Annotated in this window: 42 protein-coding genes and 3 pseudogenes; 22 read left to right on the top strand and 23 right to left on the bottom strand. The window is 70.0% G+C overall.

Annotation, left to right across the window (positions count from 1 at the left end; translation table 11 throughout):
- From R6V09_RS02305 to R6V09_RS02290, 4 genes and pseudogenes are all read left to right on the top strand, one after another.
- A pseudogene (locus R6V09_RS02305) lies at window positions 1–128 on the top strand (precorrin-6A synthase (deacetylating)); the annotation flags it as partial.
- Window positions 129–255: 127 nt separating this feature from the next.
- Window positions 256–1029 carry a precorrin-6A synthase (deacetylating) gene (cobF, locus tag R6V09_RS02300; RefSeq protein WP_317879621.1) on the top strand — a complete coding sequence of 258 codons (774 nt, stop codon included), beginning with the start codon at window positions 256–258 and terminating at the stop codon, window positions 1027–1029.
- Between the two features lie 69 nt (window positions 1030–1098).
- Window positions 1099–3177: an MDR family MFS transporter gene (locus R6V09_RS02295; RefSeq protein ID WP_317879620.1), complete on the top strand. Its 2079-nt coding sequence runs from the start codon at window positions 1099–1101 to the stop codon at window positions 3175–3177.
- Window positions 3178–3220: 43 nt separating this feature from the next.
- Window positions 3221–3706, top strand: a complete 486-nt coding sequence (locus R6V09_RS02290; RefSeq protein ID WP_317879619.1) for a hypothetical protein — start codon at window positions 3221–3223, stop codon at window positions 3704–3706.
- Here the strand turns inward: R6V09_RS02290 and R6V09_RS02285 are convergent.
- Complete coding sequence (locus R6V09_RS02285) at window positions 3690–4451, bottom strand: cobalt-precorrin-6A reductase (protein WP_317879618.1); 762 nt, start codon at window positions 4449–4451, stop codon at window positions 3690–3692. The genes R6V09_RS02290 and R6V09_RS02285 overlap by 17 nt on opposite strands.
- A gap of 24 nt (window positions 4452–4475) precedes the next feature.
- On the bottom strand, window positions 4476–5249 hold the full coding sequence (locus R6V09_RS02280) for a sulfite exporter TauE/SafE family protein (protein WP_317879617.1): 774 nt from the start codon (window positions 5247–5249) through the stop codon (window positions 4476–4478).
- Between the two features lie 114 nt (window positions 5250–5363).
- On the opposite strand from R6V09_RS02280, the gene R6V09_RS02275 reads away from it, so the two are divergent.
- Window positions 5364–6188, top strand: coding sequence for an alpha/beta hydrolase (locus tag R6V09_RS02275; protein WP_317879616.1), 825 nt, complete (start codon window positions 5364–5366; stop codon window positions 6186–6188).
- A gap of 67 nt (window positions 6189–6255) precedes the next feature.
- Window positions 6256–7068, top strand: coding sequence for an SAM-dependent methyltransferase (locus R6V09_RS02270; protein ID WP_317879615.1), 813 nt, complete (start codon window positions 6256–6258; stop codon window positions 7066–7068).
- 42 nt (window positions 7069–7110) lie between these two features.
- Here the strand turns inward: R6V09_RS02270 and R6V09_RS02265 are convergent, their stop codons facing one another.
- Window positions 7111–7638, bottom strand: coding sequence for a MarR family winged helix-turn-helix transcriptional regulator (locus R6V09_RS02265; RefSeq protein ID WP_317879614.1), 528 nt, complete (start codon window positions 7636–7638; stop codon window positions 7111–7113).
- A gap of 252 nt (window positions 7639–7890) precedes the next feature.
- Between R6V09_RS02265 and R6V09_RS02260 the strand changes: the two genes are divergently transcribed.
- From R6V09_RS02260 to R6V09_RS02245, 4 genes are all read left to right on the top strand, one after another.
- Window positions 7891–8928 carry a zinc-dependent alcohol dehydrogenase gene (locus R6V09_RS02260; RefSeq protein ID WP_317879622.1) on the top strand — a complete coding sequence of 346 codons (1038 nt, stop codon included), beginning with the start codon at window positions 7891–7893 and terminating at the stop codon, window positions 8926–8928.
- A gap of 84 nt (window positions 8929–9012) precedes the next feature.
- Window positions 9013–10224, top strand: a complete 1212-nt coding sequence (locus R6V09_RS02255) for a sensor histidine kinase (RefSeq protein WP_317879613.1) — start codon at window positions 9013–9015, stop codon at window positions 10222–10224.
- Window positions 10225–10310: 86 nt separating this feature from the next.
- The gene (locus tag R6V09_RS02250; RefSeq protein ID WP_317879612.1) at window positions 10311–11792 is read left to right on the top strand and encodes an MFS transporter; all 1482 of its coding nucleotides are present in this window, start codon (window positions 10311–10313) and stop codon (window positions 11790–11792) included.
- Between the two features lie 117 nt (window positions 11793–11909).
- Window positions 11910–13463: a carboxylesterase/lipase family protein gene (locus R6V09_RS02245; protein WP_317879611.1), complete on the top strand. Its 1554-nt coding sequence runs from the start codon at window positions 11910–11912 to the stop codon at window positions 13461–13463.
- A 29-nt stretch (window positions 13464–13492) separates the two neighbouring features.
- Here the strand turns inward: R6V09_RS02245 and R6V09_RS02240 are convergent, their stop codons facing one another.
- Complete coding sequence (locus R6V09_RS02240; protein WP_317879610.1) at window positions 13493–13960, bottom strand: ion channel; 468 nt, start codon at window positions 13958–13960, stop codon at window positions 13493–13495.
- Window positions 13961–14141: 181 nt separating this feature from the next.
- Here R6V09_RS02240 and R6V09_RS02235 point away from each other — a divergent pair, with 181 nt between their 5' ends.
- The 6 genes from R6V09_RS02235 (at window position 14142) to R6V09_RS02210 (ending at window position 19491) form a co-directional block, all read left to right on the top strand.
- Window positions 14142–14489 (top strand): hypothetical protein, encoded by a 348-nt coding sequence (locus tag R6V09_RS02235; protein ID WP_317879609.1) that lies wholly within the window; start codon window positions 14142–14144, stop codon window positions 14487–14489.
- A 92-nt stretch (window positions 14490–14581) separates the two neighbouring features.
- Window positions 14582–15427: a hypothetical protein gene (locus R6V09_RS02230; RefSeq protein ID WP_317879608.1), complete on the top strand. Its 846-nt coding sequence runs from the start codon at window positions 14582–14584 to the stop codon at window positions 15425–15427.
- Window positions 15428–15540: 113 nt separating this feature from the next.
- Window positions 15541–16353, top strand: a complete 813-nt coding sequence (locus tag R6V09_RS02225; protein ID WP_317879607.1) for an SAM-dependent methyltransferase — start codon at window positions 15541–15543, stop codon at window positions 16351–16353.
- Window positions 16354–16393: 40 nt separating this feature from the next.
- Window positions 16394–17797 (top strand): glutamine synthetase family protein, encoded by a 1404-nt coding sequence (locus R6V09_RS02220; RefSeq protein WP_317879606.1) that lies wholly within the window; start codon window positions 16394–16396, stop codon window positions 17795–17797.
- A gap of 2 nt (window positions 17798–17799) precedes the next feature.
- Entirely contained in the window at window positions 17800–18939 is a 1140-nt protein-coding gene (locus R6V09_RS02215; RefSeq protein ID WP_317879605.1) for an amidohydrolase family protein, read from the top strand.
- Between the two features lie 24 nt (window positions 18940–18963).
- Window positions 18964–19491 (top strand): NUDIX hydrolase family protein, encoded by a 528-nt coding sequence (locus R6V09_RS02210; RefSeq protein WP_019070873.1) that lies wholly within the window; start codon window positions 18964–18966, stop codon window positions 19489–19491.
- A 10-nt stretch (window positions 19492–19501) separates the two neighbouring features.
- Here R6V09_RS02210 and R6V09_RS02205 read toward each other — a convergent pair whose 3' ends face one another.
- The 4 genes from R6V09_RS02205 to R6V09_RS02190 form a co-directional block, all read right to left on the bottom strand.
- Window positions 19502–20335: a carbohydrate ABC transporter permease gene (locus R6V09_RS02205; RefSeq protein WP_317879604.1), complete on the bottom strand. Its 834-nt coding sequence runs from the start codon at window positions 20333–20335 to the stop codon at window positions 19502–19504.
- Complete coding sequence (locus R6V09_RS02200) at window positions 20332–21288, bottom strand: carbohydrate ABC transporter permease (protein ID WP_317879603.1); 957 nt, start codon at window positions 21286–21288, stop codon at window positions 20332–20334. The genes R6V09_RS02205 and R6V09_RS02200 overlap by 4 nt, the downstream gene beginning before the upstream one ends.
- A gap of 21 nt (window positions 21289–21309) precedes the next feature.
- Entirely contained in the window at window positions 21310–22635 is a 1326-nt protein-coding gene (locus R6V09_RS02195) for an ABC transporter substrate-binding protein (protein ID WP_317879602.1), read from the bottom strand.
- Window positions 22636–22783: 148 nt separating this feature from the next.
- A complete protein-coding gene (locus R6V09_RS02190; RefSeq protein ID WP_317879601.1) occupies window positions 22784–23116 on the bottom strand; it encodes a DUF2218 domain-containing protein in 333 nt (110 codons plus the stop codon).
- Window positions 23117–23340: 224 nt separating this feature from the next.
- Here R6V09_RS02190 and R6V09_RS02185 point away from each other — a divergent pair, with 224 nt between their 5' ends.
- Genes R6V09_RS02185 through R6V09_RS02175 form a run of 3 tightly spaced genes read left to right on the top strand, consistent with a single transcriptional unit; the run spans window position 23341 to window position 26473 of the window.
- Window positions 23341–23922, top strand: coding sequence for a carboxymuconolactone decarboxylase family protein (locus R6V09_RS02185; RefSeq protein WP_317879600.1), 582 nt, complete (start codon window positions 23341–23343; stop codon window positions 23920–23922).
- Window positions 23919–25202 carry a neutral/alkaline non-lysosomal ceramidase N-terminal domain-containing protein gene (locus R6V09_RS02180; protein ID WP_317879599.1) on the top strand — a complete coding sequence of 428 codons (1284 nt, stop codon included), beginning with the start codon at window positions 23919–23921 and terminating at the stop codon, window positions 25200–25202. The genes R6V09_RS02185 and R6V09_RS02180 overlap by 4 nt, the downstream gene beginning before the upstream one ends.
- A gap of 5 nt (window positions 25203–25207) precedes the next feature.
- Window positions 25208–26473 carry a hypothetical protein gene (locus R6V09_RS02175; protein ID WP_317879598.1) on the top strand — a complete coding sequence of 422 codons (1266 nt, stop codon included), beginning with the start codon at window positions 25208–25210 and terminating at the stop codon, window positions 26471–26473.
- Window positions 26474–26478: 5 nt separating this feature from the next.
- Here R6V09_RS02175 and R6V09_RS02170 read toward each other — a convergent pair whose 3' ends face one another.
- The 12 genes from R6V09_RS02170 to R6V09_RS02115 all read right to left on the bottom strand — a co-directional run bounded on the left by R6V09_RS02170 (window position 26479) and on the right by R6V09_RS02115 (window position 45654).
- Window positions 26479–27765, bottom strand: a complete 1287-nt coding sequence (locus tag R6V09_RS02170; RefSeq protein ID WP_317879597.1) for an amidase — start codon at window positions 27763–27765, stop codon at window positions 26479–26481.
- Window positions 27766–27794: 29 nt separating this feature from the next.
- Window positions 27795–28721 (bottom strand): LacI family DNA-binding transcriptional regulator, encoded by a 927-nt coding sequence (locus R6V09_RS02165; RefSeq protein ID WP_317879596.1) that lies wholly within the window; start codon window positions 28719–28721, stop codon window positions 27795–27797.
- A 175-nt stretch (window positions 28722–28896) separates the two neighbouring features.
- Window positions 28897–30672 carry a tannase/feruloyl esterase family alpha/beta hydrolase gene (locus tag R6V09_RS02160; protein WP_317879595.1) on the bottom strand — a complete coding sequence of 592 codons (1776 nt, stop codon included), beginning with the start codon at window positions 30670–30672 and terminating at the stop codon, window positions 28897–28899.
- A 254-nt stretch (window positions 30673–30926) separates the two neighbouring features.
- On the bottom strand, window positions 30927–31538 hold the full coding sequence (locus R6V09_RS02155; RefSeq protein ID WP_317879594.1) for a sarcosine oxidase subunit gamma: 612 nt from the start codon (window positions 31536–31538) through the stop codon (window positions 30927–30929).
- The gene (locus R6V09_RS02150) at window positions 31531–34845 is read right to left on the bottom strand and encodes a sarcosine oxidase subunit delta family protein (RefSeq protein ID WP_317879593.1); all 3315 of its coding nucleotides are present in this window, start codon (window positions 34843–34845) and stop codon (window positions 31531–31533) included. The genes R6V09_RS02155 and R6V09_RS02150 overlap by 8 nt, the downstream gene beginning before the upstream one ends.
- Before the next feature lie 11 nt (window positions 34846–34856).
- Window positions 34857–36089, bottom strand: coding sequence for a sarcosine oxidase subunit beta family protein (locus R6V09_RS02145; RefSeq protein WP_317879592.1), 1233 nt, complete (start codon window positions 36087–36089; stop codon window positions 34857–34859).
- A complete protein-coding gene (glyA, locus tag R6V09_RS02140; protein ID WP_317879591.1) occupies window positions 36086–37408 on the bottom strand; it encodes a serine hydroxymethyltransferase in 1323 nt (440 codons plus the stop codon). The genes R6V09_RS02145 and glyA overlap by 4 nt, the downstream gene beginning before the upstream one ends.
- 21 nt (window positions 37409–37429) lie before the next feature.
- A complete protein-coding gene (locus R6V09_RS02135) occupies window positions 37430–39868 on the bottom strand; it encodes a GcvT family protein (protein ID WP_317879590.1) in 2439 nt (812 codons plus the stop codon).
- A 216-nt stretch (window positions 39869–40084) separates the two neighbouring features.
- Window positions 40085–41056: an ABC transporter substrate-binding protein gene (locus R6V09_RS02130; RefSeq protein ID WP_317879589.1), complete on the bottom strand. Its 972-nt coding sequence runs from the start codon at window positions 41054–41056 to the stop codon at window positions 40085–40087.
- Window positions 41057–41069: 13 nt separating this feature from the next.
- The gene (locus tag R6V09_RS02125; RefSeq protein WP_317879588.1) at window positions 41070–43076 is read right to left on the bottom strand and encodes an ABC transporter permease; all 2007 of its coding nucleotides are present in this window, start codon (window positions 43074–43076) and stop codon (window positions 41070–41072) included.
- Window positions 43076–44164, bottom strand: coding sequence for a quaternary amine ABC transporter ATP-binding protein (locus R6V09_RS02120; RefSeq protein WP_317879587.1), 1089 nt, complete (start codon window positions 44162–44164; stop codon window positions 43076–43078). The genes R6V09_RS02125 and R6V09_RS02120 overlap by 1 nt, the downstream gene beginning before the upstream one ends.
- 20 nt (window positions 44165–44184) lie before the next feature.
- Window positions 44185–45654: an aldehyde dehydrogenase family protein gene (locus tag R6V09_RS02115; RefSeq protein ID WP_317879586.1), complete on the bottom strand. Its 1470-nt coding sequence runs from the start codon at window positions 45652–45654 to the stop codon at window positions 44185–44187.
- Window positions 45655–45874: 220 nt separating this feature from the next.
- Between R6V09_RS02115 and purU the strand changes: the two genes are divergently transcribed.
- Complete coding sequence (gene purU / locus R6V09_RS02110) at window positions 45875–46747, top strand: formyltetrahydrofolate deformylase (RefSeq protein WP_317879585.1); 873 nt, start codon at window positions 45875–45877, stop codon at window positions 46745–46747.
- A gap of 541 nt (window positions 46748–47288) precedes the next feature.
- Here purU and R6V09_RS02105 read toward each other — a convergent pair.
- The 3 genes and pseudogenes from R6V09_RS02105 to R6V09_RS02095 form a co-directional block, all read right to left on the bottom strand.
- A pseudogene (locus R6V09_RS02105) lies at window positions 47289–47447 on the bottom strand (5,10-methylenetetrahydrofolate reductase); the annotation flags it as partial.
- On the bottom strand, window positions 47441–49108 hold the full coding sequence (betA, locus tag R6V09_RS02100; RefSeq protein ID WP_317879584.1) for a choline dehydrogenase: 1668 nt from the start codon (window positions 49106–49108) through the stop codon (window positions 47441–47443). The pseudogene R6V09_RS02105 and the gene betA, both read right to left, overlap by 7 nt.
- 230 nt (window positions 49109–49338) lie before the next feature.
- Entirely contained in the window at window positions 49339–49971 is a 633-nt protein-coding gene (locus R6V09_RS02095) for a TetR family transcriptional regulator (RefSeq protein ID WP_317879583.1), read from the bottom strand.
- Window positions 49972–50521: 550 nt separating this feature from the next.
- Between R6V09_RS02095 and R6V09_RS02090 the strand changes: the two genes are divergently transcribed.
- Together R6V09_RS02090 and R6V09_RS02085 are read left to right on the top strand one after the other, a co-directional pair.
- A complete protein-coding gene (locus R6V09_RS02090; RefSeq protein ID WP_317879582.1) occupies window positions 50522–51457 on the top strand; it encodes an aminoglycoside phosphotransferase family protein in 936 nt (311 codons plus the stop codon).
- Window positions 51454–51696: pseudogene (locus tag R6V09_RS02085) on the top strand (ABC transporter ATP-binding protein); the annotation flags it as partial. The gene R6V09_RS02090 and the pseudogene R6V09_RS02085, both read left to right, overlap by 4 nt.

Below are 51696 nucleotides of genomic sequence, written 5' to 3'. Positions count from 1 at the left end.
TCATTCTCGACAAGGGCGAGGTGAAGTCCGATCTCACCGGGCTCCGCCGGGACATGCTCGACGCGCACATACCGGAGGGGACGTACCGCCTGGTCGAGGCGCGCGACCCGGAGCGGGACCGGAAGGCACGGGCGCCCCGGCTGCGCGGGACGTCGTAGCCGCCCGGGGTTGGAATCATCCCGGTATGTAGCGATGCATGCCGGTGCATGCCGGTGCGGTGTACGGGCTGTCAGTGGCGTGGGGCAGACTCGGGGTGTGCGAAAGATTCATGTCATCGGTATCGGCGCGGGCGACCCCGAGCAGCTGACCCTGCAGGCGGTCAGGGTGCTGCGGAGCACCGACGTGTTCTTCATTCTCGACAAGGGCGAGGTGAAGTCCGATCTCACCGGGCTCCGCCGGGACATGCTCGACGCGCACATACCGGAGGGGACGTACCGCCTGGTCGAGGCGCGCGACCCGGAGCGGGACCGGAAGGCCGGGGGTGCCGCGTACTCCCCGGCGGTCGGGGACTGGCGCAGTGCCCGCGCGGACATCTACGAGCGGCTGATCACCGAGGAGTTGGGCGAGGACGAGAGCGGCGCGTTCCTGGTGTGGGGGGACCCTTCGCTGTACGACAGCACGCTCGGGATCCTGGAGGAGATCCTGGAGCGGGGCGCGGTGGCGTTCGAGTACGACGTCGTGCCCGGCATCAGCAGTGTCTCGGCGCTCGTCGCCCGGCACCGCACCGGGCTGAACCGGGTGGCCGGGCCGGTGCAGATCACCACGGGGCGGCGGCTGTCCGAGGGGTTCCCGGAGGGGGTGGACGACGTGGTCGTGATGCTCGACGCGCAGCAGACCTTCCGGCAGTACGCCGACCAGGACATCGACATCTACTGGGGCGCCTACATCGGCACCCCGGACGAGATCCTCGCCTCCGGACCGATAGCCGAGGCCGCCCCGCGCATCGAGCGGCTGCGCGCGGAGGCCCGTAAGCGGAAGGGCTGGATCATGGACACGTATCTGCTGCGCCGGCACCCGGCGGCGGAGTAGCTCGCAAAGAAGCACCCGAGCGGACCCGCCCACTGTGCACGGATGGTCCACCGGTGTGAAAGTGACCTCGTGACAGTCGCCGAGGAAACCTCGCTGCCTTCCGCGCAGCAGCCCCCCGTGCTGGACCGCCGGCGCCGCAATGTCGTCTTCGTGACGATCATGCTCGGCATGCTGCTGGCGGCCCTCGACCAGACCATCGTGGGCACGGCCCTGCCGACGATCGTGTCGGACCTGGGCGGTGCCGCGCACATGTCGTGGGTGGTCACCGCCTATCTGCTGGCGGAGACCGTGGCGACCGTGCTGGTCGGCAAGTTCGGTGACCTGTTCGGCCGCAAGGTGGTCTTCCAGGTCTCGGCGATCGTGTTCATCACGGGTTCGTTCCTGTGCGGTTTCTCCACCAACATGACGCTGCTGATCGCCTGGCGCGCGGTACAGGGCATCGGCGCGGGCGGGCTGATGGTGACGGCGATGGCGCTGATCGCCGATGTCATCCCGCTGCGGGAACGCGGCAAGTACCAGGGCGCGATCGGCGCGGTGTTCGGCGTGGCCACGGTCATCGGACCGCTCCTTGGCGGCCTGTTCACCGACCATCTGACCTGGCGCTGGGCGTTCTACGTCAACGTGCCCATCGCGATCGTCGTCGTCATCGCGGCGGCCCGCACCATCCCGGTGGTCAAGTCGGCGGTGCGGCCCGTCATCGACTACCTGGGCATCGCGCTGGTCGCGGTCGGCGCGAGCTCGCTGATCCTGGCGACGAGTTGGGGCGGCAACGAGTACGCGTGGGGTTCGGCGACCATCATCGGCCTGTTCGTGGGCGGTGTGGTCGCGCTCGGTCTGTTCTGCTGGGTCGAGCTGCGGGCCGAGCAACCCATGCTGCCCATGCGACTGTTCACCAACCCGGTGTTCGCGGTCTGCTCGATCCTCAGCTTCATCGTCGGCTTCGCGATGCTCGGCGCGCTGACGTATCTGCCGACCTATCTGCAGTACGTCGACGGTGACTCGGCCACGATCTCCGGTGTGCGGACGCTGCCCATGGTGATGGGGCTGCTGATCGCGTCCGTCTTCAGCGGCAACGTGGTCAGCAAGACCGGCCAGTACCGGCTCTTCCCGATCATCGGCTCCGCGGTGATGGGCGTCGGGCTGTATCTGATGTCCCTGATGGGTCCGGGCACCGGCGCGTTCCTGGAGTCGGTGTACATGTTCGTGCTCGGCACCGGCATCGGGCTGTGCATGCAGGTGCTGACGATCGCCGTGCAGAACACCGTCGAGTACACCGACCTCGGCACCGCGACCTCCGGCGTCACCTTCTTCCGTACGCTGGGCAGTTCGTTCGGCACCGCCGTCTTCGGCACGATCTACGCCAACAGCCTGGCCCCCAACCTCAAGGACGGGATCGCGTCCGCCGCGAGGACGAGCGCGCTGAACCCCGCCGTCATCACCAAGGCGGCGACCAGTCCCGAGGGCCTGCACAAGCTGCCGCACGCCGCCGCCGCGCCGATCATCAACGCGTACGCCGACACCATCCAGACGGTGTTCCGGTGGACGGTCCCGGTCGCGGTGATCGGCTTCGTCGTCGCCCTGTTCCTCAAGCAGGTCGAGCTCCGCGACAGCGCGCGGAAGGGCTCCACCGACATGGGCGAGGGCTTCGCGTCACCGCGCGGCGGGGACTCGCAACGGCTCCTCGAAACGGCCGTCGGCAAGGTCATCGGCAGCACGGACCTGGACACCGCCCGGCGGATCATCACGGACTCCGACACCCGGCTGGACATCGCGGGCGCCTGGGCCGTGATGCAGGTCGAGCTGTTCGGCCGGATGGTCGGCCATGCGAGCCTCGGCCTGATCGCCGCCCGCCGGCACATGCCGCCCGAGGTGCTCCTCCCGGTCTTCGACCGCATGGTCGAGGAGGGCTACCTCACCCGCACCGGCTCCCTCCTCTCCCACACCGCGGCGGGCGAACGTGAGGCCGAGGTCATCGGCAGGGCGTGGGGCAACTGGCTGGAGGCCCGGGTCCAGCAGGACATCGGCCGCCCCTCGAACGCCGATCTGCGCGCCGCGGTCGACACCATCGCCAAGCGTCTGCTGGTGGAGGACCTGAGCTCCGGACTCCCGCAGCGCCCGGCGGAGTTGGCGGAGAGCTCCGCCTCCTGAAAACCGGGTGCCGGGCGAGCGGGACGGTGGTCATACTCGCGGCATGTCCCCGACGCCCGTGCGCTTCCACGACCCGCGCGCCACCCGCGCCGACTTCGCGTCGTCGATACTGGTCCGGTGCCCGCGCTGCGAGCGGATCGCCCACTTCGAGCAGCGTCCTTACACCCCACCGGACGCCGACGGCCGGAGGTATCCGCACACCCGCCTGGTCTGCCGGTCCTGCGGCCTGTGCCGGATCGACAAGGGTCCGCGTCGTCCCTCGCTGCGCACCGGCGGCCCGTACTACCCGGCTCTGTGGCTGCGGACCGGCACCAGACACGGCGAGTTGTGGGCGTACAACCTCCAACACCTGGACCTGATCAGGCGGTTCGTCGCCGCCGACCTGCGCGAACGCGCGCCCTGGTACGACACCGGGCACAAGATGACGCTGGTCGCCCGGCTCCCCGCCTGGATGAAGAGCGCCAAGAACCGGGCCGAGGTACTGCGCGCGGTGGACCGCCTCCGGGCCACGGTCATCGCCCCGGACTGAGCCCCAGCTGCCCCAGCCGCTCCAGCACCCCGGCGACATCGGGCACCGCGCTCACCCCGTCCGGCAACGGCGGCCGTCGTACGACCACCACCGGGACGCCCGCCTCCCGCGCGGCCGTGAGTTTAGCCGCCGTCGCCGCTCCCCCACTGTCCTTCGTCACGACCACGTCGATCCGGTGCTCGCGCAACAGCGCCGCCTCACCGGCCACCGTGAAGGGCCCGCGCGCGAGCAGCACCTCGGTGTCCGGCGGCATCGGGGGCTCGGGCGGCTCCACCGACCGTACGACGAAGTGCAGTTGGGACAGATGGGCGAAGGCGGCGAGGCCGAGCCGGCCGGTGGTGAGGAGGATGCGGCGCCCGAGTCCGGGCAGTATGTCGGCGGCCTCCGGCAGTGAGGCGACCGGGTGCCAGCGGTCTCCGGGAACCGGCCGCCAGCCGGGCCTGCGCAGCACCACGACGGGCAGCCCGGTGTCGATCGCGGCCCGCGCCGCGTTGGCGGTGATCGCCTCGGCGAAGGGGTGCGTGGCGTCGACGACCGCGTCCACGCGCTGCTCCCGCAGCCACTCGGCCAGCCCCTCGGCGCCGCCGAACCCGCCGATCCGTACGTCTCCCGCCAGTGCCCCCGGCCGCGACACCCGTCCCGCGAGAGAAGTCGTCACCCGGACCTCGGGACGCCGTGCCGCCAGCTCGGCGGCCAGCTCACGTGCCTCGGTGGTGCCGCCGAGGACCAGGATGTGCGGGGGCATGGGGCGAGCGTACGAGATCACGTGTCAGCGCAGGAGCAGCTGCAGTCCGCCGATGATCGTCGCCGCGATCACGAGTTGCTCGAACAGCCGCTGGTTGATGCGGTTCACGGCCCATTTGCCGATCAGCGCACCGGGCACGACGAACGCCGCGAGCGCCGCGTCGAGCAGCAGTGAGTGGCCGTCGATCAGGCCGAGCCCGACGCTGAAGGGCACCTTGGTCACGTTGACGATCAGGAAGAAGAAGGCCGACGTGCCGAGAAAGCCGAGTTTCCGGAAGCCCGCGGAGAGCAGGTACAGCGACATGACGGGGCCGCCGGCGTTGGCGACCATCGTGGTGAAACCGCCGAGCACACCGTAGGAGCGGGCCTTCACCCGCCCGGACCTGGTGGCCACCGAGTCCGGTTCGTCGTCGGCCTCGGCCTTGCGCCGGCGCCAGAGAGTGACCCCGGCCATGAGCAGCAGGATCGCGCCGATCGAGGTCCGTACGGCCGCGTCGTCGGCCCACACCAGGAAGAGGGTCCCGATCACGACTCCCGCCGCGACCGCCGGGAACAGCCGCCACAGCGTGGGCCAGTGGGCGTGCCGCCGGTAGGTGAGTACGGCCAGCACGTCGCCGACGATCAGGATCGGGAGCAGTACGCCGGTGGAGGCGCGGGCGGGCAGGACGGCCGCGAAGATGGCCAGGCTGACCGTGTTGGCCCCGCTCACGGCGGTCTTGGAGAAGCCGACGAGCAGGGCCGCGGCGGCGAGCGCGGCGAATTCCCAGCCGGATATGTGCCAGAGCGTCATCGTGTTCATGCGAGGACCGATCGTATGTCCTTACATCTGCCCGCGTAAGGAGTGTCTCGCCAGATGGCCCCTGCCACACCCCGGCGGATCATGATGTTCGCCCGGCGATGCTAGTTTCTGGCTGTGGCCGACACCCGCGAGCATGTCCTCCCCGGCACCCGGAGCACGATCACCGCACACGAGTGGCCGCACGAGCGCCCGCGTTACGTCGCCCTCGTCGCGCACGGCTACGGCGAACACGTCGGCCGGTACGCCGAGTTGGCCTCCGTACTGCTGACGCATGGCGCGGCCGTCTACGGTCCCGACCACCAGGGTCACGGCGGGTCGGCCGGTGAGCGGGTGCTGATCGAGGACTTCGAGGACGTGGTCACGGACCTGCACACTGTCGCCGACCTGGCCCGCGCCACCCACCCCGGCGTTCCCCTCGTCCTGATCGGCCACTCCATGGGCGGCCTGATCGCGTCCCGTTTCGCGCAGCGCCACGGCGACGAGCTCGCCGCGCTGGTGCTGTCCGGGCCGGTGATCGGCGTCTGGGAGCTGCCGGGACGGCTGCTCGCCCTCGACGAGATCCCCGACGTCCCGATCAACCCGGCCGCGCTCTCGCGTGACCCGGACGTCGGTGCGGTGTACGCCGCGGATCCGCTGGTCTGGCACGGTCCGATGAAGCGGCCGACGCTGGAGGCCTTCGTCCGCACCCTGGGGACCGTCGCCGACGCGGGCGGTATCGGCGGGTTGCCGCTGCTCTGGCTGCACGGCGGCGACGACCGGCTCGTCCCGCTCCCCGGCAGTCGCGTGGGTGTCGAGCGGTTGAGCGGCGGCGAGTTGACCGAGCACGTGTATGCGGGCGCCCGGCACGAGGTGTTCGACGAGACGAACCGGGCGGAGGTCTTCGCGGACCTGATCCGTTTCCTGGACGGCGTGTTGACCGGCGGCACCCGGTCTGCATGACCGTGCAAAACTGCTCGCACGCCCCGTCGGGGTCGTCGTGGAACAGAGTCGAGCAGAGGAGCCTCGCGTGACCGGGACAGAGCCGGACGTCCAGCGGATCGACACCTCGAAGCCGCATCCGGCCCGGGTGTACGACTGGTTCCTCGGCGGCAAGGACAACTACCCGGTCGACGAGCAACTGGGCCGTCACATCACGGCACTTGACCCGGGCGCCCCGCGCACCGCTCGGGCCAACCGCTGGTTCATGCAGCGGGCGACGCGGCTGCTGGTCCGGCGGTCGGGCATCCGGCAGTTCCTGGACGTCGGCACCGGGATACCGACCGTGCCCAACCTCCACCAGATCGCCCAGTCCACCGCGCCGGACGCGCGGATCGTGTACGTCGACAACGACCCGATCGTCCTCGCCCACGCGGCGGCGCTGCTGCGCGGCACGCCCGAGGGTGCGACGGAGTACCTCCAGGCCGACGCCCGCGAACCGCTCACGATCCTCGAACAGGCCGCCCTCGTCCTGGACTTCGACCGGCCGGTCGCCCTCTCGCTCATCGCCCTGCTGCACTTCATCGCGGACGAGGACGGCGCCCACGAGCTGGTGGACACCCTGATCGGCGCGCTGGCGCCGGGCAGTTGTCTGGTGCTGTCCGCGATGACCGCCGACTTCGAGCGGGAGAAGGTGGAGCGGGGCATCGCCGCCTACGCGGCGGGCGGGGTGACCCTGGTGGCCCGCTCGCACGCCGAAGTGAGCAGTTTCTTCAAGGGACTTGAGCCGGTCGAACCGGGAATCGTCTCCGTGGCCGACTGGCACCCGGAACTCGCGGAGGGCGAGACACCACTCGGCGAGGGGCCGGTCTCGCTGTACGGCGGAATCGGCTTCAAGCCCTGACGCGGCACCCTGGAACCGGACCCGGGGACATCCACCGAACGGTCAGGCAGAGGCGTCCACGTCCATGGACACATCCACGGACACATCCACGGCCGCCTCCGCATGCGTGACGAAGTCGTCGACCAACCGGTGGAAGAGCGCCGCGAGTTGCCGCAGGTCCTCCGAGGGCCAGTCCGCCAACGCCACCTCCATGCCCCTGCGGCTCACGTCCCGGATGCGGTTGACGGCGGCCAGTCCGCTGTCGGTGAGCTGGATGCGCTGGGCGCGGCCGTCGTCGGGGTCCGGGATGCGGACCACATGGCCGAGTTGTTCCAACTGCCGTAGCTGGCGGGTGACATGGGAGGCCTCCACCGACATCCGGACCGCCAGGATCCCGGGGCGCAGCGGGTCGCTCTCGGCGAGGTGGCGCAGGATCGCCACGGCGGCCCGGTCCAGCGGCAGCCCGGCCACGGCCATCAGCCGCTCGTGCTGCCGGGCCCGCCCGGCCAGATAGGCGATCCGGGTCAGGACCCGCTCGATCTCGACTACGTCCGCCGGGACGGGCGCTGTTGCGGGTGGCGGTGTGGACATGCGCCCACCGTAACAGCTACTTGCCTGAGTCAAGCAAGGTCCGAGACGGTTGCTTGACTTAAGTAACGCATTTATGGTTGCCTAACTCAAGCAAGTCAAGAGCTGGGGCCACCGAAGCGGAGGTGTCCCCGTCGCGCCGTACGCCGTGGGGACGGAGTACGGCGCAGTCACCGGGCCCGGCGGCCGGAGCACTCCCCCCGTCCGCCGCCGGGTCCGGTGACACCCCTCACGCAGATGGAAAGCGAGCCCCCCATGGCCATGATGAAGTCCGTGCAGACCGGCGCCGTAGACAAGATCGACGTGGTGGACGTCGAGCGTCCGGTGCCCGGGCCCAAGGACGCCCTCATGAAGATCCGCGCCTGTGGGATCTGCGGTACCGACACCTTCTTCCTGCACATCGGCGGCGGCCCGTTCGGCGCGGGCGGCACCATGGTGCCCGTCCCCCTCGGGCACGAGCCGGCCGGCGAGATCGTCGAGGTCGGCGCGGAGGTCGAGGGCCTGAAGGCGGGTGACCGGGTGGTCGTCAACCCGCAGGGCTCGCCCTCCGGGATCATCGGCTGCGGCGGGAAGCACGGCGCCATGAGCGACTACCTCCTGCTGGAGGAGTGCGAGATCGGCAAGAGCGTCACCGTCTTCCCCGACACCGTGCCCTTCGACGTCGCCGCCCTCAACGAGCCGATGGCGGTGGCCCGGCACGCCGTCAACCGTTCCGGGGCGAAGCCCGGCGACAAGGTCGTCATCTTCGGTGCCGGCCCGATCGGTCTGGGCGCGGCGATCTGGCTGAAGCTGCGCGGGGTCGAGCATGTCGTCGTCGCCGACGTCATCGCCTCGCGCCTTGAGACCGCGCTCGCGGTCGGCGCGGACGCCGTCATCAACTCCGCCGAGGAGGACGTGACTTCACGGCTGACCGAGCTGCACGGGCAGGCCGCCAACGCGCTCGGCCAGCCGCGCGCAGGCACCGACATCTACATCGACGCCGCCGGTGTCGCGGCCGTCGTCAACACCACGGTCGACTCCGCGAAGTGGGGCGCCAAGCTGGTCATGGTCGCCGTACAGAAGAAGGGCGCCGACATCGACCTCGGCGGGATGCTGCGCAGCGAACTGACGCTGATCGCCTCGCAGGGCTACCCCACCGAGATCTTCGAGGTCACCCAGGAGATCGTCGAGCACCACGAGCGGTTCGCCGAGCTGATCAGTCACCGGGTGCCCTTCGGCGAGGTCGAGCACGCCTTCGAGCTCGCGCTGACTCCGGGCGCGGCCGAGAAGATCGTCGTCACTTTCGACGAGTAGACGAGCAGCGGACGGCGCGCCGGTCCCCCCGCTTCCGGCGGCCAGCGGCGCGCGCCCGGCCGCCTCGGACAGGACCCCCACACCATGATCCACCGCCTGCAGCGGGTGCTGCGCTGCCATCCCCGTACCGTCGACCTCGTCCTCGCCGTCGCGCTCCTCGGCTGCGCCTTCCCCGGCAGTGTGCTGACGATCCCGGGCCGCGACCTCGAAGTCCCGTGGTGGCCAGGCGTGTTGGTCACGGGTCTCTCCTCGCTCGCCCTGCTGTGGCGGCGCACCCTGCCGCGCACCACCGTGGTGGTCACCCTCTGCTGCGCCATGGCGGTGGCCGCGCTCGGCTACATCGTCACGGTCCTGGTGATCGGGCCGCTCATGGTCGCGCTCTACGCGCTGGCCCTGCGCTCCGACCGCACTACCGCGAACCTCTTCACCGCCTCCGGCATCGCCTTGCTGGTGGGCACGTCCCTGGCCGTGGGACCGCACAGCGAACCGCTGGTCCTGAAGCTGCTCGGCCCGGCCTTCTGGCTGCTGCTGCCCACCTTGCTGGGCACCACGACCCGGCTCCGCGCGGCCTGTCTGGAGGCGGTGCGGGCCCGGGCCGAGCACGCGGAACGCACCCGCGAGCAGGAGGCCCGGCACCGTGTCACCGAGGAACGCATGCGGATCGCCCGCGATCTGCACGACGTCGTCGCCCATCACCTCGTACTGGCCAACCTCCAAGCCGCCACCGTCGTACGGCTGATGCGCAGCCGGCCGGAGGAGGCCGAGCGGATCGCCGGTGAACTCGCGGGCAGCACCCTGTCGGCCGTCCGCGAACTCAAGGCCACTGTGGGCCTGTTGCGGCACGCGGACGACTCGGAGACTTCCCCGGGACCCGCGCCCGGGCTGGCCCAACTCGCCGATCTGGCGGCCTCGTTCGAGCCCGCCGGACTCTCCGTCACCGTTAGCACCGAGGGCAGGCCGCAGCCGCTGTCCGCCGGTGCGGATCTCACGGCGTACCGCATCGTGCAGGAGGCGCTCACCAACGTGACCAAGCACGCGGGCACCGGTGCGGCCGAGGTGCGGCTCAGCTACGCGCACGACCGGCTGGGCATCGCCGTCACCGATCGCGGGGGTACGGCACCGACCTCCTCCCCCGCCACCGGCGGCGGGTACGGCGTGATCGGCATGCGGGAGCGTGCGCTCTCCGCCGGTGGTCGGCTTCGCGCAGGTCATCGGCCTGAGGGCGGCTTCGAGGTGGTCACCGAACTGCCGCTGCCCGCCGCCACCCGGCCTCTCACTCAGAATGCACTTGCTTAACTCAATCAATCTCATTATGGTTGAGTGAGTCAAGCAAGTCTGCTTGTCCCTGATCGTCGCAGCTCGTTCCCGATGGAGGCTCTGCCATGTCCGACGCCCTTGCCCGACCCGCCGAAGCGGGTTCCTCCGCTCCGCCGAGGTCGAACGCCGTCGTCGCGGTGCTGGCCTTCGCGGGAATCGTCGTCTCGCTGATGCAGACGCTGGTCATCCCGATCATCCCGGAGCTGCCGAAGTACCTGAACGCCTCCGCGTCGAACACCGCGTGGGCGGTCACCGCCACCCTGCTGGCCGCCGCCGTGGCCACCCCGGTCGTGGGCCGGCTCGGCGACATGTTCGGCAAGCGCCGGATGCTGCTGACCAGCATCGTGCTGCTGGTGTCCGGCTCGGTCGTGTGCGCCCTGGCCGACTCGCTGGTCCCGATGGTCATCGGCCGCGCGCTGCAGGGGCTGGCCGCCGCGGTCGTCCCGCTCGGCATCAGCATCATGCGGGACGTGCTGCCCAGCGACCGGCTGGCCGGCTCCACCGCCCTGATGAGCGCCTCGCTCGGCGTCGGCGGCGCCCTGGGTCTGCCCTCGGCCGCCTTCATCGCCGACCACTACAACTGGCACATCCTCTTCTGGGTCTCCGCCGTCCTCGGTGTCGCGTCCTTCCTGCTGGTCCTGCTGCTGGTGCCCGAGTCCAAGGTCCGCACCGGGGGCCGCTTCGACCTGGTCGGCTCGCTCGGCCTGTCCGCCGGGCTGGTCTCCCTGCTGCTCGCCATCTCCAAGGGCTCCGACTGGGGCTGGACCAGCGCGACCACCCTGGCCCTCGGTGTCGCCGCCGTCGCGATCCTGCTCTCCTGGGGCTGGTACGAGCTGCGCAGCCCGCAGCCGCTGGTCGACCTGCGGACGACCGCCAAGCCGCAGGTGCTGTTCACCAACCTGGCCTCGATCGCCCTCGGCTTCTCGATGTTCGCGATGTCCCTGGTACTCCCCCAGCTGCTGCAGCTGCCCACGCAGACCGGCTACGGCCTGGGCAGGTCGATGCTGACGGTCGGCCTGGTGCTGGCCCCGCAGGGCCTGGTCATGATGGCCATGTCCGCGGTGTCGGCGGGCGTCACCAAGGCCAAGGGCCCCAAGGTCACCCTGATGATCGGCGCGCTGATCGTGGCCTCCGGCTACGCTCTGAACATCCTGCTGATGTCCGAGGTCTGGCACCTCATCCTGGTGTCCTGCATCATCGGCGCGGGTGTCGGCTTCACCTACGGCGCTCTGCCCGCCCTGATCATGGGCGCGGTGGACCCGTCCCAGACCGGTGCCGCCAACAGCCTCAACACCCTGATGCGGTCCCTGGGCACCAGCTTCGCCAGCGCCATCGCCGGTGTGATCCTGGCCCAGATGACGACCGACTTCGGCGGCTACGCCCTTCCGTCGGAAAACGGCTTCAAGGTGGTCATGGCGATCGGTGCGGGCGCCGCGCTGCTGGCCTTCTTCCTCGCGAGCCTGATCCCCAAGCCCCGTACGGCCGTCGAGACACCGGCCGACAGGACACCGGCCCCTGCTCCGGAGGTCTCCGAGGCCAAGGCCTGAGGCATCCTGGTTCATCGAGCACACGGCGGTCACCGACCCGCACCCAGCGGGACGGCGACCGCCCTCGGCCTGCCCGCGCACCCCGTCGTTCCCCCGGCACTCAGCGAGGAGTCCACGATGACGACACCCAACTCCCATGGCACAGCGGCCGGTTCCGCCACCGCACCGGTGGTGCGGCTCGCCGCCGGTGCGGTGCGCGGACAGTTGGAGGACGGGCTCGCGGTCTTCCGCGGCATCCCGTTCGCCGAACCGCCCGTCGGGGACGCCCGCTTCCAGGCGCCGCGCCCGGTACGCGGCTGGGACGGCGTGCGCGACGCCCTCGCCTTCGGCCCGCCGCCCCCGCAGGAGTCGGGCATCCAGGGCCGCCGGGGCGTGCTGACCGGACCGATGGGCGACGACTGGCTGACCGTCAACGTCTGGACACCCGCGCCCGATCCGGCGGCCCGCCGCCCGGTCATGGTGTGGATCTACGGCGGGGCCTACAAGTTGGGGCACTCAGGCAGCCCCGGCTACGACGCGCAGCACATCGCGCGCGACGGCGACGTCGTGGTCGTGAGCCTCAACTACCGTGTCGGAATAGAGGGGTTCGCGCGCATCGAGGGGGCGCCCGCCAACCGGGGGCTGCTCGACCAGGTCGCCGCGCTGGAGTGGGTGCGGGAGAACATCACGGCGTTCGGCGGTGATCCGGAGCAGGTCACGGTCGTCGGCGAGTCGGCCGGTGCCGGGTCGGTGGCCGCGCTGCTGGTCATGCCGAGCGCGTCCGGACTGTTCTGGCGGGCGATCGCGCAGAGCGTGCCGGACTCCTTCTTCTCCGACGCGCTGGCCCGGGACATCGCGTCCGCGATCGCCGCGGAGGCGGGGCTGCGTCCCACGGCCACCGACCTCGCGACCGTGGACCCGCGTCAACTGACTGTCGCGGGCGAGACGTTGACCGCCAAGATGCACCAGTACGGGGACAGGTGGGGGTCGGTCGCCCACACGCTGACCCCGTTCGCGCCCGTCGTCGACGGCGAGGTGCTGCCCACCACACCCTGGGCGGGCCTCGCGGCCGGCGCGGCCCGGGACGTGGAGCTGATTCTCGGTCACAACCGGGAGGAGACCCGCCTGTTCACCGTGCTCGGCGGACAACTCGGGAAGATCACCGAGGAGGACGCGGCGGCGAGCCTGCGCCGGTTCGGTCCGGGCCCCGACGCCGAACAGGCCTATCGCGCCGCCTTCCCGGGCGCCTCACCGGGCGAGTTGGATGAACTCGTGCGCTCCGACCGGGTGTTCCGTATGCCGTGTCTGCACCTGGCCGAGGCACAGGTCGGCGCCGGCGGTCGCGCGCACGTCTACGAACTCACCTGGCCGGCACCGGGGTTGGGCGGCGTACTGGGCGCCTGCCACGGCCTCGACATCCCGCTGCTGTTCGGCACGTTCACCGCCGACCTGGCGAATCTGCTGTTCGCCGACGTCGAGCCCTCCCCGGAAGCCCGGGCGCTGTCGTCCCGATTCCGGTCGTCCTGGGCGGCGTTCGCCAGGACCGGCGACCCGGGCTGGCCCGCCTACGACACCGAGCACCGGTCGGTGCAGATCCTCGACGCCCACCCCGTGGTCACCGCCTACCCCGAGGAGACCTCACGGCGACTGTGGGAGGGCTACACCTTCCGCGCGCTGCCGCTGACCGCGTAGCCGAGGGGGAGTAACCAGGCCACCCACCGTCAGGTGTTCTCCCCCTTCCCGGCGAGCAACCGCTCCAGCCGGTCGAAGCGTTCGTGCAGGGCGCGGACGGTCTCCTCGCCCAACTCCTGTGCGCCGTGGGCGAGATGGTGGCGGCGGCGCTGTTCGCGGCCGACGAACCAGGTGGCCAGGGCCGCGGTGACCAGGCCGTAGGTGGTGATGCCGACGACCATCACCACCGAGCCGACGACGCGGCCCCACAGTGTCACCGGGTAGAAGTCGCCGTACCCGACCGTCGTCGCCGTCTCGATCGACCACCACAGGGCCCTCGGGTACGTCGTCAGGTTGGCGCCGCGGGCTCCCTGCTCGGCGGCGACCACGGCCCACGAGCCGAGGAGCATCACCACTCCGAGGACCGCCGTCGCCGCACCGGCCGCCTTCAGATGGAGTGAGCGGCCCTCCCGGCCGAGCAGCAACTCGACCGCCCTGGTGAGGAATCCGGGCAGCATGGTCACTCCTTCGCGTCGGGTGGCCGGTCCTCGTCGCCTGCCTGGGGCCAGTGTCGGGGCGGGGGTGGGGGCGGGCATGCCGGACGGGGCGTTCGAGTTGCCGTAAGGCGTGCGGCGTTGTGGGCTGGAGGGCACTGCTGCCTGCTCCGACCGCCCGCCCCGCCAGACGGAGGACCGTGCCATGACAGCGCAACCCCGAGCCGTTCCGGAGACCTTCGCGTTCACCTGCGGTGACTGCGGTCACTCCTGGGAGGCGACCTTCCAGGTCATGTTCTTCACCGATCCGACCGACGCTTCCGGCCTGACCACGCAGGAGTACGTCGACGAGGAGGGCAGGGCCCTCAGGTCGCCCCTTGCGGACGCGGTCTGCCCGAAGTGCGGCGGGCGCACGGTGCATGTGGTGGAGGCCGGGCTCGCCGAACGGGCGCGCCGCGCGGAACACACGCCCCGACCACCGCATGAGCACCATCTGCATCTGCCGCACCGGCATTCCGGGCCGCCGGAGGAACCGAAGGGCGACACCCCCTGAGGCACCTCTCACCCGAACGGCCCCCTGCGCTGGAGGGCCGGGCCGCCCGATGGTGCCCTGAGGGGACTGCCACTCCCCCTGGAGGCCCCGCCATGCACCGTCGCCCGTCCTCCCGCCCCGTCCGTGTCCTCGCCGCGGCCCTGGCCGCGGGCACGCTGCTGAACTGCGCGGCCTGCTCCGGCGACAGCGGTGGTGCGGGCGGTGACAGCGCCTCGGACGTCGCCGCCTCCCCGCTCGCCGCCGAGTCCCCGCTCGCCTCGCCCCGTACCGGGAAGTCCGCCGCCCCCGCCCTCACCGAGGCGGGAGCCAAGGCCGCGCTGATCACCGAAGCCGACCTGGAGGACAACTGGACGCAGGTCAAGGACGCCGCCGGCTGGGGCGACGAACTCCTCATCGGCAAGGTCGACGTCGGTGCCCTCCTCACCGCGAAGACGAACGCCGCCGACTGTCAGGAACTCCTCGACGCGCTCTACGGCGACGATCTCCTCGGCAAGCCGTCCGGCGCGTCCGCGCTGACCGGGTTCGAGCAGAGCGAGTCCCGGCTGCTGTACCAGGTCGCCGCCTACGACCGCGCCCGCCTCGGCGCTTCCCTGAACTGGCTGAAGACGCTGCCGGTGAAGTGCGACCAGTTCACCGCGACCGACTCCAGGGGCGGCCGGCGCACGGTCCAGGTCATCGAGGATCAGGTTCCCGCCGTGGGCGACGCCCGGCAGGGTCTCCAGGTGACCGTCACGAGCACGGGTGCCGGCCAACCCACCACGCTCACCCTGGAGTTGGCGGTCGTCCGGGTCGGCACCGACGCGATCACCGTCACCTCCGGCGGCCTCGGCGGCACGGAGTCCGACACGACCGAGGTCGCCGTGCGGCAGGGCACCTCGCACCTGAAGGACGTCCTGGCCGGCCGGACACCGCCCGCCCAACCCGGCAACCTGGACTGACGGTTCGCCGTCCCCGAAGAAGATTCGCCCCGATCGCCGCGAACCCTTGGGCCGGGTGATCAACCGGCGGCACAATGGCGGGGACGGCAACGCGGGCGACAAGGAGCCAGGACGTGAGTGACAGCGACACCCCGGCAGAGGGACCGACCCGGCTCAACACCGGTGTGGCGCACAACGCTCGCGTGTGGAACTACTGGATCGGCGGCAAGGACCACTACGAGATCGACCAGCGGGTCGGCGAGCACGTGGCCGGCATGTTCCCGGTGATCCGTGAAGTGGCCCGCGCCGACCGGGACTTCCTCGGCCGGGCGGTGCGGTTCCTGGCCGGCGAGCGCGGGGTACGGCAGTTCCTCGACATCGGTAGCGGACTGCCGACGGTCGACAACACGCACGAGATCGCCCAGCGCGTGGCACCGGACGCGCGGATCGTGTACGTCGACAACGACCCGCTGGTGCTGTTCCACGCCCGCACCCTGCTGACGAGCACCCCCGAGGGCGTCACCGACTACATCGACGCGGACGCGCACGACCCGGCGTCGATCGTCCAACGGGCCACGGACACCCTCGACTTCGACCGCCCCATCGCGGTGATGATGCTGGGCATCCTGAACTTCTTCCTCGACACCGAGGAGGCCCGGGAGGTCGTGCGCAGCGTCATGGCCTCGGTCCCCTCGGGCAGTTTCCTGGTCCTCACGCACCCGACCTTCGACGCCGACCTCGGCGGTGCGGGCAACGTCCCGGCGATGGAGTTCTGGAACGAGAACGCCACTCCCCCGATCACCGCCCGCAGCCGCGCCGACGTCGCCGCCTTCTTCGAGGGCCTCGACCTCCTCGACCCCGGCCTGGTGCCGTGCTCCCAGTGGCGCCCGGACTCCGACTCCCCGGCCGTGGTACCGCAGTTCGGAGCGGTGGCCGTGAAACCCTGACGGCGCAGCCGACCGCGCAGGACGCGACCGTGGAGGACGTATGACCACCCTTGCCGACCCACTGCCCGGCGGGCGCCCCGGCGAGGTCGAGCGCGCCACCGCGCTGGCCACGGAGCTGACCGGGCGGGGGGTGCACGGGATCGTCCTGGCCTACGTCGACACCGCGGGCGTGGGCCGGGTGAAGACGGTCCCGACCGCGAAGCTCGCCTCGGCCGCGGCCTGGGGCGTCGGCATGTCCCCGGTGTTCGACACCTTCCTGGCCAACGACTCCATCGTCACCACCGATGTCCTCGGCTCGCCGGACGGCGACCTGCGTCTGTATCCCGACCTCGACCAGCTGGCCGTCCTGTCCGGTCAGCCCGGCTGGGCCTGGGCCCCGGTCGACCGGATCACCCAGGAGGGCGAGCAACACCCCGGCTGCAGCCGCACGTTCCTGCGCCGAGTCGTCACGGACGCGGAGCGGCGGCTCGGGGTCACCTTCCGGGCGGGCATCGAGATCGAGTGGGCCCTCGGCCTCGGCACGGCACCCGACGGCGCGTTCGTCCCCGCCACGACGGGTCCGGCGTACAGCGCGACCCGACAGGTCGAACTGAGCGACTACGGCGCCGAGTTGCTGTCGGCCCTGGCGGCACAGGGTGTGGACGTGGACCAGTTCCATCCCGAGTACGCGGCCGGCCAGTTCGAGCTGTCGGTGGGCGCGCTGGACCCGGTCGCGGCGGCCGACCGCAGTGTCCTGGTACGGCAGACCGTCCGCGCGGTGTCCCAACGGCACGGTCTGCGCGCCTCGTTCACGCCTGCCGTCTTCGCGCAGGGCGTCGGCAACGGCGGGCACATCCATCTCTCCGCCTGGCGCGACGGCGCGAACCTGCACACCGGGGGCGACCGGCGTTACGGCATGACGGCCGAGGCCGAGTCGTTCGCGGCCGGTGTCCTCGCCCGCCTCCCGGCCCTCACCGCCGTCACGGCGCCCAGCCCGGCCAGCTACTTCCGCCTCCAACCCTCCCAGTGGGCAGGGGTGTTCACCGCGTGGGGCCGGGAGACCCGCGAGGCCGCGGTGCGCGTCGTCACCGGTACGGCCGGGCTGCGCGCGCAGGCGGCGAACCTGGAGGTGAAGCCGGTCGACCTGGCCGCCAACCCCTATCTCGCCCTCGGCTGCCTGATCACCGCCGGCCTCGACGGCCTCGCCTCCTCCACCGCCCTGCCCGAGGAGACCACCGGAGACCCCGCACACCTCGGCACGGCGGAGGCAACGGCCCGTGGTGTACGGCGACTTCCGACCTCGCTGGCCGAGTCCGTCGCGGAGTTCCGCAGGGACGAGCTGCTGCGGGCCGCGCTGGGGCCGGTACTCGCCGACGCGGTGATCGCCGTACGAGAGGGTGAGATCGCGGCCGTGGCCGAGCTGGACGACGAGCGGATCGCGGCGGCCTACCGCTGGAAGTACTGACGATGGGCACCGGACCGGTCCACGAGGCGCTCGCCGCCCTGCGGTTGGTGGACCACCACTGCCACGGAGTCGTCACCGAGGAGCTGGACCGGGCGGCCTTCGAGTCGCTGCTCACCGAGGGGGACGTCTGGCCCGGCAGCGGGATCTCCCCGTTCGACAGCCCGGTCGGAATCGCCGTACGCCGTTACTGCGCGCCCCTGTTGGACCTGGAGCGGCACGCGCCCGCCGACGAATACCTCGCCCGGCGCGCCGAGTTGGGGCCGGGCGAGGTCAACCGGCGCTTCCTCGCCGCTGCCGGGACCGGAGTGTTCTGCGTCGACACGGGGTTCACCCCGCACTCCATCACCACGCCCGCCGAACTCGCGCGCGCGGCGGGCGCGGTCGCCCACGAGGTCGTACGGCTCGAAACCGTCGCGGAGGCCGTGGCCGCGCGGGGTGTCGAGCCGGACGGTTATGCCGACGCGTTTCGGGCCGCCGCCCTGGACGCGGTGCGGCGGCCGGGGGTGGTGGGGGTGAAGTCGGTGGCCGCGTACCGGACCGGGTTCGATCTCGACCCGGCCAGGCCCTCGGACGCGGAGGTGACCTGGGCGGCCCGCGCCTGGCTGGCCCGCGGCGGACGCCTCGAAGACCCGGTGCTGATGCGGGAGTTGCTGTGGACCGCGGTCGACCTTGGACTCCCCCTCCAGCTCCACACGGGCTTCGGCGACAACGACATCCGGCTGCACCGCACGGACCCCGCCCTGCTGACGGACTGGCTGCACCTGACCGCCGGCACGATCCCGGTGCTGCTCCTGCACTGCTGGCCGTACCAGCGTCAGGCCGGCTACCTGGCGGCCGTCTTCGAGCGGGTTTACCTGGATGTGGGGCTCACCCTGCATCATGTAGGTCCGGTCCGGGCTCGGGATGTACTGGCGGAGGCGCTGGAGATCACACCGTTCCGCAAACTGCTGTACAGCTCCGACGCCTATGGTCCGGCCGAGTTCTACGGGCTCGGCGCGCTGGCGTTCCGCCGGGGTCTGGGGGATCTTCTCCAGGACCGGGTGGACGCCGACGAACTGGGCCTGCCCGACGCGCTGCGACTGGCGCGCTGGGCCGGAGCGGACAACGCCCGCCGGGTCTACCGGCTATCCGACGGACACTGAAAGTATGATCAAGCAATGTCTGACATGACCGATACCACGCCCGGTTGGCTGTCCGCCGACGACCTCGAACAGGCACGCGCCCGCATGCCGATCCTGTACGTCGAGGCGGTGCCCGTCCGCGTCGACGACAGCGGCGAGGTGACCAGCATCGGCCTGCTGCTGCGCATCGGCCCCGACGGCACCGTGAACCGCACCCTCGTCTCCGGCCGGGTACTGCACCACGAGCGGGTCCGCGACGCCCTGCTGCGCCACCTGGAGAAGGACCTCGGCCCGGTCGCGCTGCCCCGCATCCCGACCTCGCTGCAGCCGTTCACGGTCGCCGAGTACTTCCCGACGCACGGGGTCACCCCGTACCACGACCCCCGGCAGCACGCGGTGTCCCTCGCCTACGTCGTGCCGGTCACCGGTGACTGCCGGCCCCGGCAGGACGCCCTCGACCTGGTCTGGTTCAGCCCCGAGGAGGCCGCCTCGGAGGCGCTGCGGAGCGAGATGCCGGGCGGGCACGGGGTGCTGCTCAAGCAGGCGCTGGCGCACGTGGGCTGCGTGTCCTGACCGGGACGGCTCACCCCGTGACACCTCCTTCCGTGAGGCCCGCGAGGACGCGGCGCTGCAGGACGAGGTAGACGAGGACGAGCGGCAGGCTGGTCAGCACCACATGGGCGAACACCAGGTTCCAGCTGACACCGTGCGTGGACGAGGAGGCGAAGGAGTACAGCGTCAGCGTGGCCGCCTGTGAGCCACGCAGCAGGAACAGGGCGAAGTAGAAGTCGTTCCAGACCGAGATGATCAGCATGACCGCACCGGTGAAGAGCACCGGGGTGAGCACGGGCAGCACGATCCGCCAGTAGATCTGCCACTTGTTCGCCCCGTCCAACTGCGCGGCCTCCTCGAAGTCGTGCGGAAGGGTGCGTACGAAGCCGGTGGCCAGGAAGATCACCACCCCGAGCCGGGTGCCGGCGATCACCAGCATGTAGCCGAGACGCGATCCGTTGAGGCCGAGCTGGGTGAGGACGTAGATCGTCGGGATGATCGCCGGGGGCAGCACGATCGACAGCGCGGACGTGTAGTACGCGAACCGCAGCGTCCGCGAGTCGGAACGGGCGTACGCCCAGGCCGCCATCGAGCCGAGCAGCAGCACGGCGAGGATCGTCGGGACGGCCAGCAGCGCGCTGTTGCGCAGGCCGGTGAGGTACGAGCCCTTGTCGATCACCGTGTGGTAATTGGCGCCCGCGCTCCAGTGCTTGGGCCAGCTCATCGACAGGACGCTCGCATCGCCCTGCGTCTTGAGGGAGTTGACGATCAGCAGCCAGAACGGGACGAGGATCCAGGGGATCGCGAAGAGGGTGAGCCCCACGTATCGGGCAACTCCCCGTGTTCGTACGGCGATCGTGCTCACATCGGCACCTCCCGTCGGCGCAACCAGCTCATCAGCGGGACCGCCGTGACGATCACCATCAGCGTGACGACGAAGCCCAGCGCGCTCGCCGTACCGAAGAAGCTCTGCCCGTACTGCGTGTAGACGGCGACGTTGAGCAGGGTCGTCGCGTCGCCCGGCCCGCCCGCTGTCGTCGAGAACACCACGTCGAGCGCGCTGAACGCGCCGACGAGCGAGACGACCACGTTGAACGTCACCGCCGGTGCCAGCAGCGGGAGTTTGACCGACCAGAAGCGGCGGACCGCCCCGGCGCCGTCGAGGGTCGCCGCCTGGAGGAGCTGTTCCGGGATGCGGTTGAGGCCCGCGATGTAGACGAGGGTGATCAGGCCGCTCAGCTTCCACGCGTCGATGGAGGCGACCGCGAGGAGTGCCGTGGTGTCGTGGCCGAGCCAGGCGTAGTGGAACTCGCCGGGCAGGACGGCCGACAGGAAGGCGTTGAGCGGGCCGTGCGCGTTCAGGACCGCGGCCCAGATGTAGCCCGCGGCCAGCGGTGAGATCAGCACCGGGATGAAGAAGAGGGAGCGGAAGAGGGAGTTGACGCGGTTGGTGCGTTGCAGGGCGGTGGCGAGGGCGAGGCCGATCGTGTTCTGTACGGCCATGGCGGTGAGCGCGTAGATCGCGGTGACCGTGATCGCGTGCTTGAGGATGCCGAGTTGGTTCAGGAGCTTGAAGTTGGCGAGCCCGGTCCAGGTGATCGCGTCGCTGTAGCCGGTCCACTGCACGAACGCGAAGAAGGCGTTGGCGAGGAACGGCAGCACGAAGAAGACGAGGACGAGGGCGATGGACGGGAGTGCGAAGGCGTACGGATGCAGCCGGCGGCGGGGGCGGTTGACGGCCAACGGCGGCTCGTCCGGGGCGGGTTGGCCGACCCGGGCGGCGGTGGGCGGGGACGCGTCGTGCAGTGAGGACGTCATACGTCGGTCACCGGTCCCGCGTCACTGCTTGGCCGCGGCGGCGGCCTGTGTGTAGTAGGTCTGCATCTTGTCGGCCACCTGCTGGGGCGTCTCCTGTCCGGCGAGGAGTTTCTGGGCCTCGGCGCCGAAGCTGCTGAAACCCGGCAGGGGCGAGTTGAAAGAGAGCGTGGCGCCCTTGTCGTAGGCCGACTTGACGTCCTGGAGGAGGCCTTGGAGCTGGGGTGTCGCCGTGCCGGAGAGCGTCGGGATGATCTTCGCCTCCTTGATGTAGTCGGCGTAGCCGGCGCCGGTGATGTAGTCGATGAAGTCGACGGCGGCGCGTTCCTTCTTGGAGTCGCCGGTGCTCGGGACGTAGTACGTGCCCAGTGGGCTCGGCGCGTAGTTGGTGACCGGCTTGGTGGCGGAGACGCCGACGAAGCCGACGGCCGCGTCGACCTTGGCGGTGTCGTTGTTCGCGTCGGAGTTCAACAGGCCGATGGAGTCGGAGTTGTTGGCGACCATCGCGGCCTTGCCGCTGAGGACGGCCTTGAAGGAGTCCTCCCATTTGGCCGTGTTGGCATCGGAGTTGAAGCAGCCCGCCTTGCGGAGCGCGTCGTAGGCCTTGAGGGCGGCGACGAACGGGCCGTTGGAGTCGTTGAGTCGGGCCTTGCCGTCGAGGATCGACTTGTCGTAGGCCTGGTCGGTGTTGGACTCGGCGAGGTAGTTGAAGGCGCTGAGGATCTGCGGGGGCCACTGGGAGCCGCCGGCCTCGAAGATGGGTGTGACGCCCGGCGTCTTCGCCTTGAGGGTCTTGCAGTCGGCGGCCAACTCGGCGTAGGTCTGCGGGGGTTGGAGGCCGGCCTTGGTGAAGACCTGCTTGTTGTAGAAGATGCCGTCGACGGACAGCGAGCCGACGGTGGCCGCGTAGACCTTGCCGCCGACGTTGCCGGAGACGTCCGCGAGCGTGCCCTCCTTCTTCACGAAGGGCAGGGCGCTGAGGTCGATCATGTTCTTGGCGGCGTTGAGGGAGAGCACGTCGACCTGGTTGCCGTGCCATTCCAGGATGTCCGGGCGGGCTCCGGTGGCCCATTTGGTCTGCACGGTGCTCGGGAAGCTGTCGGCGGGGATGTCGACCAGGTCGATCGTGTTGCCGGACTTCTTCTCATAGGCCTTGTACAGGTCCAACAGGGCTGTCGGGTCAGCGGTGTTGTGCCAGAGCGTGAGCGTCACTCCGGTCGGGGCCTTGCCCGAGGTGTCGGCCACCTTGCCGGACTGCGCCGAGTCGTCGCCGTTCGCACAGGCCGAGGCCGTGAGACCGATGACGAGGGCTCCTGCGAGCAGGCCGTGACGCCGTCTGTATCCGTTCATGCCGTGGACTCCCCTTCACTGCGGCTCCGAGAGGGGGGTCACACTGGCACGGGCCGGCTCGGCCCCGTCCATCTCCGGATCGAACGCTTAGCTTTCAACACGTGCACGCACGACCGGAGTTGTGGAAGGGCGGGACCGCTGCCGTGGGTCAGGCGGGTTCGCCCGTGCTGCGCTGGCTGGTGCCGGGCTCACCGGTGTCGCGCCGCCACTCGACGACCAGTTCGTCCTTGGTGCCGAAGCGGACCAGATGCCGGCCAACCACGTCCTCAAGGCGGTCGAGGAACTCGGGCTCCGCCTCCACCGCGAGCAGCAGCGCCCCGTCGGTGGCGGTCAGCGAGCCGGTGCCGTCCTGGAAGACGAGACGGCCCTGACCAGTCTCCTCGTCCCAGCTGGTCTCGCTGCGACGGCCCAGGTGGGAGGCGAGTTGTTTGGCGTAGCGCTGCGGTCGGTCGGTGGCGACGCGGGCTTCCGATCGGGACATGGACGACTCCTGGGTGACGGGGATGCGGAACCACTCGATGGTGCCGGAGAGCCGGGCCGACCGTGCGGATACGCCACCCGTCGTGTGCCGCAACGTATGGATGCCTGCTCGGTCGTCTTCACTTCCTAGACGCGGCCCCTCGGTTTCCGTCATGTTTCCCAAGGGCCGGTTCCGTTCCTCTCCCGTCCCTGTCCGCTCGCTGTGCGCGATCACCAGGAGGACGTATGCGTCTGGCACCGCTACAGGAGTTGAACGCGGACCAGTCCGAGTTCCGCGACCGGCTCATCGCCCAACGCGGCGGTATCCACGGGCCGTTCGAGGTCCTGCTGCGCAGCCCGCACCTCGGCGACCGGATGGAGGCGCTGAGCACGTACTGCATGCGCGACTCGGCGCTCCCGCCGAACCTGCGCGAACTGACCCTCCTCGTCGCCGCCCGCCGCTTCGACGCGCAGCACTCGTGGAACGCCCACCTGGGCAAGGCGGTTGCGGCCGGTCTCGACCCCTCCGCGCTGGACCGGCTGGCCCGCGGCGAGGACCCGCGCTTCGACCGCGCCGACGAGGCGATCCTGCACCGGTTCGCCGTCCAGGCGTTGACGGTCCACTTCGTCGACGACGAGACGTACGCCGCGGCGCTCGCGGAGTTCGGCGAGGCCGCGCTGGTCGATCTGGTGGTCGCACTCGGCACCTTCGCGACGCTCGCCCTGGTCCTCAACACCTTCCAGGTGGACCTTCAGCCCGACCGGGAACCACCGTTCCCGGACGTACACGCCTTCCAGCACATCCGGCCGGACCAGGAGAAACCGTGACCTCGCCCCGCAACGAGCCCGTCTCCTCCGACGCGTCGCAGGAGGCGGGACGGCTACGGGTCGGTGTCGTCAGGACCGACATCACCCCGACCGACCTGACCGGTCTGCACCCCCTGCCCGGCACGTTCTCCGGCGTGCACGACCGGCTGTTCCTGCGCGCCCTGTACCTCAGCGACGGCGAGACCGAAGTCGCCCTGGTCTCGCTGGACTTGATCGAGGCCGGCGACATCACACCGGTGCGCGAGCGCATCGAACGCGAACTCGGCATCCCCATCGACCACATCGTCATCACCGCGACGCACACCCACAACGCCCCTCGCATCGCGGACGTCTCACCCGGCGCGCTGGCCCACGCGGGCGGCCCGGAGTCCTTCGCGTACACGGAGGTCGTCTACGGCCGGATCGTCGCCGCCCTCCGACAGGCAAGGTCGACGGCGCGCCCGGCCCGGTTCGGCGTCGGCACCGGAACCGCCGACGTCAACATCAACCGGGAGGAGTTCGTCGACGGCCGATGGACGCTGGGCCAGAACCCGGCGGGGCCGTCCGACAAGACGGTCTGGGTCCTCAAGTTCGAGAGCCTGGACGGCGATCCGATCGCACTCCTCCTCAACTACGCCGTCCACTCGACGGTGGTGCTCGGCACCGGGGAGGTCAGCGGGGACCTCGCCGGAGCCGCCTGCCGTTACCTGGAGGAGAGTTACGACGGTGATCTGGTCGCCCTGTGGACCGTCGGCGCACTCGGCGACCAGGATCCGCGCGTCAACATCGGGGTGCCGTTCGGCGTCGCCCCCACCGCACGGCAGAAGACCCGCGCCTACGCGGCCATGGAGGCGCAGGGCCTGATCGTCGGCGCCGAGGCGCTGCGTGTCGCGGACGGGATCGGCGAGTTGACGCATGCGGTGCGCATCGGGGCCGGGCAGCGAACGGTGGCGTGTCCGGTGAAGGCCGGCCAGGACGTCATGGAGACGATGAGGCAGGAACTCGTCGACTCCGTGCCGCTGCGTCTGTCCCTCGTCCAGCTCAACGAAGTGGCACTGGTGGGCGTGTCCGGTGAGGTCGTCACCGACATCTACCGCCGGCTGCGGGACGAGTCACCGCTCGCCCGCACCCTGCTGATCTCCATCGCCAACGACCGCATCGGCTACCTCCCCGACGACGCCCGTTACGACCGCCCCGTCCACTCGGTCAACGGCTGCCCGATCGCCCGGGGGCACGCCGAGGACGCCATCGTCGACGGGGTGGTCGGGCTGATCTCCGAGCAGCTGCGGACCGTACGGTGACCCCGGTGCCGCTACGCGCGGGCGCGGGCAAGGCGGTTGTCGATCTGCCGGCCTCGCTCTTCCCCGTGGACGGTTTCACCACCGTCCACGACCCGCTCCACGTACGGGTGCTCGTCGTCGACGACACGGTGACACGGCTCGCCCTCGCGGTGATCGAGCAGACATCGGTCTTCGAGGACCAGATCGCCCGTGCGAGGGAGATTCTGCACGAGGTCTGCGCGGTGGACCCGGCACACGCGCTGATCGTGGCGAGTCACACCTTCTCCGCGCCGCACGTCCAGCCGCCGGGGCGCGCACCGGAGGGCGAGGAGGAGCGGAACGCCCGCCTGAGCGGCGCCGTGGACGACGCGCTGGCGTCGGCCGCGGCCGACGCCGTACGGTCCCTGCGGCCCGCCCGCACCGGCTTCGGGCTCGGCACCTGTCGCGTCAACGTCCAGCGGGACGTGCGTACTTCACACGGCTGGTGGCTCGGCGCCGACGACAGCGGCCCGACCGACAACAGCGTGGGCGTCCTACGGATCGACAGCTCGGACGGCGTGCCCGACCGCCCGATCGCCGTACTGGTGAACCACGCCGTCCAGTCCTCGGTGCTGAACGGCTCGCTGACCCGGTCCGGCGACCGCGAGATCAGCGCCGATCTGGCGGGCGCGACCGCGACCCGCGTCGAACAGCACTACGGCGACGGCACGGTCGCCCTGTTCCTGGTCGGTGCGGCCGGCGACCAGGCCCCCTACCTGACCGCTGTCCGCACCACGGTCGACGAGAACGGTCGACTCCGCCGATCCGACACCCAGGACGCGGGACACACACTGGTCGACCTGCTCGGTGAACGACTCGCCACCGAGGCCATCCGCATCACCGACGGCATCCGCACCACGGGACCGACAGCGCCGCTGCGGGTGGTGCACGGCAGCGTCGAGGTTCCCGCCCAACTCCCCCCGGCGGGTGGCCTGCACACCCTCCGCCCCACGACCCGCTACGACTTCGCTCCGGACGGACTCTCCGAGGCCCCGGTCGTGGTGGCCAGGATCGGCGACACCGTACTCGCGGGACTGCAGGCCGAGTTGAACGCCTGCACCGGCCTCGACCTCAAAGCCGCGTCACCGTTCCCCGCCACCTGTGTGGTCACCATGGTGAACGGTGCCGCCAAGTACATGGCGGACGCCGGGAGTTACGACCGGATCACCTACGAGGCGATGAACTCCCGGTACGCGAAGGGCGCCGCCGAGACCGTCGCGGCGCGGCTGGTGGAGATCCTGCGGTCGCTCTGAAGCCGCTACTGCCGCGCGCGGGCGGCCAGTTCGACGGCGTGGCCGAGGGCGAAGAGGCGATCCAGCCGATCCGGATGGCCGACGAGTTGCAGCCCGAGCGGCATGCCCCGGCCGTCCCGGTGCCCCGGTACGGTCAGCGCCGGCAGACCGAGAACCTGCCACGGCCTGCTCAGGACGGGTGAGCCGGTGACCGTCAGCCCGTGCGGTGCGGACCCGAGAGCGGCCGGACCCAGGATCGCGTCCACTTCGGTCAGCAGCGTCAGCATCTCGGCGCGCTCCCTCCGCGCGATGGAGAGAGCGCGTCGGTAGTCCGCGTCCGTGACGGCCCGGCCCTGTGCCAGAAGTTCGTTGAGAGGTGTGCTCAGCCGTTCGGGGCTCGCGCCTTCGGTGGCCAGCGTGCGGGCGGCCTCGTACGCCATGACCGTCGTCTGGGCCTCGACGAGCCGTGGTGTGAGGGCGGGCAGATCGACATCCACGAGCACCGCGCCGCGGGCCACCGCATGCTCGGCGCTCCACGCCAGGGCCTGCCTCATGTCCGGTGCGATGTCGCCGAGTTCAGCGCCCGACCACACGGCCAGCCGGGGCCGGGACGGCGGTTCGACGGGGTCGGCAGGCATGCTCGGTTCCGTCAACGCCCCATGGACGAGCCGGAGATCGGCGACAGTGGGAGTGAGCAGTCCGACCGCGTCGAGGCTCGGGGCCAGCGCCTGGAACCCCGCGGTGTCGAGGGGTCCCCCGGCCGGGAAGACGAACCCCGCGACTCCGCAGTACGCGGCCGGCCGCGTCAGCGAACCCGCGGTCTGGCTGCCGAGCGCGAGGGGCACCACACCGGCGGCCACGGCGGCGGCGGAACCGCTCGACGAACCGCCGGGCGTGTGCGCCGGGTTGTGTGGATTCCTGGTCGGTCCCGGCGAGAAGTAGGCGAACTCCGTGGTCACCGTCTTGCCCAGGGGAATCGCCCCGAGCCGTCTCAGCCGGGCCACCACGGGCGCGTCGGCGACGGCGGCCCGACCACCCTGCCGTAGCGCCGAGCCGCACCCGGTGGGCAGGCCGCGCAGGTCGATGATGTCCTTCACCCCGAACGGAACTCCCCGCAGGAGACCGGTGGTTGGCGTGGCATCGAGTTCACTGGCGGCCTGTGCGGCGCCGTCCCGATCGACCCGTACCCACGCGTGTACGTCAGGCTCGGTCAGGTCGAGGCGTTCCAGCGCCCCGGCGATCACCTGGCTCGCGTCGAGTTCGCCCGCGGTGATGCCGTCCACCAGGGCGGACAGGGTCGTGTCGTGCGTCATCGGGTGTCGCCTCCTTCTGCTGCTCGCTTTCAGGCCGACCCGCGCTCGATCACCCGTCCCGGCGTCCTGGTGAGCCCGCCCGTGCCGAGGCCGAGCGCGACGCGTGCGGCGAGCCGGCCGTGGGCCTCGGCGTCGATGTGGATGGTGGTGAGCGCGGGGGTGACCAGGGCGCCGTACTCGGTGTCGTCGTAGCCGATGACGGCCACGTCGGAGGGGACGCTCAGCCCCAGGTCGAGCAGGGCGGTCAGGGTGCGCAGAGCGATGTCGTCGTCGAAGGCGGCGACCGCCGTCACCTCGTCGTGCGCGGCGAGGAACGCCCTGACGGCCGCGGTTCCGGCCTCTCTCGGCCGGGGCACGGCGAACGGGACCAGCGGAGGCAGTCCGAGCCGGTCCGTGGTCGCGCGGGCGAAGCGCAGGCGCAGTTCGGTCAGCGGCGTGTCGTCGCCGGGCAGGGCCATCGCCATGCGGGTGTGGCCGCGGCCCGCCAAGTAGCCGATCTGCAGGGCGGCATGGGCGGCGAAGCCGTTCTTCCAGTCCTCCTCGTCGGGCTCGTGGCCGCTCAAGTAGGGCTCGGCGAACCGGAGTACGGCGCGGGGCGCGATGGTGTCGAGGATCTGCTGCGTCGAGTGCGGCGCCGAGTGGCCGTGCCGTACGAGCAACACATGGTCGTGCGCGGCGAGTTCGTCGTCCAGGCCACGGACGTAACTGCGCGAGTAGTTGCCCTCAAGACCCCAGTCGATGTTCAGCACGACGATCCGCGAGGAGCCCTCCCGCAGGGCCCGCGCGATCCCGTGCGGGACATAGCCGAGGTCACGCGCCGCGCCCTTCACCCGCTCGCGGGTCGCCGCCGAGATCGTCTGGTTGGGATCGTCGTTCAGGACGAAACTGACGGTGGCCCGCGACACCCCGCTCGCCGCGGCGACATCGTTCAGCGTCACCCGCCGGGCACCGCCCATCACCACTCCCCGCTGCCGTCCGCCGTACCGCCGGCGGACGCCCTGCCACTGCCGAAACCTCGCATGTGCGCACCTTAATCCAGCCCACCCTCTGTCGTACGCGAGCCGCTTCGGTGTCGGGACAAGCGCGAGGATCGTGCGCAAGTACGGGTTCTCGATCAGCCTCTTCTGTACGTCAGTTCTTGCCCTTGGTGACGACCCACTTGCGGCCCACCCAGTTGCCGACCGTCTCGTAGCCGGAGCGGAAGGAGCCGAGCCACCTGAGCTTCAGGTCGGCCTCGGCGGTGGACTTGACGGGGGTGTAGCTGCTCGCGTCGGTGGCCGGGCCGCCGGTGGTGTTCTTGGCGTAGTACGGGAAGGGGTAGACCGGGCGGGAGGCGGTGGTGTTGCCGCTGCTGTCGACCGACTTGGTCGTCAGGCTCGCCGGGGCGTCGCCCTTGGTGACCCAGTCGGTGATCGCGGTGAGCGCGTCGAAGGTGTCCGGGCCCTGGCCGCCGCCGCAGTGCGCGACGCCGGGGAGCAGGAACAGCCGGGCGAAGCTCTTGGTGGCCGCCTCGCCGCCCATGACCTTCTCAACCGCCTTGTAGTAGGCCATCGTTCCGACGGCCGGGATGTGCTGGTCGCCGAGCCCGTGCCAGAGGACGAGTTTGCCGCCGGCCTTCTTGAACGCGGTGAGGTCGGGGTCGGTGGCGTCGTACATGCCCTCGTTGGGCCGCATCACCTTGTCGTAGTAGGCGGCCGTGAACTTGATGTCCTTGTAGGTCAGGGCGGGTTGGGGGCTGTCGAAGATCTGGTAGCGCAGGGTCTCCCGGACGAAGCTGATGTCGCCGCTGGCGCCGGTCGCGGTGGCCGGGGTGATGATGCCGGCCCAGTTCAGCTCGGAGCCGCGCAACTGGTAGCCCGGGTAGAGGAGTTCGCCGTGTTCGTCGGTCGGTCCGGCGTAGATGCGGCGGAGGGTGGTGACCTGGTCGGCGGTCAGGCAGTAGGCGTCCGACGTCGAGGTCTGGCCGGACTCGCACTGGATGCTGCCCGGGTCCCAGGTGCAGCTGAGCGGGTCGGCGATGATGCCGTCGGCGGGGGCGCCGCAGCCCTTGAGGACGGCCTTGTGGAGGTCGGCGAGGTCGGCGTTGGTGATCGTCGCCGGACCGCCGTCGAGGTACACGGACTGGGCGGTCCAGGCGTGCGAGAAGGTGTTCAGCGCGGTGAAGTTGTTGGCCGGGGCGCCGGCGATGATCCCGTCGAAGTCGGTCGGATAGCGCTGGGCCTCGGTGAGGGCCTGGTGGCCGCCCTGCGAGCAGCCGTCGAAGTAGGAGTGGGTGGCTGCCTGGCCGTAGTACTGCTTGATGACGGCCTTGGCCGCCTGGACCAGTTCGTGGTCGGACTTGTAGCCGAAGTCGGCGCTCAGGGTGGGGTCGGTGGAGAAGAGGCCGCCGCCCTGGTAGTGGCCCTCGTCGCTGGAGGCGACGGCGAAGGCGCCGGTGGTCAGCGGGACGCAGCCGGCGGAAGCGGGGGCGCTGGTCACGTTGACGTTGCCGCACAGGCCGCCGCAGCCGACCTGGAGGTAGTTGGCCTGCCAGCCGGTCTCGGGCAGCTTGATCTCGAAGTGGAGTTGCGGGGCGATGACGCCCTTGACGTCACAAGCGGCCCAGCTGCCAAGGGTGTTGGCGCTCGCGGCGAGTTCGGTGGCCGAGGTGATCTCGAAGGGCACACCCGGGACGGCGGCGGCCAGGTCGAGTTGGGCGATGCCGGAGCAGGACATGGCCGGTGCGATGCCCGCGGTCGTGGTGTTCGCCGAAACGGCGTTCGCGGAGGCCGAGTTGGCGGCCCGCGCACTGCCGGTCGTGCTGTTGGCCAGCGCCACGCCCGCTCCGGTCACCAGCGCGACGGCCGCGGCGAGGGTCGCCATGAAGCCGGCCGAGTTCCACCGACACCATCTGAACAGCTTGGGCATGCTGAGTACTCCGTTCGCTCGCCGGACCGGGGTCGTGCAGGCACGGCGAGGAACGTAGCTCTCCGGTAATCCGCAGGCAATAGCGTCGACTCTATTGTTGACGATTTCGTCGGAGACTCTGGCGTGATATCGCTGACCAGGCCCGGAGCCCACGCAGGCCGCAACGTTAGCTTTCGCGCGCTGCCGCTCAAGTCGAAGGCCGTTCACCCGGTGACGGGCGAACGGCCTTCGGCGTCAGGTCACTTCAGGTCTGTTCAGGAGTCCTGTGCGTATTCCGCAGCCGCGTCCAGCAGCCAGTCCGTCAGATACCCGGCGAAGGACGAACGCACCAACACCCAGAATCCCGCGCCGGGTTCGTCCCGGGCGACCAGCACGACCTGGGTGCGGGCCAGCGTCGTCTGGGCGCAGCGTCCGGGGCCGAAGGCACGCGGGTGCAGGTCCAGCGGGCAGCCGTGCGCGAGCAGGTCGCGGGCGCGGGCGCCGGAGACGAGGAGGGTGGTGCGCTGGGCCGAGACATCGGTGACGGCGATGTGTTCGTCACCTGCCGCCGCCCGAATCCGGTCCTCCACGTCCCTCTGGGTGTCCGGCGGTCCCACCACTAGCCACTCGTCGGGACCGAGCCACAGTGCGGTCAACTCCCCGGCCCGCACAACGGTGTTGGGCTCCACGGGAAGTGACAGACCGAGCGCGAGTCCTACGGCGTCCGCCGCCGCGCCCTTTCCGTCGAGCCGGACGTTCACCTGGGCCAGGAAGGGCAGTTCGGCCAGCCGGACCGTGCCGCCGGAGGAGCGGGTCGTGGCGGCCAGCCGGCCTGCGGCACCCGCGAGGGGGCTGCGGCGCGGCACGGAAAGGACGGTGTCAGCCATCGCGGCGGGCTCCTTCGGGGTCGTAGAGGACGGGGCTTGCGACGGTGACCGGGATCAGCCGGTCGCCCACCGGGGCGTAGAGGCGTTCGCCGATGCGGTCCCGGCCGCCCTTGATCAGGGCGAGGGCGAAGGTGCGGCCGAGGGCGGCGCTGCGGTAGCTGGAGGTGACATGGCCGAGCATCGGGACGGGCGGGGCGGGCAGCACGCTGTCCGTGATCAGTTGGGTGCCCTCGGGGAGGAAGGCGGCGGGATCGTCGGGGAGGAGGCCGACCAGGTGCTTGCGGTCGGGGCGGACGGCGTCGGCGCGGGCGAAGGAGCGTTTGCCGATGAAGTCGGGCTTCTTCTTCGACACCGCCCAACTCATGCCCAGGTCCTGGGGGGTTACGGTCCCGTCGGTGTCCTGGCCGATGATCGGGTAGCCCTTCTCGGCGCGCAGGACGTGCATGGTCTCGGTGCCGTACGGGGTGATGCCGAAGGGGGCGCCTGCCTCGTACAAGGCCTCCCACAGGGCGAGGGCCTCCCACGGTGACACGTTGATCTCATAGGCGAGTTCGCCGGAGAAGCTGATCCGGCACACCCTTGCCTCGATGCCCGCGACGGTGGTGTCCCGCCAGGCCATGAACGGGAAGTCGTCGTTGCCGACGGCCAGTTGGGGCGCGAGCGAGCCGAGAACCTCGCGGGAGCGGGGGCCGACCAGGGCGACGGTCGCCCACTGCTCGGTCACCGAGGCGCAGTGGACGCGGAGTTCGGGCCACTCGGTCTGGTGCCACTCCTCCATCCAGTCGAGTACGGCGGCGGCGTTGCCCGTGGTCGTGGTGACCAGGTAGCGGTCCGGTGCGAGGCGGATGGCGGTGCCGTCGTCGAAGACCATGCCGTCCGGGCGGCACATGACGCCGTAGCGGATCATGCCGACCTTCAGGTTGCTCATCATGTTGGTGTAGAGCCGGTCGAGGAAGACGGGTGCGTCCGGGCCCTGTACGTCGATCTTGCCGAGCGTGGAACCGTCCATGAACGCGACGCCCTCGCGTGCCGCCGCGCACTCGCGCAGCACGGCGCTCTCCATGTCCTCGCCGTCCTGCGGGTAGTACCAAGGCCGTTTCCACTGGCCGACGTTCTCGAACAGGGCGCCCTGCATGACATGCCAGTCGTGCAGCGCGGTGGTACGGATCGGGTCGTGCAGCGCGCCCCGGTCGCGGCCCGCGAGGGTGGCGAAGGAGACGGGCGTGTAGGGCGGGCGGAATGTCGTCGTGCCGAGCAACGACACGTCCACGCCCAGGAGTTCGGCGACCACTCCGCTCGCCAGGACGCCTGACGTCTTGCCCTGGTCGTTGGCCGTACCGGCCGTCGTGTAGCGCTTGGTGTGCTCGACCGAGTTGAGGCCGGCGCCGATGGCGCGGGTCAAGTCGGCCACGGTGACGTCGCGTTGGAGGTCGACGAAGCGGGGGGCGTCGGTGGCGGAGGGGACGAGGAAGACCTGCATGGCGGGTGTGTGCGGTTCGGCCGCCGGCTCGGGGAGGTGGGGCGGCTCGGCGGTGTAGCCCTCGGCCTCGATCGCGCGGGCGCCCGCGGCTGCGCCCTGCGCGAGGGCTCCGGCCAGGTTGAGCACGCCGTTCGCGCTGCCCGCGACCTCGACCGCCTGTCGGCAGGTGTCGGGGACGAAGGAGCCGAAGGTGTCGTCGTAGCGCAGTTTGCCGCCTGCCTGGCTGAAGAGGTGGGCGACGGGGTTCCAGCCGCCGGACACCAGGAGGAGCTCGGTCGCGAAGTGCCGGGTCGCGCCCGTGGTTTCGCCATACGGGGCGACGGTCACGGCGGTGATTCGCGAGGCGCCCTCGGTGCCGACGACGGCGTGCCCGGTCAGCACCTCGATACCGGCCTCGCGGGCTCGGCGCGCCCACTCGCCCGGTTCGGACGGACGGGTGTCCACGATCGCGGCGATGTGGATTCCAGCCCTCGCGAGGTCCAACGCGGCTGCGTACGCACTGTCGTTGGTCGTGAAGACGACGGCCTGGCGGCCGGGCAGGACGCCGTGGCGGTTGACGTAGGCGCGGGCCGAGGCGGCGAGCATCACTCCGGGGCGATCGTTGTCCGCGAAGGCAAGTGAGCGCTCGTGGGCACCTGTTGCGAGGACGACTCGGCGGGCCCGGATGCGCCAGACGCGCTCCCTGGAGACGTGGGTGGGGGCCGCGGCGCCGAGGTGGTTGGTGCGGCGTTCGACGGCGAGGAGGTGGTTGTCGTCGTAGTGGCCGAAGACGGTGGTGCGGCGGAGTACGCGCACGTCGGGTGCGGTGGCGAGCTCGTCGCTCAACTCGGCTACCCAGTCGAGGAGTTGGGCGGTGTCCAGCAGGCTGCCGCCCAGCTCTGGGCGGTCGTCGGCGAGGATGACTCGGGCTCCGCTGCGGGCGGCTGCAGCGGCGGCTGCGAGACCGGCCGGGCCCGCGCCTACGACGAGCAGATCGCAGTGGGTGTGGACGGCGTCGTAGCGGGCCGGGTCCGGTTCGGTGGCGAGGCGGCCCTGGCCGGGGAGGCTGGTCGCGACCAGGCCGTCGTAGAGCTCGATCGTTGTCGCGGGGAGCATCGGCTCGGGGAAGGGGGCCTCGATCTGGATGACGGCGTTGGGTTCTTCGACTCCGGCGGTGAAGATGCCTCGGGGGCGGCCGAGTTTGATGCTGGTGCCGGTCTGGATGACGCCGTTGGCCAGGAGGGCGGAGGCTAGGGTGTCGCCCTTGTAGCCCTGGTATTCGGTGCCGTCGAAGGTGAAGGTGAGGGGGGTGTCGCGGTGGATTCGGCCTCGGGTGGGGTGGCGGAACGGATGACCCGCGGCAGAGCCGCTGATGGATGCAGCGCCCCCGCCGCCCCTACCCGTCCCGTCCTCCAGGGGCTCTGCCCCTTCGACCCCGCCCCCAGGGGGCTCCGCCCCCTGGACCCCCGTCGGCCCCGAAAGGGCCTCGTCCTCAAACGCCGGACGGGCTGAATTTGCCGACCCTCGCTGAACAGTGGACGCCGGACGGGCTGGTACGACCGGCCTTGGCTGAATGGTGGCCGGTCGCTCCTCCCCCGCCCGATACACCGTCAGGATCTCGTTCGTCGAGGTGTCCCGCACCGCGTTGAACCAGCGGCGGCAGCCCGCCGCGTGGCTCCACCGTTCCGCGAACGGGCCCTTGGGGTTGTCTCGGAAGAACAGGAAGCGCGCCCACTCCTCGTCGGTCAGGTCGGCCTGGTTCTCCGGGTAGGCCACATGGGCCTGGCCGCCGTAGTGGAACTCGGCTTCGTCGCGGGGCCCGCACCAGGGGCAGGGGATCAGCAGCATGGTTGGGCTCCCTAGTGGGCCACCGCGGCGGCGCCGTGCTCGTCGACGAGCGCGCCGGTGGTGAAACGGTCGAGCGAGAAGGGGGCGTTGAGGTGGTGAGGGGTGTCGTGGGCGATGGTGTGCGCGTAGACCCAGCCGACACCCGGGGTGGCCTTGAAACCGCCGGTTCCCCAGCCGCAGTTGAGGTAGAGGTTGTCCACCGGGGTGAGGCCGACGATGGGCGACGCGTCGGGGGTGACGTCGACGATGCCGCCCCAGGTGCGCAGCACATGCGCGCGGGCGAAGACCGGGAAGAGTTCCAGGGCCGCGGACATCTGTTCCTCGATGATGTGGAACGCCCCGCGCTGGGTGTAGGAGTTGTACGAGTCGATGCCCGCGCCCATCACCAACTCGCCCTTGTGCGCCTGGCTTACGTACACGTGGACCGCGTTGGACATGACGACGGTCGGGTGGACGGGCTCCAGCAGCTCAGACACCAGGGCTTGCAACGGGTGGCTCTGGAGCGGGAGTTGGATGCCCGCCATGGCCGCGAGGACGGAGGTGTGGCCAGCCGAGCAGAGTGCCACCTTGCCCGCCGCTATCGGGCCGAGCGTGGTCTGTACGCCGGTCACCCTGCCATCGACCATGTCGAGTCCGGTGACCTCGCAGTTCTGGATGATGTCGATGCCGGCGGCGTCGGCTGAGCGGGCCAGGCCCCAGGCGACGTGGTCGTGCTTGGCGATGCCTGCGCGCGGCTGGTAGGTACCGCCCATCACCGGATAGCGCACGTCCGGCGAGACGTTGACGATCGGGCAGACCTCCTTGACCTGCCGTTCGTCGAGCCACTCCGCGTCCACGCCGTTCAGCCGGTTCGCCTCGACGCGGCGCACGCTGTCGCGGACGTCCTGGAGGCTGTGGGCGAGGTTGAGCACTCCGCGCTGGGAGAAGAGGATCGGGTAGTCCAGCTCCTCCTCCAGCCCCTCCCAGAGTTTGAGAGCGTGCTCGTAGATGCCCGCGCTCTCGTCCCACAGGTAGTTGGAGCGGATGATCGTGGTGTTGCGGGCCATGTTGCCGCCCGCCAGCCAGCCCTTCTCCAGCACCGCGACATTCGTGATGCCGTGGTTCTTCGCCAAGTAGTGGGCGGTGGCCAGGCCGTGGCCACCGCCGCCGACCACGATCACGTCGTACGAGCGTTTCGGCTCGGGGGTGCGCCAGAGCCAGTCGGGGTGTTCGGGGAGGTCGGCGCCGGGCGTGCGGGGGCTCATCGGGCTTCTCCGGCTTCCTCTGGAACAGCTTCTTCTGGAACAGCTTCTGCTACGGCCGACAGGTGCGGGTAGAGCGGGTGTTTCGCCGCCAGTGCCTCCGTGCGGGCGCGCAACGCGCCGATGTCCGGCTCCGGTTGGAGGGCGAGCGCGATCACGTCGGAGACCTCGGCGAAGTCCTCCTCCGTGAAGCCTCGGGTCGCCAGCGCGGGAGTGCCTATGCGGAGGCCGGACGTGACCATGGGCGGGCGCGGGTCGAAGGGCACGGCGTTGCGGTTGACCGTGATGCCGATCTCGTGGAGCAGGTCCTCCGCCTGCCTGCCGTCCAGCTCCGAGTCGCGCAGGTCGACCAGGACAAGGTGGACGTCCGTGCCGCCGGTGAGGACCTTCACCCCGGTGGCCGCCACGTCGGCGCGGGTCAGGCGTTCGGCGAGGATTCGGGAGCCGGCGAGTGTCCGGGCTTGGCGTTCCGCGAACTCGGGTGAGGCCGCGACCTTGAACGACACGGCCTTCGCGGCGATGACATGCTCCAGCGGGCCGCCCTGCATGCCGGGAAACACCGCCGAGTTGATCTTCTTGGCGAGGTCGGCCTCGTTGGTGAGGATGACTCCGCCGCGCGGGCCGCCGAGGGTTTTGTGTGTCGTCGTCGTGGTCACGTGTGCGTGCGGGACCGGGTTGGGGTGTAGTCCGGCGGCTACCAGGCCCGCGAAGTGCGCCATGTCGACCATCAGCAGGGCGCCCACCTCGTCGGCGATCCGCCGGAACGCCGCGAAGTCCAACTGCCGTGGATACGCCGACCAGCCCGCGATGATCATCTTGGGGCCGTGTTCCTTCGCGAGGCGTTCCACCTCGTCCATGTCGACCAGGTTGTCGGTCTCGGACACGTGGTACGGCACCACGTTCAGCATCTTGCCGCTGTAGTTGAGGCGCATGCCGTGCGTGAGGTGTCCGCCGTGCGCGAGGTCGAGGCCGAGGATCGTGTCGCCGGGCTTCAACAGGGCGAAGAAGACTGCCGTGTTGGCCTGAGCGCCCGAGTGCGGCTGCACGTTCGCGAAGCCCGCGCCGAAGAGGGACTTGACCCGCTCGATGGCCAATCGCTCGGTGACGTCGACGTGTTCGCAGCCACCGTAGTAGCGGCGGCCGGGGTAGCCCTCCGCGTACTTGTTGGTGAGGACCGAGCCCTGCGCCTCCAGTACGGCGGAGGGCGCGAAGTTCTCGGAGGCGATCATCTCCAACGTGGACTGCTGGCGGTGCAGTTCGGCGCGGAGCGCGGCGTGGACCTCGGGGTCCAGTTCCGCCAACGGGGTGTTCAGCGCGTTCATTCGGAGTTCTCGTCCTTCCGGTCAGCCACGGAGACGGGACATCGTCGGGTCGAACAGCGGCTCCGCCGCCACGACCGCCTCGACGCGCTCGTCGAAGTAGCCGATGTGCAAGGTCGTGCCGGGGGTGGCGAGTTCGGACGGCAGCCAGGCGTAGGCGATGCCCTTGCCGATCGTGTAGCCGTAGGCGGCGCTGGTGACGTAGCCGACGGCGCGCTCGCCGTCGTAGACCGGCTCCTTGCCCATGACGACCGAGCGGGGGTCGTCGATGGTGAGACAGGTCAACTGCCTCTGTACGTCGGTCTTTCGGCGTTCCAGTGCGGCCTTGCCGAGGAAGTCGCCCTTGTCGAGCTTGACGGCGAAGCCGACGCCGGCCTCGTAGGGGTCGTGCTCGTAGGTCATGTCGGTGCCGAAGGAGCGGTAACCCTTCTCCAGGCGGAGGCTGTTGAAGGCGCCGCGTCCGGCGATGACACCGCCGAGCGGCTGCGCGGCCTGCCACAGGGTGTCCCAGAGTTTCTGGCCCTGGTCGGCGGTGGTGTACAGCTCCCAGCCGAGTTCGCCGACGTAGGAGAGGCGCATGGCGGTGACCGGGACCGTTCCAATGTAGGCCCGCTTGGCGCGGAAGTACTTGAGGCCGTCGTTCGTGAAGTCCTCGTCCGTCAGGGGCTGGAGAACCTTGCGGGCCAGTGGGCCCCACAGGCCGATGCAGCACGTGCCGGGGGTGATGTCGCGGACCTGGACCGTTCCATCGACGGGCAGGTGGCGGGTGAACCAGTCGAGGTCGAGGTTGCCGTTGGCGCCGACCTGGAACTGGTCGCGGGCCAGGCGGGCGACGGTGATGTCGCTGCGGATGCCGCCGTCCTCGTCCAGCAGGAGGGTGTACGTCACCGAGCCGACCGACTTGGCGACCTTGCCGGTGACCAGGCCCTCCAGGAAGTCGGCGGCTCCGGGGCCGGTCACTTCGAGGCGTTTGAGGGCCGTCATGTCGTACAGCGCGACGGTCTCGCGGGTGGCCTGCGCTTCGGCGCCGACGATGGGCGACCAGTACTGGGCCGCCCAGTCGTTGGGGGTGGGGATCGAACGGCCTTCCACCAGGCCCGAGTTGGCCTCGTACCACTGCGGGCGCTCCCAGCCGTTCGCCTCCAGGAAGACCGCGCCGTGTTCCTGCTGGCGGGTGTGGAAGGGGCTGGTGCGAATCGGGCGCGGCCTACCGGACGGCTGGAGGGGGTGGAGGATGTCGTAGACCTCGACGAAGTTCTGGCAGTCGCGGGCCAGGACGTATTCCGGGGCGAGTTGGTGCGGCTCGAAGCGGTTGACGTCGCACTCGTGGAGGTCGAAGGACGAGCAGTGGCCGTCGACCAGCCACTCGGCCATCGCGCGGCCGACGCCCGCCGAGTGCGTGACCCAGACCGCCTCGGCGACCCAGAAGCCCTTGACCTCCGGGGACTCACCGAGGAGCGGGAAGTTGTCGGTGGTGAAGGAGAAGAGGCCGTTGATGCCCTCCTCGACCTTCGCGTCCTTCGTCGCGGGGAGCAGGGACTGCGTTTCCGTCCAGGCGGGCGCGAAGTCGTCCTCCGTGAACTTGAGGACGGAGGGCATGTCGTCGGCCTCGCCGACCGAGAGGATGTCGTCGGCCGAGATGGGCATCGGGCGGTGGCCGTAGTAGCCGATGCCGATGGCGTCGAAGCGGTCGCGGTAGTAGAGGTCGGCGTCCTGGTGGCGCAGGATCGGGCGGACGGCCTCCTCGGTCTGGCCGGCGAGGGCGGGTACCGGGCCGGTCCAGGCGAGCTGGTGGCCGAGCGGGGTCAGCGGGAGGTTCATGCCGACCATGCGGGCGATCTTCGGGCCCCAGATGCCGGCGCAGCAGACGACGATGTCGGCGGGGAGCTCGCCCTGGTCGGTGAGGACGCCGGTGACGCGGCCGTCGGTCTGCTGGACGTCCAGGACTTCGTGGCGGGCGAGGAAGGTCACGCCGCGTTCGGTCGCCCGGCGGATCTGCGCCTCCACCGCGAGGACGGCCTTCGCGAGGCCGTCGGTGGGGACCAGGAGGCCGCCGAGGACTTTGTCGGGGTTGAGGAGCGGGTGGTGCTCGACGCACTCCTCGGGGCTCAGCAGGCGGGCCTCGATGCCCCAGGCGGTGATCCAGCCGTGGCGGCGGTGGAGTTCGGCGACGCGCTCGGGGGTGGTGGCGACTTCGAGGCCGCCGACCTGGAGGAAGCAGGGCTTGCCGTCGACGTCGAGGGAGCAGAACTTCTCGACCGTGTAGCGGGCCAACTCGGTCATGGTCTTCGAGGAGTTGGTCTGGAAGACCAGTCCTGGGGCGTGCGAGGACGAGCCCCCGGTGGCGGGCAGCGGGCCCTGGTCGACCACGGTCACTTCGGTCCAGCCTCGCGCGGAGATCTCGTCCGCGAGCGCCGCCCCCACGACTCCCGCTCCGATGATGACCACTCGGGGTCCCGCCATCGCCGCACCTCCGGCTAGAAAGCAATCCGGTTGCTGTCTGCGCAACATGCTTCAGGTTGCGCAACTCAATGTGCCCGGCGCGAGGAGCGGGTGTCAAGGGGTCCCGTGACGTCGGAAGACGCCCCCGATCACCGGCCGAACACGGCGATGCCCGGTGGGCGGTACGCGTCCGCGCGCACCGCCCACCGGGCATGGTCAACTCTGTTCTTCCGCCGCCTACTTGAGCCAGGCGTCCACCTTGGCCTGGTTGGCGTCGACCCACTTCTTCGCCGCCGCGTCGTCGGACAACTTGTCCTGCGCTATGTACTTGGCGACGGTGTTCTGGTCCTCGTTCGTCCAGTTGAAGTTCTTCACCAGGTTGTAGGCGGGGCTGCCCGACTTGGCGAACTTCGCACTGACGATCTTGTCGAGGTCGTAGACCGGATAGTCACAGGCGACCTTCGAGGCGACCGCGTCACAACCCGTCGTGTACGCGGGCAGGGTGACCTTCTTGAGCGCGACCTCGGAGAGGAACCACTGCGGCTCGTAGAAGTAGCCGATGACCCACTGCTTGTTCTTCTCGGCGGTGCGGAAGGCCTGGATGAGCGCGGTCTCGCTGCCCGCGTACACCACCTTGAAGTCCAGCTTCAGGTTCTTCACCAGCGCGGCGTCGTTGGTGACGTACGACGGGTCGCCGTCGAGGAGTTGGCCCTTGCCGCCCGACTCGGAGGTCTTGAACTTGGACGCGTACTTGTTGAGGTTCTTGTAGTTCAGGATGTCGGGGTGGGCCTTGGCCAGCCACGGCGGTACGTACCAGCCGATGATGCCTTTGTTGCCGGTCTGGCCGGCCTCGACGGCGGTCTTCTGGCCGGTGATGTACTTCTTCTTGAGGTCGTCGTGGCCCCAGTTCTCCAGGACGGCGTCGACCTCGCCGGTCCCGAAGCCCTGCCAGGCGATCTCCTCTTTCAGGTCCTTCTTGTCGACCGTACAGCCGAGTTGGTGCTGGGCGACGTACGCGACGACCGCCGCGTCCGCCTCGTAGCCCACCCACGGGTTGACCGCGAGGTTGAAGGTCCCGCACTTTGCCGAGCTGCCCGAGCTGCTGCCCGAGCCCGAGGAGGTGTCGCCGACCTTCGCCCCGCCGCACGCGGTGAGGGTGAGGCCGAGGACGGCCAGGCCGGCCGCGCCGGTTCGCCAGTGTCTTGCCATGGTGTCGTGCTCCTTAAGCGCTGGTTCGGCGCGCGGCCGCCTGCGTGATCCGGTCGAACATGACTCCGAGCAGTACGATGGCCAGCCCCGCCGCCAGACCCTTTCCGAACAGCTCGCTCTGCGAGAATCCGGCCACGACGTCGTAGCCGAGGGCGCCGGCTCCCACCAGGCCGCCCACAACAACCATCGACAGCACATAGATCAGGCCCTGGTTGGTCGCGAGAGTCAGGGCGCTGCGTGCCATCGGGAGTTGAACCTTGGTGATGATCTGCCAGGTGTTGCAGCCGGCCGCGGTCGCCGCCTCGACGGTGGTCTCGGGCACGTCCCTGATCCCGTCGGCGATGATCTTGATGGCGACCGGTACGGCGTACACGACGGCCGCGACGATCGCGGTGAAGCGCGACGGGCCGAACAGCGCGAGGAACGGCACGAGATAGACGAACGGTGGCATGACCTGTGCTGCGTCGAGTGTGGGCCGCAGCAGCCGGTCCACCATCATGCTGCGCCCCATCCACACGCCGAAGGCGATGCCGAACACCATCACCAGCACCGTCGCCACGATCGTCGAGGCCAGCGTCGTCATGGCGTCCGACCACATGCCGGTGCCCACCAGCAGGCCCACGCACACGGCCGTGGTGACGGAGACCTTCCAACCGCCGAGCACCACGGCGATCCCGACCAGCACCGCACCGACGAGCCACCACGGGGAGTCGGTGAGCAGCGACTGGAACGGGTTGAGCAGACCGTTGGTGATCGCGTTGCGGAAGGCGCTCGTGAGGCTCGACAGGTTGTCCTGCACCCAGGTCGTCACGCTGTCCGCCGCGCTCGCGATGTGGCTGCCGGTGGTGCCGTCGCCGGGGAACTGCGCCGCCCACAAATACGTGTGCGACAGATAGATCAGCACTACGGCGACCACCGCGCCCGAACCGAGCAGCGGGCGGCGCCACTTGAGGAAGCGGCCGGTCGCGTTGCGGACCTCTTCCGCACGCGTGCTGGACGCGGTCGTGACCCGGTCGAGGACGATGGCCATGATCACGATGGCCAGGCCCGCGTTGAAGGCCGTACCGACGTCGAGCGACTGGAGGGCCTGCATGACGGTCTTGCCGAGGCCGGGCGCGTCGATCAGGGCCGCGATGGTGACCATCGCGAGGGCGGCCATGATGGTCTGGTTGACGCCCATCACCACGGTCCGCTTGGCCATGGGCAGCAGCACCTTCAGCAGCGACTGCCAGCGGGTCGAGCCCATCGAGTCGGCCGCCTCGACGGTCGTCTCCGGCACGTTGCGGATGCCGTGCGCGGTGATGCGGATCGCGGGCGGGGCCGCGTAGATCACCGTGGCGATCACGGCGGAGGCCGGGCCGATGAGGAAGATCAGGGTCAGCGGGGCGAGGTAGACGAAGGTCGGCATCGTCTGCATGAAGTCCAGGAAGGGCGTGATGATCCGGTTGAACCGGTCGGACAGCCCCGCCCACACCCCCAGCGGAATCGCGAACACCAGCGCCACGAGGACCGCGGAGAGGGTGAGCGCGAGGGTGTCCATGCTCTCCTGCCACAGGCCCTGGAGCCCGAAGAAGGCGAAGCCGGCCATGGCGAGGAGCGCGACCCGCCAGTTGCCCACGGCCCAGGACACGAAGCCGGCGATGCCGACGACCCCGAGCCAGCCGATCTGCGGCACCGGGCGGTCGCCGCTCGGCTGCGAGATCAGGTCCTGGACGAAGGTCACCAGGTTGTCGATGACCAGGCGGATCTCGTTGAAGAAGTAGAGGAACAGCGGGTTGGAGTTGCGGTTCGCACCGACCGAGTCGTTGAGGTCGTTGAACCACCGGTGCAGACCGGTGAGATCGGCCGCCGCGAGTGTCAGCGTCTGCTTGCCACGCAGCACAGCGAACAGCACGAGCCACACGACGACGATCGCGCCCACCATCATGGGCCGGGTCACCTTGCGTCGCGGGTTCTTCAACTCCGGCGCGGCGTCCGCGACTTGCTGTGCGGGCTCCGGTTTCTCCACGGCGACGGTCATCACGCGTCGCCTTCCCGCCCGGCGACGACCGCGAGGATCTCCTCGTCGCCGACGATGCCGAGCAGCTTGCCGTTCTCGACGACCTTGACCGGCTTGTCGGCCGCGAGCACCGCGCGAGTGGCCTCCCGTACGACGACGTCCGGGCCCAACTCCGGGCCGTCCAGGGCGTCTTCGTCCACGGCGGGACGCATGATCCAGCGCAGGGTGAGGACGTCACCGCGCGGCACGTCCTTCACGAACTCGCGCACGTAGTCGTCGGCCGGGGCGCCGACCAGTTCGTCCCCGGTGCCGCACTGGACCATCTTGCCGTCGCGCATGATGAGGATGCGGTCGCCCAGCTTCAGCGCCTCGGACAGGTCGTGGGTGATGAACACCATGGTCTTGCCGACCTCGTGGTGCAGCCGGATGACCTCGTTCTGCATGTCACGGCGGATCAGCGGGTCGAGCGCGGAGAACGGTTCGTCGAAGAGGAGGACGTCCGGGTCACCGGCCAACGCCCGGGCGAGACCGACGCGTTGCTGCATACCGCCGGAGAGCTGGTCGGGGTAGGAGTTCTCGTATCCCGACAGGCCCACCAACTCGACTACTTCCAGGGCCCGTTTGGTGCGCTCGGCCTTGCTCATGCCGCGGATCTCCAGGCCGAAGGACACGTTGTCCACGACCCTGCGGTGCGGCAGCAGTCCGAAGTGCTGGAAGACCATGGAGAACTTACGACGCCGCAGCTCGCGCAGCCGTTTGGCGTCCGCGTCCCGGATGTCCTCGCCCTCGAAGACGATCTCACCGGAGGTCGGTTCGATCAGCCGGGTCAGACATCGCACCAGGGTGGACTTCCCGGAGCCGGACAGGCCCATGACGACGAAGACCTCGCCGGGCGAGACCTCGAAGTTCACATCGCGTACGGCGGCGGTGCAGCCGGTGCGGTCCATCAGCTCACGGCGGGTGAGCCCGCACAGTTCCTCTGAGTCGGGTACCTGGTCCGCTTTCGGCCCGAACACCTTCCACAGCTTGCGCACGGAGATGACCGGGGTGGGGGCCGAGTCCTGGGGCGTGCCGCGCCGCTGCGGCACCTCGGTCTGTGCTGGGGTCACGATCGACCTCTTTTCGGCGTTCAGCCGCGGAACCAGTGCTGCGGCCGGGGTTGGATGTTCTGCCAGATGTGCTTGGGCTCTCGGTACTCGTTCAGGCCGGTCGGTCCCAACTCTCGTCCCACGCCCGAGTGTCCGAAGCCACCCCATTCCGCCTGCGGCACATAGGGGTGGTAGTCGTTGATCCACACCGTGCCGTGCCGCAGCCGCCGGGCGACCCGCTGGGCCTTCCCCGCGTCCTGGGTCCAGACGGCGCCGGCGAGTCCGTACTCGGTGTCGTTGGCGATGCGTACGGCGTCGTCCTCGTCGGTGAAGCGCTCGACGGTCAGCACGGGCCCGAAGGACTCCTCGTGCACCACCCGCATGTCCTGCGTGCAGCCGTCGAGGACGGTCGGCGGGTAGAAGTGGCCGTCGGCGAGGGCGGGTTCGGTCGGCCGCTCCCCACCGCACCGCAGTACGGCACCCTCCGCGACACCGGCCGCGACATACGCCTCGACCTTCTCGCGGTGCTGCGCGGAGATCAGCGCCCCGGTCTCGGCCTCTGGGTCGAAGGGCCCGCCGAGTCTGATCTGCCTGGCGCGACGGACGACTTCATCCACGAACCGGTCGTGGAGCGAGTCCTCGACGATCAACCGGGCGCCGGCGGAGCAGACTTGACCGGAATGCAGGAAGACGGCCGTGAGCGCGAAGTCCACGGCCGTCTCGAAGTCGGCGTCGGCGAAGATGACGTTGGGGTTCTTGCCACCCAGCTCCAGCGCAACCTTCTTCACGGTCGCGGCGGCGGTGGCCATGATGCGTTTGCCGGTCTCCAGGCCACCGGTGAAGGAGACCATGTCGACGGCGGGGTCCTCGGAGAGCGGCGCCCCCACCTCGGGCCCGGTCCCGAGCACGAGGTTGGCGGCACCGGCCGGCAGCCCGGCCTCCTCCAGCGCCTTCATCAGCAGGATGGAGGTGGAGGGGGTGAGCTCACTGGGCTTGAGGACGATCGTGTTGCCCGCGAGGAGCGCCGGAGCGACCTTCCAACTGGCTTGCAGCAGCGGGTAGTTCCAGGGGGTGATGAGCCCGCACACCCCGACGGGCTCGTAGACGACCCGGCTCACGGCGTCGTCGCGCCCGGTGTCGATGACCCGCCCGGCGTCGGTGCCGCCGATCCCGCCGTAGTAGCGGAAGCAGGAGACGATGTCAGCGATGTCGTACTCGCTCTCCACCAGCCGCTTGCCGGTGTCCAGCGACTCGGCGCGGGCGAACTCCTTGGCGTCGCGCTCAAGGATGTCGGCGGTGCGCAGCAGCAGCGCGGCGCGTTCCCGCTCGGGGGTGCGCGGCCAGGGCCCTTCGTCGAAGGCGCGGCGGGCTGCGGCGATCGCGGCCTCGGTGTCGGGACGTGTTCCCTCGGACACGGTCGCGGTGAGCGTGCCGTCGGCGGGACAGCGGATCTCACGGTGGCCACCGGCCACCGCGTCGCGCCATTCTCCGTCCACATACAGGTCTGCCACGTGTGGAGCCCTTCGAGCGAATTCCGTTGCGCATTGTGCACCGTATTGCTTGTGGTGGAACACCCTGGCGAATGTGCAGACATACGTCAAGGGGTTGGCAGATGACGATTTCGCCATGCGGCCCATTGCCCGGCCACCTCTTGACCGCAAGCGACGCCCGGCCCAACCATGTTGCGTATCGCCCACCTTGTTGCGCAACACGCACCGCCGGAGGCCGCCCATGTCCCCTCGACCGCACCCTGGCCGCGAATTCGTCCTCACCCTCTCGTGCCCGGACACCACCGGACTCGTCCACGCCGTGAGCGGCTTCCTCGTCCGGAACTCCGGCAACATCCTGGAGAGCCGGCAATTCGATGATCGGCTCAAGGGCCGCTTCTTCATGAGGGTCCACTTCGACGTTTCCGATCCAAACGCCGACCTGAAAACACTGCGTTACCGATTCGGTCCGGTCGCCGAGGCCTACCGCATCTCCTGGACCCTCCGGGACGCCTCGACGCCGACCCGGACCCTGATCATGGTGTCCAAGTTCGGCCACTGCCTGAACGACCTGCTCTTCCGCAAGCGCACCGGCGCCCTCAACATCGAGATCCCGGCGATCGTCTCCAACCACCGGGACTTCGAGGGCCTCGCGGACACCTACGGCATCCCCTTCCACCACATCCCGGTCACCAGGGACACGAAGGCCGAGGCCGAGGCCCGACTCCTCGAACTGGTAAGGGAGTTGGACATCGACCTGGTGGTGCTGGCCCGCTACATGCAGATCCTCTCCGACGACCTCTGCAAGCAGCTCGAAGGCCACGCCATCAACATCCACCACTCCTTCCTGCCCAGCTTCAAGGGCGCCCGCCCCTACCAGCAGGCCTACGACCGCGGGGTGAAGCTCGTGGGCGCGACCGCGCACTATGTGACGCCGGAGCTGGACGAGGGCCAGATCATCGACCAGGACGTGGTCCGCGTCGACCACTCGCTCGACGCGGAGGAGCTGGTGACGGTGGGGCGGGACGTGGAGGCGCAGGTGCTGGCGCACGCGGTGAAGTGGCACAGCGAGAGCAGGGTGATGGTGTACGGGAATCGGACGGTGGTGTTCCGGTGAGGGTGTGGGTGAGTACGGCCGAGGTTGCGGCGGGTGCGGGTGCGTGCTGTATACGGCTTCTGGCGGCGGCACTTGGGGCGCCGGCACGCTGACGGCAGCCTGTCGGCTGCGACTTGGCACGCGAGCGCGTGCACATCAGCTTGTCCCCGGCAACTTGAAACGCCGGAACGCACGCCTCAGCCTGTCCCCCGGCAACGTGGAACGCGGGAACGCACGCCTCAGCCTGTCCCCGGCAACGTGGAACACGTGCGCACACATCAGCCTGCCCATGGCGGCTTGGAACGCGGGCCGGCAAATCCAGCCGTCTCCGGCAACTCAATGCGCAGGCCGACAACATCCAGCCGTCTCCGGCAACTTGAAACGCAGGCCGACAACATCCAGCCGTCTTCGGCAACTTGAAACGCAGGCCGGCTATATCCAGCCCGTCCGGCGTTTGAGGACGAGGCCCCTTCAGGGTCGACGGGGGTCTGGGGGCGGAGCCCCCAGCAACGCCCACCGCAGCGGACGGCACCCGGAAGACGCCCTAGTCGCCCAGCCGCGCCACGTCCTTGAGGTGTGCCTCGTCCCGCAGCAGCCGCGCAGGCACGTGCGGGATCACGCGGTAGCCGTGCGCCGCCAGCCGTCCGACGAGGTCGAGGGTCGGCTCCAGCCCTTTGACCGGCGACGCCGTCACGGTGACGACGACGTCGCGCCCTACCCGGACTGCTTCTGGGCGTCGCGGTGGCGGTAGTACACGGCCTTGGAGGGGGCCAGGGACTCCTTGCCGAGGATGAGGTCGGCCGCCTTCTCGGCGATCATCATGACGGGCGCGTAGATGTTGCCGTTGGTGACGTACGGCATCACCGACGCGTCGACGACCCGCAGCCCCTCGACTCCGTGCACCCGCATGCTGGTCGGGTCGACGACGGACATGTCGTCGGTGCCCATCTTGCAGGTGCAGGACGGGTGCAGGGCGGTCTCGCCCTCCTTGGCCACCCAGGCGAGGATCTCCTCGTCGGTCTCGACGGACGGGCCGGGCGAGATCTCCCCGTCGTTGTACGGGGCCATGGCGGGCTGGTTGAGGAGCTTGCGGGCAACCCGGATCGACTCGACCCACTCGCGCCGATCCTGTTCCGTGGACAGGTAGTTGAAGCGCAGCGCCGGATGCTCCAGCGGGTCCTTGCTCTTGATCTTCACCGAGCCGATGGCGTCGGAGTACATGGGCCCGACGTGCACCTGGTAGCCGTGGCCGCCGGCCGGCGAGGAGCCGTCGTAGCGGACCGCGATGGGCAGGAAGTGGAACATCAGGTTGGGGTAGTCGACGTCCTCGTTGCTGCGCGCGAAGCCGCCGGCCTCGAAGTGGTTGGTCGCGGCGGGACCCTTGCGGAAGAGCCATTGCAGGCCGATGAAGGGGGCGCGCCACTTCGCCATGTACGGCTGCATGGAGACGGGTTGCTTGCAGGCGTACTGGATGTACACCTCCAGGTGGTCCTGCATGTTCTCGCCGACCCCCGGCAGGTCGTGGACGACGTCGATGCCGAGGGCGCTCAGCTCCTCGGCGTTGCCGATGCCCGAAAGCTGAAGCAGCTGCGGGGAGTTGATCGCACCGCCGCAGAGGATGACCTCGCGGGCGCGCACCTGGTGGACCTTGCCGCGGTGCCGGTACTCGACACCGACGGCCTTCTTGCCCTCGAAGAGGACGCGGTTGACCATCGCGCGGGTGGTGACGGTGAGGTTGGGCCGCTTGCGCACGGGCTTCAAATACGCCTTGGAGGCGGAGAGTCGGCGACCTCGGCTGACGTTGCGGTCGAAGGGCGCGAAGCCCTCCTGCTGGTAGCCGTTGACGTCCTCAGTGCGCGGATAGCCCGCTTCCTGCACGGCGTTGAGGAAGGCGCCGAACAACGGGTTGGCGGCGGGGCCGCGTTCGAGGACGAGCGGGCCGTCGTGGCCGCGGAACTCGTCGTCGGGCTCGGCCGCGAGGCAGTTCTCCATGCGCCGGAAGTACGGCAGACAGTGCGCGTAGTCCCAGCTCTCCATGCCCGCGTCGGCGGCCCAGCGCTCGTAGTCCATGGGGTTGCCGCGCTGGAAGATCATGCCGTTGATACTGCTGGAGCCGCCCAGCACCTTGCCGCGCGCGTGGTAGACGCGCCGGTCGCCCATGTGCGGCTCGGGTTCCGACTCGTACTTCCAGTCGTAGAACCGGCTGCCGATCGGGTAGGTCAGCGCGGCGGGCATGTGGATGAAGACGTCCCACGGGTAGTCGGGCCGGCCGGCCTCCAGGACCAGCACCTGGTTGCCCGGGTCCGCGGAGAGCCGGTTCGCCAGTGCGCTGCCGGCGGATCCACCGCCGACGATGACGAAGTCGTATTGCAGGGGAGCCATGATCTCTCGTCTCGCTCGCGCCGTAGATACGCGAGGCATGCTAATACGGGTATCGCCATACGCACCAGGTTGCGAGCAACGCAACTTGCAAGGTCCGGGTTTCGGGGTTGTTACCGGTAGTCGACTACGTCGCGCGGCAGGTGGGACAGCGCGACTTCGAGGACGGACCGCGTTTTCGAGTCGGAAGGCAGGACCGTCCCGAGCGACCGGCTCAAGGCTCGCGGCACACGTCAGACAGCCGCGTCGGCACCAGAGCGCGGGTCCGGGGCGAGCGGGTGGACCGCGTCCATGGCCCGGTCGAGAAGCTGGTGCAGGGGGACGGTGCCGTCGCGCTCGACCCAGGTCTCGATGGCCGCGTCGAGGCAGCCGAGGGCGCTGGCGATGAGAGCCGATGCGCCCGGGTCGCCCGTTGTGCCGGTCCGGCGGATCACCTCGGGGCGCAGAAGTTCTCGCAGTTGCAGATAGCGCTCCTGGTAGCGGCTGCGCACCGAGGGCGACTGGACGATCGCCCGGGCCGTCTGGAGTGCGGCGGCGCTGCCCTTGCCCTGTTGCCGGACGGCGGGCTCCAGGGCGTGCCGTAGCGCTGTCCAGACCGGTTCGTCGTCCGGCCGCTGCTTGAGGGCGTCCTGCGCGTGCCGGGCGTAGTCCTCCGTCATGACCAGGAGGACGTCTTCCTTGGTGGCGAAGTAGCGGAAGAACGTTGCCCGGGACATGCCCGCGGCCTTGGCGATCTGTTCGATCGTGGTCTGCTCGAAGCCGCGCGACAGGAACATCTCCAGCGCGATCTCGGCGACCTGCGCCTTGACGGCCAGTCGTGTGCGCTCTCGCAGCGACAGCACCGGCTCGCCCGGAGGGGTAACCATGGCCGCACGCTATCACGTTTCTTTTAAGAGATTACGTCTCATTGACGCGACATGTACGACCAGGTGCCACAGGTGCTGACACTGAGACTCAATCTCACAAGCGGGAGTTCATCGAGTCTTCGAGTCAATGGAAAGGTGGGGCGTCGATTCGGCCACGCCCGGTACCCCCGTGCACCCCGCAATTCAGGGGTGCGTGACCGGAGCGCCCCGCAATCACGCGGCAAGGAAGCGACTCAAACACGCGTGTTCGAAACCAGCGGCGGGCTCGTTGTCCCGGTCATCATCAGTCGTCCCCAACCCTGCCTGTACGCAGCCCTGTTGGTGATGAGTCCCGGTGGCCGCCGTACGCAGCGCCACCGGTCCACGCCCGTTCGCCCACCTGGTCGACCACTGGAGGAACCATGAACCCCACCCCCGTCGTCTGCGCCCATCCCGTCCCCGGACGGCCCGAGACCACTCGGGCGGCTGCCGGTCCCCGTACGACGTCCGGTGCCAGCGCCGCCGTATCGCCCATCTCGGATATGTCACGCCCGACACCGAGGTGGGGGGCGTGACCGACCCGAACCTCCTTCCGGCGCAGCTCCGTTCCTGGGCCGAGAACACCCTGGGCCCGCTCACCGCTGTACGCCGTCTCCCACCCGGCTCGTCACCCGTGGCCGTGTGGCACGTGGTCCGCGGGTCCGACAACGCCCGCTTCCATCTCAAGACCGCGCCGTCGCCGGGGGCCTTCACCCGGGAGACGTTCGCCTACCGGCACGCCGTGCCCGCCCTCGGTTCCGGCAACGCGCCGCGTCTGGTGGCCACTTCGGCCCGGCACCTGGCGATGATCCTGACCGCGCTGCCCGGCACTCCCCTGCAGCAGGCTCAGTTGACGGATACCGCACTGAAGACGGTCCACTGGCGGGCCGGGATGCTCGTCGCCGAGCTGCACCAGGCCGGACGGCCCACCACCACCGCGCGCCATGACGCATCCGCGCTCCTGTCCCGTCTCGCCGACACGGCGGCACGCCATGCCGACGCGGCCGGTGATCAACTGTCGGCGGAGGACCAGAAGTTCGTCATGGCGCTCGCCGACCACCTGCGCGTCCTGGACCGGCTGCCTCTCGGCTTCATCCACGGCGGCGGCATCGAAGCCGGCCTCCGGTGGTCCGGCACCTCACGACCGGCCCTCCAGGACTTCGACCGAGCGCGTTTCGCCCCGGTCGTCGTCGACTTCGTCCACCTCGCCTACGGGCTGTGGGCCGAACGGCCGCCGGTACGCACCGCGTTCTTCGACGGCTACGGCCGCGCCCTCGGCGCCGAGGAACGGCAGGCCCTGCGCTGTCTGACGGGTCTGCACGCTGTGCGGTCACTGGCCGAGAGCCTGGACCGGGCGGACCGGGCGGACCGCACGGACCGAGCAGACCAGGCAGACCAAGCAGCGGCCGACACCGCCCGGACGGTACTGGACCGGCTCAAGAGCGACCTACGGGGAGGAGCCTGGTGAGCGCCGCGTCCCAGCAGACTGCGCCCGTGGGAGCGGTGGGGGCGGGGCGGGTTGCTCCGCCGCCGCCCGCCGAACTGCGCTACGGCGGCAAGTACAGCAAGAACCCGTTGGAGGAGGCCGCGTTCGCGGCGATGGTGCGGCGGCTGCCGTCCGTGCTGTCGCGGACCGCGCGCATGGCCTGGGCAATCGACCGCCGGGCCGTACTCCTGCTGGCCGGCTGCCAGTTGGCCGTCGGCGCC

The organism is Streptomyces sp. W16, from assembly GCF_033194735.1.
Classification (GTDB): Bacteria; Actinomycetota; Actinomycetes; order Streptomycetales; family Streptomycetaceae; genus Streptomyces.
Note: the sequence above shows the minus strand (reverse complement) of the source record. Positions and strands in the feature narration are given on the sequence as shown.

Bases quoted from the DNA above. Each gene is read 5' to 3' on its own strand.
- R6V09_RS02290 (WP_317879619.1), top strand. From the start codon at position 3,221: ATGTCCCCGACGCCCGTGCGCTTCCACGACCCGCGCGCCACCCGCGCC.
- R6V09_RS02285 (WP_317879618.1), bottom strand. From the start codon at position 4,451: ATGCCCCCGCACATCCTGGTCCTCGGCGGCACCACCGAGGCACGTGAG.
- R6V09_RS02280 (WP_317879617.1), bottom strand. From the start codon at position 5,249: ATGAACACGATGACGCTCTGGCACATATCCGGCTGGGAATTCGCCGCG.
- R6V09_RS02265 (WP_317879614.1), bottom strand. From the start codon at position 7,638: ATGTCCACACCGCCACCCGCAACAGCGCCCGTCCCGGCGGACGTAGTC.
- R6V09_RS02260 (WP_317879622.1), top strand. From the start codon at position 7,891: ATGGCCATGATGAAGTCCGTGCAGACCGGCGCCGTAGACAAGATCGAC.
- R6V09_RS02255 (WP_317879613.1), top strand. From the start codon at position 9,013: ATGATCCACCGCCTGCAGCGGGTGCTGCGCTGCCATCCCCGTACCGTC.
- R6V09_RS02250 (WP_317879612.1), top strand. From the start codon at position 10,311: ATGTCCGACGCCCTTGCCCGACCCGCCGAAGCGGGTTCCTCCGCTCCG.
- R6V09_RS02245 (WP_317879611.1), top strand. From the start codon at position 11,910: ATGACGACACCCAACTCCCATGGCACAGCGGCCGGTTCCGCCACCGCA.
- R6V09_RS02240 (WP_317879610.1), bottom strand. From the start codon at position 13,960: ATGCTGCCCGGATTCCTCACCAGGGCGGTCGAGTTGCTGCTCGGCCGG.
- R6V09_RS02235 (WP_317879609.1), top strand. From the start codon at position 14,142: ATGACAGCGCAACCCCGAGCCGTTCCGGAGACCTTCGCGTTCACCTGC.
- R6V09_RS02230 (WP_317879608.1), top strand. From the start codon at position 14,582: ATGCACCGTCGCCCGTCCTCCCGCCCCGTCCGTGTCCTCGCCGCGGCC.
- R6V09_RS02220 (WP_317879606.1), top strand. From the start codon at position 16,394: ATGACCACCCTTGCCGACCCACTGCCCGGCGGGCGCCCCGGCGAGGTC.
- R6V09_RS02215 (WP_317879605.1), top strand. From the start codon at position 17,800: ATGGGCACCGGACCGGTCCACGAGGCGCTCGCCGCCCTGCGGTTGGTG.
- R6V09_RS02210 (WP_019070873.1), top strand. From the start codon at position 18,964: ATGACCGATACCACGCCCGGTTGGCTGTCCGCCGACGACCTCGAACAG.
- R6V09_RS02200 (WP_317879603.1), bottom strand. From the start codon at position 21,288: ATGACGTCCTCACTGCACGACGCGTCCCCGCCCACCGCCGCCCGGGTC.
- R6V09_RS02195 (WP_317879602.1), bottom strand. From the start codon at position 22,635: ATGAACGGATACAGACGGCGTCACGGCCTGCTCGCAGGAGCCCTCGTC.
- R6V09_RS02190 (WP_317879601.1), bottom strand. From the start codon at position 23,116: ATGTCCCGATCGGAAGCCCGCGTCGCCACCGACCGACCGCAGCGCTAC.
- R6V09_RS02185 (WP_317879600.1), top strand. From the start codon at position 23,341: ATGCGTCTGGCACCGCTACAGGAGTTGAACGCGGACCAGTCCGAGTTC.
- R6V09_RS02170 (WP_317879597.1), bottom strand. From the start codon at position 27,765: ATGACGCACGACACGACCCTGTCCGCCCTGGTGGACGGCATCACCGCG.
- R6V09_RS02165 (WP_317879596.1), bottom strand. From the start codon at position 28,721: ATGGGCGGTGCCCGGCGGGTGACGCTGAACGATGTCGCCGCGGCGAGC.
- R6V09_RS02160 (WP_317879595.1), bottom strand. From the start codon at position 30,672: ATGCCCAAGCTGTTCAGATGGTGTCGGTGGAACTCGGCCGGCTTCATG.
- R6V09_RS02155 (WP_317879594.1), bottom strand. From the start codon at position 31,538: ATGGCTGACACCGTCCTTTCCGTGCCGCGCCGCAGCCCCCTCGCGGGT.
- R6V09_RS02150 (WP_317879593.1), bottom strand. From the start codon at position 34,845: ATGCTGCTGATCCCCTGCCCCTGGTGCGGGCCCCGCGACGAAGCCGAG.
- R6V09_RS02145 (WP_317879592.1), bottom strand. From the start codon at position 36,089: ATGAGCCCCCGCACGCCCGGCGCCGACCTCCCCGAACACCCCGACTGG.
- glyA (WP_317879591.1), bottom strand. From the start codon at position 37,408: ATGAACGCGCTGAACACCCCGTTGGCGGAACTGGACCCCGAGGTCCAC.
- R6V09_RS02135 (WP_317879590.1), bottom strand. From the start codon at position 39,868: ATGGCGGGACCCCGAGTGGTCATCATCGGAGCGGGAGTCGTGGGGGCG.
- R6V09_RS02130 (WP_317879589.1), bottom strand. From the start codon at position 41,056: ATGGCAAGACACTGGCGAACCGGCGCGGCCGGCCTGGCCGTCCTCGGC.
- R6V09_RS02125 (WP_317879588.1), bottom strand. From the start codon at position 43,076: ATGACCGTCGCCGTGGAGAAACCGGAGCCCGCACAGCAAGTCGCGGAC.
- purU (WP_317879585.1), top strand. From the start codon at position 45,875: ATGTCCCCTCGACCGCACCCTGGCCGCGAATTCGTCCTCACCCTCTCG.
- betA (WP_317879584.1), bottom strand. From the start codon at position 49,108: ATGGCTCCCCTGCAATACGACTTCGTCATCGTCGGCGGTGGATCCGCC.
- R6V09_RS02095 (WP_317879583.1), bottom strand. From the start codon at position 49,971: ATGGTTACCCCTCCGGGCGAGCCGGTGCTGTCGCTGCGAGAGCGCACA.